This window comes from Parvimonas sp. D2 (assembly GCF_035282635.1).
Classification (GTDB): domain Bacteria; phylum Bacillota; class Clostridia; order Tissierellales; family Peptoniphilaceae; genus Parvimonas.
This window is the reverse complement of record NZ_JAYKBO010000004.1, coordinates 57,672-115,342: the sequence shown is the minus strand read 5'-3', so window position 1 is coordinate 115,342 and position 57,671 is coordinate 57,672. Positions and strand designations below refer to the sequence as shown.

The 57,671-nt window shown below is 37.0% G+C and carries 51 protein-coding genes and 2 pseudogenes (2 of these 53 cut by a window edge); 4 read left to right on the top strand and 49 right to left on the bottom strand.

Features of this window, described 5'->3' with window-relative positions; translation table 11 throughout:
• The 11 genes from VJI77_RS05725 to VJI77_RS05680 form a co-directional block, all read right to left on the bottom strand.
• Positions 1-311, bottom strand: partial view of a hypothetical protein gene (locus VJI77_RS05725; RefSeq protein WP_323988682.1) — the 5' portion only. It extends 250 nt beyond the left edge of the window; only the first 311 of its 561 coding nucleotides appear in the window; its start codon is at positions 309-311; its stop codon lies beyond the left edge, outside the window.
• Positions 312-658: 347 nt separating this feature from the next.
• A complete protein-coding gene (locus VJI77_RS05720; protein ID WP_000413842.1) occupies positions 659-1,711 on the bottom strand; it encodes an ORF6N domain-containing protein in 1,053 nt (350 codons plus the stop codon).
• On the bottom strand, positions 1,695-3,239 hold the full coding sequence (locus VJI77_RS05715) for a recombinase family protein (protein ID WP_001098743.1): 1,545 nt from the start codon (positions 3,237-3,239) through the stop codon (positions 1,695-1,697). The genes VJI77_RS05720 and VJI77_RS05715 overlap by 17 nt, the downstream gene beginning before the upstream one ends.
• Position 3,240: 1 nt before the next feature.
• Positions 3,241-4,923 carry a recombinase family protein gene (locus VJI77_RS05710; protein ID WP_000124510.1) on the bottom strand — a complete coding sequence of 561 codons (1,683 nt, stop codon included), beginning with the start codon at positions 4,921-4,923 and terminating at the stop codon, positions 3,241-3,243.
• The gene (locus tag VJI77_RS07830; RefSeq protein ID WP_442953979.1) at positions 4,924-5,226 is read right to left on the bottom strand and encodes a DUF4368 domain-containing protein; all 303 of its coding nucleotides are present in this window, start codon (positions 5,224-5,226) and stop codon (positions 4,924-4,926) included.
• Positions 5,227-5,325: 99 nt separating this feature from the next.
• Positions 5,326-6,594 carry a recombinase family protein gene (locus VJI77_RS05705; protein WP_442953978.1) on the bottom strand — a complete coding sequence of 423 codons (1,269 nt, stop codon included), beginning with the start codon at positions 6,592-6,594 and terminating at the stop codon, positions 5,326-5,328.
• Between the two features lie 142 nt (positions 6,595-6,736).
• Positions 6,737-7,039, bottom strand: a complete 303-nt coding sequence (locus tag VJI77_RS05700; protein ID WP_000947346.1) for a DUF6870 family protein — start codon at positions 7,037-7,039, stop codon at positions 6,737-6,739.
• 392 nt (positions 7,040-7,431) lie between these two features.
• Positions 7,432-7,842 (bottom strand): sigma-70 family RNA polymerase sigma factor, encoded by a 411-nt coding sequence (locus VJI77_RS05695; RefSeq protein WP_001123821.1) that lies wholly within the window; start codon positions 7,840-7,842, stop codon positions 7,432-7,434.
• A gap of 207 nt (positions 7,843-8,049) precedes the next feature.
• Positions 8,050-8,424, bottom strand: coding sequence for an ATP-binding cassette domain-containing protein (locus VJI77_RS05690; RefSeq protein ID WP_001860239.1), 375 nt, complete (start codon positions 8,422-8,424; stop codon positions 8,050-8,052).
• A 211-nt stretch (positions 8,425-8,635) separates the two neighbouring features.
• Positions 8,636-9,853 carry a tyrosine-type recombinase/integrase gene (locus tag VJI77_RS05685; protein ID WP_001291569.1) on the bottom strand — a complete coding sequence of 406 codons (1,218 nt, stop codon included), beginning with the start codon at positions 9,851-9,853 and terminating at the stop codon, positions 8,636-8,638.
• Positions 9,854-9,934: 81 nt separating this feature from the next.
• Positions 9,935-10,138 carry an excisionase gene (locus VJI77_RS05680; protein WP_000814510.1) on the bottom strand — a complete coding sequence of 68 codons (204 nt, stop codon included), beginning with the start codon at positions 10,136-10,138 and terminating at the stop codon, positions 9,935-9,937.
• Between the two features lie 264 nt (positions 10,139-10,402).
• On the opposite strand from VJI77_RS05680, the gene VJI77_RS05675 reads away from it, so the two are divergent.
• Positions 10,403-10,531, top strand: coding sequence for a hypothetical protein (locus VJI77_RS05675; RefSeq protein ID WP_258559368.1), 129 nt, complete (start codon positions 10,403-10,405; stop codon positions 10,529-10,531).
• A gap of 68 nt (positions 10,532-10,599) precedes the next feature.
• Here the strand turns inward: VJI77_RS05675 and VJI77_RS05670 are convergent, their stop codons facing one another.
• Together VJI77_RS05670 and VJI77_RS05665 are read right to left on the bottom strand one after the other, a co-directional pair.
• Positions 10,600-10,830, bottom strand: a complete 231-nt coding sequence (locus VJI77_RS05670) for a helix-turn-helix domain-containing protein (protein WP_001224508.1) — start codon at positions 10,828-10,830, stop codon at positions 10,600-10,602.
• Entirely contained in the window at positions 10,827-11,252 is a 426-nt protein-coding gene (locus VJI77_RS05665) for a sigma-70 family RNA polymerase sigma factor (protein WP_000804877.1), read from the bottom strand. Before VJI77_RS05665 ends, VJI77_RS05670 begins: the two co-directional genes overlap by 4 nt.
• 500 nt (positions 11,253-11,752) lie before the next feature.
• On the opposite strand from VJI77_RS05665, the gene VJI77_RS05660 reads away from it, so the two are divergent.
• The gene (locus VJI77_RS05660) at positions 11,753-12,106 is read left to right on the top strand and encodes a helix-turn-helix transcriptional regulator (protein ID WP_001227347.1); all 354 of its coding nucleotides are present in this window, start codon (positions 11,753-11,755) and stop codon (positions 12,104-12,106) included.
• A gap of 59 nt (positions 12,107-12,165) precedes the next feature.
• On the opposite strand, the gene VJI77_RS05655 is transcribed toward VJI77_RS05660, so the two are convergent.
• From VJI77_RS05655 to VJI77_RS05555, 20 genes are all read right to left on the bottom strand, one after another.
• Positions 12,166-12,333, bottom strand: a complete 168-nt coding sequence (locus tag VJI77_RS05655; protein ID WP_000336323.1) for a cysteine-rich KTR domain-containing protein — start codon at positions 12,331-12,333, stop codon at positions 12,166-12,168.
• Positions 12,334-12,451: 118 nt separating this feature from the next.
• Positions 12,452-14,371 carry a tetracycline resistance ribosomal protection protein Tet(M) gene (tet(M), locus tag VJI77_RS05650; RefSeq protein ID WP_000691725.1) on the bottom strand — a complete coding sequence of 640 codons (1,920 nt, stop codon included), beginning with the start codon at positions 14,369-14,371 and terminating at the stop codon, positions 12,452-12,454.
• 15 nt (positions 14,372-14,386) lie between these two features.
• A complete protein-coding gene (locus tag VJI77_RS05645) occupies positions 14,387-14,473 on the bottom strand; it encodes a tetracycline resistance determinant leader peptide (protein WP_011058339.1) in 87 nt (28 codons plus the stop codon).
• A 274-nt stretch (positions 14,474-14,747) separates the two neighbouring features.
• Positions 14,748-15,683 (bottom strand): conjugal transfer protein, encoded by a 936-nt coding sequence (locus VJI77_RS05640; protein WP_001224320.1) that lies wholly within the window; start codon positions 15,681-15,683, stop codon positions 14,748-14,750.
• Positions 15,680-16,681, bottom strand: coding sequence for a bifunctional lytic transglycosylase/C40 family peptidase (locus VJI77_RS05635; protein ID WP_234756654.1), 1,002 nt, complete (start codon positions 16,679-16,681; stop codon positions 15,680-15,682). The genes VJI77_RS05640 and VJI77_RS05635 overlap by 4 nt, the downstream gene beginning before the upstream one ends.
• On the bottom strand, positions 16,678-18,855 hold the full coding sequence (locus VJI77_RS05630; protein ID WP_007556404.1) for a CD3337/EF1877 family mobilome membrane protein: 2,178 nt from the start codon (positions 18,853-18,855) through the stop codon (positions 16,678-16,680). Before VJI77_RS05630 ends, VJI77_RS05635 begins: the two co-directional genes overlap by 4 nt.
• Before the next feature lie 2 nt (positions 18,856-18,857).
• A complete protein-coding gene (locus VJI77_RS05625) occupies positions 18,858-21,305 on the bottom strand; it encodes an ATP-binding protein (protein ID WP_002368314.1) in 2,448 nt (815 codons plus the stop codon).
• Complete coding sequence (locus VJI77_RS05620; RefSeq protein WP_025186755.1) at positions 21,289-21,681, bottom strand: conjugal transfer protein; 393 nt, start codon at positions 21,679-21,681, stop codon at positions 21,289-21,291. Before VJI77_RS05620 ends, VJI77_RS05625 begins: the two co-directional genes overlap by 17 nt.
• A gap of 13 nt (positions 21,682-21,694) precedes the next feature.
• Positions 21,695-22,192: an antirestriction protein ArdA gene (locus VJI77_RS05615; protein ID WP_002368312.1), complete on the bottom strand. Its 498-nt coding sequence runs from the start codon at positions 22,190-22,192 to the stop codon at positions 21,695-21,697.
• A 116-nt stretch (positions 22,193-22,308) separates the two neighbouring features.
• Entirely contained in the window at positions 22,309-22,530 is a 222-nt protein-coding gene (locus VJI77_RS05610) for a hypothetical protein (protein WP_001009056.1), read from the bottom strand.
• Between the two features lie 42 nt (positions 22,531-22,572).
• The gene (gene mobT / locus VJI77_RS05605) at positions 22,573-23,748 is read right to left on the bottom strand and encodes a MobT family relaxase (protein WP_002390710.1); all 1,176 of its coding nucleotides are present in this window, start codon (positions 23,746-23,748) and stop codon (positions 22,573-22,575) included.
• Positions 23,749-23,953: 205 nt separating this feature from the next.
• Positions 23,954-25,348: an FtsK/SpoIIIE domain-containing protein gene (locus VJI77_RS05595; RefSeq protein ID WP_002368310.1), complete on the bottom strand. Its 1,395-nt coding sequence runs from the start codon at positions 25,346-25,348 to the stop codon at positions 23,954-23,956.
• A gap of 39 nt (positions 25,349-25,387) precedes the next feature.
• A complete protein-coding gene (locus VJI77_RS05590) occupies positions 25,388-25,774 on the bottom strand; it encodes a YdcP family protein (RefSeq protein ID WP_000985040.1) in 387 nt (128 codons plus the stop codon).
• Positions 25,775-25,789: 15 nt separating this feature from the next.
• Positions 25,790-26,104, bottom strand: a complete 315-nt coding sequence (locus tag VJI77_RS05585; RefSeq protein ID WP_000420681.1) for a YdcP family protein — start codon at positions 26,102-26,104, stop codon at positions 25,790-25,792.
• A gap of 328 nt (positions 26,105-26,432) precedes the next feature.
• Entirely contained in the window at positions 26,433-27,431 is a 999-nt protein-coding gene (locus VJI77_RS05580; RefSeq protein ID WP_001860234.1) for an ABC transporter ATP-binding protein, read from the bottom strand.
• Positions 27,428-28,156, bottom strand: a complete 729-nt coding sequence (locus tag VJI77_RS05575; RefSeq protein WP_000431741.1) for an energy-coupling factor transporter transmembrane component T — start codon at positions 28,154-28,156, stop codon at positions 27,428-27,430. The genes VJI77_RS05580 and VJI77_RS05575 overlap by 4 nt, the downstream gene beginning before the upstream one ends.
• Complete coding sequence (locus VJI77_RS05570) at positions 28,156-28,746, bottom strand: MptD family putative ECF transporter S component (RefSeq protein WP_014262669.1); 591 nt, start codon at positions 28,744-28,746, stop codon at positions 28,156-28,158. Before VJI77_RS05570 ends, VJI77_RS05575 begins: the two co-directional genes overlap by 1 nt.
• Before the next feature lie 25 nt (positions 28,747-28,771).
• Positions 28,772-30,496 carry an ABC transporter ATP-binding protein gene (locus VJI77_RS05565; RefSeq protein ID WP_000620708.1) on the bottom strand — a complete coding sequence of 575 codons (1,725 nt, stop codon included), beginning with the start codon at positions 30,494-30,496 and terminating at the stop codon, positions 28,772-28,774.
• Positions 30,493-32,262, bottom strand: a complete 1,770-nt coding sequence (locus tag VJI77_RS05560; protein WP_000727577.1) for an ABC transporter ATP-binding protein — start codon at positions 32,260-32,262, stop codon at positions 30,493-30,495. Before VJI77_RS05560 ends, VJI77_RS05565 begins: the two co-directional genes overlap by 4 nt.
• Positions 32,263-32,368: 106 nt before the next feature.
• Positions 32,369-32,983, bottom strand: a complete 615-nt coding sequence (locus VJI77_RS05555) for a TetR/AcrR family transcriptional regulator (RefSeq protein WP_000166902.1) — start codon at positions 32,981-32,983, stop codon at positions 32,369-32,371.
• Positions 32,984-33,272: 289 nt separating this feature from the next.
• Here VJI77_RS05555 and VJI77_RS05550 point away from each other — a divergent pair, with 289 nt between their 5' ends.
• Together VJI77_RS05550 and VJI77_RS05545 are read left to right on the top strand one after the other, a co-directional pair.
• On the top strand, positions 33,273-33,623 hold the full coding sequence (locus tag VJI77_RS05550) for a plasmid mobilization protein (RefSeq protein WP_000013390.1): 351 nt from the start codon (positions 33,273-33,275) through the stop codon (positions 33,621-33,623).
• Positions 33,624-33,628: 5 nt separating this feature from the next.
• Positions 33,629-34,960 carry a relaxase/mobilization nuclease domain-containing protein gene (locus VJI77_RS05545; RefSeq protein ID WP_001018653.1) on the top strand — a complete coding sequence of 444 codons (1,332 nt, stop codon included), beginning with the start codon at positions 33,629-33,631 and terminating at the stop codon, positions 34,958-34,960.
• 327 nt (positions 34,961-35,287) lie between these two features.
• Here VJI77_RS05545 and VJI77_RS05540 read toward each other — a convergent pair.
• The 16 genes and pseudogenes from VJI77_RS05540 to VJI77_RS05460 form a co-directional block, all read right to left on the bottom strand.
• Positions 35,288-35,848: pseudogene (locus tag VJI77_RS05540) on the bottom strand (single-stranded DNA-binding protein); the annotation flags it as partial.
• A 43-nt stretch (positions 35,849-35,891) separates the two neighbouring features.
• Positions 35,892-44,726, bottom strand: a complete 8,835-nt coding sequence (locus tag VJI77_RS05535; protein WP_001222126.1) for a helicase-related protein — start codon at positions 44,724-44,726, stop codon at positions 35,892-35,894.
• 31 nt (positions 44,727-44,757) lie between these two features.
• Positions 44,758-46,470, bottom strand: coding sequence for a DNA topoisomerase 3 (locus VJI77_RS05530; protein WP_014262670.1), 1,713 nt, complete (start codon positions 46,468-46,470; stop codon positions 44,758-44,760).
• Positions 46,471-46,561: 91 nt separating this feature from the next.
• Positions 46,562-47,419, bottom strand: a complete 858-nt coding sequence (locus tag VJI77_RS05525) for a CD1107 family mobile element protein (RefSeq protein ID WP_001860228.1) — start codon at positions 47,417-47,419, stop codon at positions 46,562-46,564.
• A complete protein-coding gene (locus tag VJI77_RS05520) occupies positions 47,397-47,633 on the bottom strand; it encodes a hypothetical protein (RefSeq protein ID WP_000711919.1) in 237 nt (78 codons plus the stop codon). Before VJI77_RS05520 ends, VJI77_RS05525 begins: the two co-directional genes overlap by 23 nt.
• Positions 47,634-47,650: 17 nt before the next feature.
• The gene (locus VJI77_RS05515) at positions 47,651-49,945 is read right to left on the bottom strand and encodes a C40 family peptidase (protein ID WP_000412442.1); all 2,295 of its coding nucleotides are present in this window, start codon (positions 49,943-49,945) and stop codon (positions 47,651-47,653) included.
• Between the two features lie 6 nt (positions 49,946-49,951).
• Complete coding sequence (locus tag VJI77_RS05510) at positions 49,952-52,381, bottom strand: VirB4-like conjugal transfer ATPase, CD1110 family (protein WP_041250824.1); 2,430 nt, start codon at positions 52,379-52,381, stop codon at positions 49,952-49,954.
• A complete protein-coding gene (locus tag VJI77_RS05505) occupies positions 52,293-52,682 on the bottom strand; it encodes a PrgI family protein (protein ID WP_000332202.1) in 390 nt (129 codons plus the stop codon). The genes VJI77_RS05510 and VJI77_RS05505 overlap by 89 nt, the downstream gene beginning before the upstream one ends.
• Before the next feature lie 3 nt (positions 52,683-52,685).
• Complete coding sequence (locus VJI77_RS05500) at positions 52,686-52,949, bottom strand: hypothetical protein (RefSeq protein ID WP_000746438.1); 264 nt, start codon at positions 52,947-52,949, stop codon at positions 52,686-52,688.
• Positions 52,950-52,968: 19 nt separating this feature from the next.
• Positions 52,969-53,832 carry a VirB6/TrbL-like conjugal transfer protein, CD1112 family gene (locus tag VJI77_RS05495; RefSeq protein ID WP_000466911.1) on the bottom strand — a complete coding sequence of 288 codons (864 nt, stop codon included), beginning with the start codon at positions 53,830-53,832 and terminating at the stop codon, positions 52,969-52,971.
• Between the two features lie 19 nt (positions 53,833-53,851).
• The gene (locus VJI77_RS05490; RefSeq protein ID WP_000394207.1) at positions 53,852-54,067 is read right to left on the bottom strand and encodes a Maff2 family mobile element protein; all 216 of its coding nucleotides are present in this window, start codon (positions 54,065-54,067) and stop codon (positions 53,852-53,854) included.
• Position 54,068: 1 nt separating this feature from the next.
• The gene (locus VJI77_RS05485; protein WP_323988580.1) at positions 54,069-54,380 is read right to left on the bottom strand and encodes a single-stranded DNA-binding protein; all 312 of its coding nucleotides are present in this window, start codon (positions 54,378-54,380) and stop codon (positions 54,069-54,071) included.
• Between the two features lie 166 nt (positions 54,381-54,546).
• Positions 54,547-56,331: a VirD4-like conjugal transfer protein, CD1115 family gene (locus tag VJI77_RS05475; protein ID WP_014262673.1), complete on the bottom strand. Its 1,785-nt coding sequence runs from the start codon at positions 56,329-56,331 to the stop codon at positions 54,547-54,549.
• Positions 56,321-57,051 (bottom strand): annotated as a pseudogene (locus VJI77_RS05470) (BRO family protein). The gene VJI77_RS05475 and the pseudogene VJI77_RS05470 overlap by 11 nt, the downstream one beginning before the upstream one ends.
• The gene (locus tag VJI77_RS05465) at positions 57,048-57,533 is read right to left on the bottom strand and encodes a PcfB family protein (protein ID WP_001860223.1); all 486 of its coding nucleotides are present in this window, start codon (positions 57,531-57,533) and stop codon (positions 57,048-57,050) included. Before VJI77_RS05465 ends, VJI77_RS05470 begins: the two are co-directional and overlap by 4 nt.
• Before the next feature lie 2 nt (positions 57,534-57,535).
• Positions 57,536-57,671, bottom strand: the final stretch of a protein-coding gene (locus VJI77_RS05460) for a DUF6017 domain-containing protein (protein ID WP_000063201.1). 893 nt of this gene lie beyond the right edge of the window; only the last 136 of its 1,029 coding nucleotides appear in the window; its start codon lies beyond the right edge, outside the window; its stop codon occupies positions 57,536-57,538.

Below are 57,671 nucleotides of genomic sequence, written 5' to 3'. Positions count from 1 at the left end.
CAAGTTTCTACATCATTATCATAACAAAAAAACTTTGTCTCAAACAGACTGCCAAAACGCCTGTCCCAAAATTTTACATTGTCAGGCAAATACCATGTATCACAGCATATCAATTCAATTATTATTCTTTCAAGTATTTCTGCAGGAAAACCACCTACACAATCATAACTTCCTGCAACTGAAGTTTGTGCAGCTTCCTCTTTAAGTTCTTCATAAGCTGTACTGCTATCAAGTAATAATAAAGCAATTTTAGCCCTATGTCCAAATGCCTTTCCTGCACTTAGTATTTTGTACTTATTAAATTCGTTCATTGGACAACCTCCTAAAACTATCATACTGCTGTATCAAATAATACATAAGAAATAGTTTTTATAATTAGTTTTGTAATTTTTTTATATTATAGCATAACTGCTAATCAAAATACAGAAATAACTCTATTAGAGTTTGTAATATTATAATAACTTTTTCAACACTCTAAATCAAGACTTTAATCGCCGTCTCAATGTAAAAATTTTGACTACCCTACGAAATTATAGTATGTTTCTATTTAAACTTTCCCTGCCATTTCCATAACTTTGGCTATCTCATATTTACGTTACACCCTTGTGTCAAGTATTGGATACATATTTTTTTCAAATTTCCAATCCATTTTCCACTTCTATTTTAACTGCAACACCGGATTTTTCAAGAGATTATTGATGAGGTCGGTATAAATCATCTGATCGACCACTTCCGTTATGCTTGTGATTCTTTGCCCTGCATCTTTGGAAGACGCTCCACAATGATAGATTCGTTGATGTTCGGTATTCCAGTCGATAATGATGTATCTGTCATGAAACTCTCCACTGGATTTTTGGAATGTTATCTTTCTAAATGGGTATTCTTGGCAGAAATCCTGATATTCAAGGGTATGAAGTCCTTTGCCGATGTTATCGCTGAATATAATGACTTCTACCGATGAAGGAACATCTTTTAGCAAGACCAAAGTTTTCACTCCGATATAGTTATCGACGATATAGATACTCTTTTTCGCTATGCTATAAATGTCTTTATAAGCAAGATTTGCTTCGATCGGCTGTCCGTTCAAGAGTAAAAATCCATATTTGAGCTGTGGATTGCTAAGGTCAAGAATCAGCTCCGACAGCTCCGATTTATGCACCACATTATTTAAGGTATCCACCACTTCTGCTACCTGATCTTCCACATCTCTTAAATCTCGTCTTAAATCCTGCATTTCCACGACATTACTTGTAATCTGCATCGAAAGCTGCAAAAACTCTCTTTTCCCAATCAACCCTTGATTTTCTACGATGTAGTCTTTCATTTGCTTGAAAGTGCGAATCAAGGCTTTACTCTGCTTGACTGCAAGCTCTCCTTTGAGAACTGTCATCAGCATATAGATTCCCTGCTCGGTAAAAGCATGAGGATTGTACTTAATATTACTACCTCTTCCTGCACTCTTGTTCAAGGTCGCATTTTGCGACCTTGAAAGTTCAGATACTTCCTCATCCGTTAATTGAAACATAAAGTCTTCATCAAATTTCTCAATATTTCTTTTAACCTGCTCATTAAATCGCTTTGTTTCATATCCATAGATTTCGGCTAATTCAAAGTCAAGCATAACCTTTTGTCCCCTAATAATATAAATCTTTTTTACAAGGGATTCATGACTTACAAGCATAATTTCGTCTTTTTTATCCATCTTTTCCATTCCCTTTCTCAAATTTCCAAATAATCTCCACCTTGTCTTTACCATAAACATAAATCCTGTCTATGACTTCGTTGATCCAGTCTAAAACAAGCTCTCCTTTTGTAACCGCTTCTCTTAGCTTATCAACATTAAGGTTATGTCCTGAAGATGTATTTTCTTTTATCTTGTCCGTAATGATGGCTATTTCCTGTTCTGTATTTTTAAGTTTTTTGCTTAAATCTTCTTTCTTTGATAAATATGCTTCCTTATCTATTTCGTCCTGTTTATGCCTTTCATAAAGCTGCATTTTGGAAACCTGAATCTTTTGCTTTTCCGCTTCCAGTCTTTTCTTCCTGTAAAGCAGGCTTTCACAAATGCTTTCCATAACTTTATGCTCAATCTTTCTTGTCTGTTCTTTTTCAAGAAAGCTCTCTGTATAAAGTTTAATCTCTTCTGAAACAATATCTTCCAGTGTTTCTGCTTTTATCTTCCCTTTCATGCAGCCACAGTCTTTTGCTTTGTACCGATAGGGACAGCAATATCCATCTGTTTTTCCATAATTAACTGTATAAGTCATTTTATGATAGCACTTACCACAATAGACTTTGTCTTGAAGAATATGAAAATGCTTCCGCTCTCTACTGATTAGTTTTGCATTGCTGTTTAGCATATCCTGAACCTTACCAAAATCTTCTTTAGAGATAATAGCTTCGTGCATATCTTCTCTAATTATCCAGTCTTTGCTATCAACCCATTTTCTATTATCAGAACCAACTTCCTGTACCCTTGTCTTTCCACCAACAACAGCTCCTGTATAAACTCTTTGTGTTAAAACATATCTAATAATCTGTCCTGTCCATACTCCACTTCCTCTTTTAAGCCCTATATGTTTTGCCGGCGTCAGAACACCTCTATGATTAAAATCTTTAGAAATGGAAAGCATACTTTCTCCACTCAGGTATCTTTCAAAGACTTCTTCAATGATGTTTCTCACTCTATCATCGACAAGTAGCTGATGATGGTCTTTTTCATCTTTTACATACCCATACGGTGCTTTTGAACCGAAATAATACCCTCTATCCTGTCTTACTCTTACTGATGAACTGATTTTTTGTGAAATGTCCTTGGAATAGTAGTCGTAGACAAGATTCTTAAAAGGAATTTCTAAACTGCTGATTCCATTCTCATTGTTATTACTGTCATAATTGTCATTCACAGAGATGAAACGAACCTGCATAAAAGGGAATATCTGCTCAATATATGCTCCGGATTCAATATAATCTCTTGCAAATCGTGATAAATCCTTTACAAGAATAGTTCTTATCTCATTTTTCTTCATAAGACCTATCATCTTTTGAAATGCAGGACGATTAAAATTTGTTCCGGTATAGCCATCATCAATATGTTCTCTTATCTTCACTCCAGTAAATTCTTCTCTTGAACTGATATAGTTCTTTAAGATTTCTCTTTGGGAAGTAATGCTGTTACTTTCGTCTTTTAAATCGTCATCTTCTAAGGAAAGTCTTAAATAAAAATCTACTGTATTCATATCAGCTCCTCCTTGTCTTTCTACCGAGTTTTTCAGTAATCACAGGAGTTTCTTCAAAATTAAATTTGATTTCTATTGTGTTATCTTTCCCTATAAAGATCTTATCAATGATGCTATCTACAAAGTCTTTATCCCATTTCTTTGTTTTACCTTTAAAAAGTGCTGTAAGGTACTTATGCCTTTCTTCAAGTTCAAATACTTCTTTTTCAAAGATAGCAACTTGTCTTTCTTTTAGGATTTCGAGTTCTGCTTTCTTTTTACCCAGAAGTCCTTTTTCCCTTTCAAAATCTTCTTTACTCCACTTGCCCAAAACATATTTTTCATAATACTCACTTTGAAGTCTGCTAAAGCCTAAAATTTTTCTTTCAATTTCAGTTATTTCTTTTTCCTTTTTCTTATCCATCTCTATTTTAAGATTGTCATAAGCATTCAGATAAGCCTTATAACTTTTACTGTTACTTAAAAGAATAGCTTCAAAGGCTGCTTTAACAGTTTTTTCAAGAGTAGCCTCTGTAATAGATGTTCCGCATTTTTCTGTTGTAAATTCTCTGAACCGATTACAGCTAAAATAAAATACAGTTTTATTACCGCTTTTTTGCATGTGTACGCTCATTTTTCTCTTACAAATTCCACAATATAGTTTTCCTCTAAATACTGTATCATCCTTAGCATTCTTATTTTCTTTTCTGCTATTTTTAATGGAATTAGATTTTGAGGAAATTTTCTCCTGTACCTTTTCAAATGTATCAAGCGAGATAATTGCTTCATGGGCATCTTCTGTTATTGTCCAATGTTCTTCGTCAAGCCTTTCTCTCTTTTTCCCTTCAAATAAATGCTTTTGATTTCTGCCTTGAATGAGTGTTCCTGTATATACACGATTTTTAAGCACTTGTAATATTGTTGTCGGAATCCAAGCTCTTATAAGCTCATTTTCATCAGCTTTAGCTTTTCCAAACTTCCTATAATCAGTTGCTATATATACTTTCTTTTCAAACAGTAACTTTGAAATATCAAGTGTACTAAATCCCTTCAAATACGCATCAAAAATTTCTTTTACGATGGAAGCTGTATTTTCATCAACATATAACCGTCTTACTCCATCTTCATCTTTTCTTGCTGTATAGCCATAAGGAGCCGCACCACAGATGAATCCGCCTTGTTTGATCCTCATCTGATGAGAGCTTGATACTTTCTTTGAAATGTCTTTTGCATAAGTTTCATTTACAATATTCTTCAAGATTACCTCAAGAGATTTATTGGGATCTTCCATGTGAAAGGTATCCAGATTGTCATTAACCGCAATAAATCTTACTCCAAGAAACGGAAATATCTTTTCAATGAAGTTTCCAAGCTCCGTATAATTTCTTCCAAAGCGGGATAGGTCTTTTACAATAATGCAGTTGACTTTTCCCGTCCTTACTTCTCCCACAAGTTTTTCAAAGTCAGGTCTTTCAAATTCTGTCCCTGTCTTTGCGATGTCTTTATATATTCCAACCAAATTATGACCATCATTTTTCTTTATATAACTTTCACAAAGAGCAATTTGATTTTCAATGGAATCACTCGGCTTTTCTTTTTTATCTCTTGATATTCTTGTGTAAATCGCTGTTTGAAAACTGTTTCCGCTTTCTTTGCTTAACAGAGCTTCTTCCGCTTTTGCCCGCCTGTTCGCTGTCCTTGCCATCTACACCACCTCCTTCATCAGCTCGGAGGATTGCTTTGTGTAGTCGCTTAACTTATCCAGTATATCTGTAGTTTCATCATAGTTAAAATGGATTTCTATCCTTTTTTCTTCCAAAACATAGATTTTATCGACAAGTCTTACAAGAAGCCCTCTTTCTAAGGTGCTTATATTCCTGTACTTTTTAATATCTGACAGGAAGTTTTTGTTTCCCAAACTCTTTTGATAGAGTCTTGAAATTTCTTTATTCTGCTTTTCTAAAATCAGTTCGCTTTCTACGATACGGTTTGTATAAAACTCTCTCATACCGTAAAATTCTTCTTCAGAAATGATTCCTTCTTTTAAGTCCTGATACAGAGCCGATTTTAAAAGTTCAAACTTTGCCTTGCTTTTCTTGGTATACTCCTATCTTTTATCTATTTTCTGAAAAAGCTCATAAGATACTTCCATTTCTCTTATCTCTTCTGAAATGCTTTCATACTTCCCAAGAGAGTTGATATAATGGCAAATCATCTCAAGTACGCTTAGCTTTAATTCTTCCTGTTTGATTGAATGCCTGCTGCACTCTTTTCCTTTGTTGTACTGGGAGCAGATATAGTAAATAGTGGGAGTTTTCCCTCTCTTATCGACTTTCTTTGTCATCTGAGCATTACAGTCCTTGCAAAATAAAAGACCTGAAAACAAATCCGCCTTCTCTCCGACATTTTTTGCCTTTATATCACATTTCAAAAGTTTTTGGGCAATTTCAAAGTCATAAATATCAATAATAGCTTCATGATTGTCCTCGATTTCAATCCAATCGCTTCTATCCTTGGAAACCACCTTATCCAGCTTATAGTTTATCTTTTCCCGTTTTCCCTGTTGCAGTGTTCCGATATAGATTTCATTGGTTAAAATACGATTAACTGCCGGCGTATCCCATTTGGCAACCGCCTTTGTGCTGAAGCCTGTCTTATACCTTATTCCCTTTGCCTTTTTATGCTCCATCGGTGATGGGATTCCATTATCGTTTAAGTGTTTGGCAATAGAGTAGGAGCTGTACCCCTCAAGCTTCATTGAAAAGATTTTACGCACCACATATTCCGCTTCTTTATCAATTACTATTTTGTGCTTATCTTCCTTATCTTTTTCATAGCCGTAAGGAGCATAGTTTGATATAAACTGTCCCTGTTTTCTCTTTACCTTGCAGACACTTCTGACCTTTGCGGAAGTATCCCTACAATAATTGTCATTGATGAAGCTTTTAAACGGAATGACCAAGTTCTTTTCCGTTTCACTGGCTGTATAGCTGTCATAATTATCATTTAGGGCAATAAATCTTATATCAAGAGAGGGAAATACTCTTTGCAGGTATCTTCCGCTATCAATATAATCTCTGCCAAATCTGGATAAGTCTTTTACAACAATGCAGTTAATTCTCCCTGTGATGACATCTTCCATCATTTTCTTAAATGCCGGTCTTTCAAAGTTTATACCTGAATATCCGTCATCGACATATTCTTCTATCAGCTCCATATCCTCATTTTTATCAATGAAGTCATTAATCTGAAGTCTTTGGTTGGAAATGCTGTTGCTTTCCACCTTAAAGCCTTTATCATATTTTTCATCATCTTGTGATAATCTGAGATACATGGCAACTTTGAGAACATCTGTATCTAAATTATTTTTAGACATAACAAAACCTCCAAACTTTCATATTCTTTTTTAAGGAGAAATATGATAACTTGGAGTCTTTCAGCTCTTATGAAGTTGTATCCCTATTTGGTTAGTATTATACCATAGATTTGTAAAAAAGTCTGCCCCTTTTATCATATTTTTAATCAAGCAGCATTGCTTTCTTTTTTAGATATGACAGAAAACAATCCTCCAAACTTCTTCCATTCTCTGCATAGCTACATTTAACAATGACATTTCCGACTTTCATAAAGTACATGGAAAGCGGCTCTGCATTTTTCTTATCTTTTATATCTTCGATATCAGGGACAATTTTCCTGTCTATCTCTTCCGCTGACATGTTTTTATATCTTGCTAATTCTTCTACATTCATTAGAAAACTCCTTTCCCTGTTGTTTTCTTTTTTAAGTTTTATGACATTGGTAGGTGTCTTGGCTGACAACATAGGAATCTCACCTCCGCCCCTTATTCAAGACGAGCCGGCATAAACTGTTGAAGTATCATTATCACCGCCTGTATCAACGAACAGACTGCCACATCTGTTTTTTATGTAATCTTATTTGTCGCTCACTTTCTTATTTCCTTGGTTTAACCAGTATTCATAAAACTGAAATCTCTCAGCAGAAAGGTCTTGGCGTAAGTCATAATTCTCCACAAGCAGATAAAGTCCTACCTTGGTCTATTCAGTTGTCAAAGAACAATATTTGAAAGGGATTGTTTTCTCTACATTTTCCTATTTGCCATAAGCAGGCGTATCTCTTACCGAAGAAAGTAAAGGAGGTCAAACTCCCCTTCACTTTACATAAGGAAAATTTGACCCCTTTGGTTACCGAAGTTTTAAAGTTCTTCGATGAATTTTTTCAGCTTTTCAAGAATTTTGTTTCTTCTTTTGATTAAGGCTGGATGTGTAATACTTTTAAGCTTTGCCACTGAACGAACCGTTTCATCATTGAAATACAAGCGTTCAATAATATCTCTTTCTTCTGCATTGAGTCTTGATATAGCATTTCTGACTGCTTCAATCATCATCTGTGTTTCAACAATCTTTTCTACATCAACACTTTCATCGACAATATTATCTACATAATGTCCATCATGATCCAACGATGAAAAAAAGAGCAAGTGGTTTTTCTTGTCCACCTGCTCTAAATACTTTTCGTGTTCTTTTTCTCGCCAGTAGACTTTATATATCTGCTCGCTGACTTTAACCCTTTGTCCGTTGACATAAAGGTAATATTCTTTTGGCATTTAATTTCCTCCATTTCTTTTTTTGTCTGCGTTTTTAGACAAAAAAAGGAGGACTTCTGCACATAGGCATAAAAAGTCCTCTAAAATGAAAAAAATCTATTATAAAATTTATTTTATGGAATATTATAAAAAATACTATTCATAACTTCTCGTTTTTCTTGCGTTTTTATCATATGTCCCTCTTGTAATTTACTAATATATGCATTTTCATAAATACGTGAAATCAATCACTTTATCACAAACTGACTCTAAAAACTCAACATCATGGGATATTATTAAAATCAACTTATCTTCTTCCTTTACTTTCTTTATGTTTTTAGCTACTATTTTCATATTTCTATAGTCCAATCCACTGGTTGGTTCATCGAAAAATAGAATTTTCTTGTCGGATAGTAAAGCGGATAAGATAATTACTCTCTGTTTTTGTCCTCCTGACAAGGTGTGAGGATTCCTATCACTGATATTTTTCAACTCCATATCTTTTAGCCAAGTATCTAAAACATAATCATCTTTAATATTTGATGTTAATACTATTTCATCTTTAACGCTGTCTGTGAATAACTGATAGTTCACTTCCTGCATAATAAGCAGGCTCTCATTTAGCCTACTTTTTATATTTAAACAAAACATAGATTTCTAATTATCCTTTTAAATCTCATTAAATGCTCGCAAATCCTTATTCTAAAGGGCTTCGAGCATTTTTACTGTTGGAAGATACTTCACGTTTCCTTATATATTTCCTCATGAATTGACTGTCAGAAGTGGTAAATTAGTAGTAAATTCATCTGTACTACTAAGCAACAAGACGTTCCTGCTGTTTCTTTTTTTCCAAGCGGTTCATCTCTGCCATAGCAGAATCGAATGTAGCATGTGCGTAATAGTTCAGCGTCATGTTTATATTCGCATGCCCCATAATGTACTGCAATGCTTTTGGGTTCATTCCTGCATTTGCATAGTTAGTGCAGAACGTATGACGCAAAATGTGTGGAGTGATATGGGGTAGCTTATCCTCATGATATTTATTGTATTTCTTGACAAGGTTTTTCAACATACCATTGTAATCACTTGCCACTTTAGGATAGTCTTTCCCATTGAGAAAAAGGAAATTACTATAACCATCAATCACAACACATTTACGGTTCTTCCGATTCGCCAGCACTCGCTGAAACGCTTGATAGGCTTCTTCAACCATAGGAACTTGTCGTTCGCCACTTTTAGTCTTGGGAGTTTCAATGTAGTATCCATTTTCAGTATCTCGTAGTAACTGATGGTCTACCTTGACAAGACGATTTTCAAAATCCAAATCTGGAAGTGTCAGACCGCCAAACTCTGAAATACGAAGACCCGTTTTTAAGAGTATCAGGATTTCATCATAATTCTTGCTGTAGGTCTTATCAGCTTTCGCAAAGGATAACAGCTTTTCTTCCTGCTCCGTTGTCAATGCGACTTTAGGAACAGTATCATCATCAATGACGGTATTTAGCTGGAAGTCAAAGGGATTCTTCCGAACACAATCGTCTTCAATCGCAATATAGAATGAAGCCCTTAAAGAACGCTTATAGTTATTGATGGTTTGATAAGCATATCCATCTTCACTCATTCTAATCGCCCATTCTTTAGCGTCAGACGGTTTAATGCTGTCTATGCTCCTTGCACCTAACTTGTCCTTTGTCAAAATATCCATCAGATATTTCCGTCCAGTTTGCGTGCCTTTCTTCACATTGGGTCTTTGAGCATTCTGCTTTGCGTAAAGCTGACAAAGTGTCATTTTCTTTCCTACAACATCAATGCCATCATGAATGTCTTTCAGTAGCTCCGCAACTTTTTCCCGAAGAGGAACACAATCACGCTTTCCTGCTGGTACTCTGTCTGTAGCCACCAGTTTCCATGAGTAGATAAATTGCGGTTCTCCAAATGAATCTACATATTTATATAAGTATCTTCCGTCTTTTCGTTGGCTCTCCCCAGTCTTTAAAATGCGACCTTTATTGTCACGTCTTTTCTCTGACATGGCTTTCGCTCCTTTCCAAAATGGAAAGAGCCTTGATACGACTTAATGCTATTTTATCATATCCAAGACCCTTTGGCGACGCTAGATTGCGTCCAATTTATCAATAATTTTTTCAAACTGTTTTCGCTTTATCTGAATACGATTGCCATTCATAATCAGCCAATCAGCATTTTTATTTTCATCTGCCAAACGACGGAGCTTATTTTCGCCAATACGGAAATACTTAGACGCTTCTTCAATGGTCAGGGTATAACGCTCCCAGATAGGAATATCTGTCTGCTTCATAAAATCCTCCTTTCCCAATCACACGTTAGATTTCATAAAAGTAGTTTTACAAGCAATCGAACAGCTTTAGCAAAGCTCACGGGAGTTCCACCCTTGCACGGTTCTCGTCCAACTGTACTCATTGCCTGCGACGCTTTTAACGCTCGGACTATGACGATACAGGAGTATCATTATTACGATAAGAATGTCTTCGCTGGCAATCCTGCTAAAGATTACTTCTCGGATCACTGACATGAATCGCTCGCTATCTTTACAGGGCAGGTCATGGCGGTCAGCTCCGTTGGCTCTTTTCTTATCGAAATGTATTCGACTGCTGTTATTCAGTTTTCAAAGAACAGATGGCTTGTCAGCCTATCAAAACATACTGAAAGACAATATGCTTTGATGGAATAACAAACCTCCCCAATCGGGAAGTATGGAAAGCTCGTCCGCACTTCCACGAAAAGAGAGATAAATCGGTGCTACTCAATCTCAAATGACAGGATTTTTGTAATCAACCTGGTTTCCATTCGTCCACGTAAGACCTCATCAACGACCATACTTTGATTGCCATATTCATCTTTCATCAACCGTAGAGAGCGTTTAGCAATGTACCCTCTGTAATAATGTAGAATCTGGTTAATCGCTTCTGTATCGCCATCACAAGCCTTTACAATCAATGGGAATGGAATTCTGGAATATTCTTTTCTCATTCTTCGTTTTCCTCCTCCATAAACTTCTTGATTAAGGCTAGTCCGCTCATTCTATGCCGATAGACAGTAGAGCGGTTCAATTTCAGTAAATCCGCTATTTCTGAATCGCTCATGTCCATAAAATAGAACAGCAGTAGGATTTCACGCTTCTTGTCTGGCAATTCTTTTAGTGCTTCACTCAATAAATCATTTTCGATACCAACCGAAACATCAGTGAGCGTAAAAATTTGAAAATCAGATGAATAGCTGTCTGTCGTCGCAAATTGGTTGACGAGATATTCGCCAATATCCGAAAAGGACACTTCACGCTTTGCCAGCCTTGAAAGATAAAGGAAATAATTCTTCCGCTCATCGTCCATAGCTCGCATACAGATAAAATCAAACTGATGTTCAATTCTCTCTTGAAAAGAAGATGGTTTCATGTTTCTCACCCCCTTTCTTTTGAAAGGAAGTGAGCTTTGCTCTTTTATCTCCTTTCACTCTTACTCCCAATGTGAAAGGGGGATTTGTTGCATTAAGAATTGAAAAAACTTTAAAAATTATCCATAGATACAAAAAAAGCACATAGACAGATTGATTTATCTGTTTATATGCTTTAATTGTTCTTGCTATATGATGTATAAAACCACATCGATAGACGTATTTATCTATTGCTGGTGGATAACTTTTTTTGATAAGAACCCAGTAACAGGAATAAGATTGTATGTAATATATCTCATGGCAACTTCGACCTCCAACGAACCGCCATTTGAAAGTGAGAATTACGTTTTTACAGCACAAATAGCACTACCAAACAACGGTTTTTTTTATTGGCGTTTAGTAGTGCTTTTTATTAAATATAAACCTATAAACCATATAACACGTTTTTCTATACCTGTTTTTAATTCAGTAGGAACAATAAAATGTATAGAGGTGGTCTACTATGCGTAAAAAAGAAGATAAATATGATTTTAGAGCCTTTGGTTTAGCCATTAAAGAAGCTCGATTGAAACGAGGTTTAACTCGTGAACAAGTGGGAGCATTGATTGAAATTGACCCACGGTACTTAACTAATATTGAAAATAAAGGGCAACACCCCAGCATACAAGTTCTTTATGACCTTGTATCGTTACTTCATGTTTCCGTTGATGAATTTTTCTTACCTGCTAATAACTTGGTAAAAAGCACCCGACGATTACAGATAGAGAAATACATGGATAGCTTTACAGACAAAGAACTATCCTTAATGGAATCTTTAGCCAGCGGTATCAACGAAGCAAGAAACATCGAAGACTAATTAAAAGAATCCATACATAACGGAAAGAGCCGATAAAATGAGATTGTATTAATCTCATTTTATCGGCTCTGCGTCTTTGCGTCTGGCTCTGTAATCACAGTTACTTTGAACTGCTTTATTTCAATTAAATTTTCTTGTCTGCATTTCGGACAATAGAGGGGGAATTTTTTTAATTCAGTATCTTCCCTTATCTTTAATCGTGTTTTATTTCCACATACAGGACACAATATCCACTTGTAGTTTATAATAACTATCTCCTCCTTTACACTTTAATTCAAATCTTTATTAAAAAATATTTCATCTTATTTAACAAGAAACCATATTTATATAACAACATAAAATACACTAAGTTATTTTATTGAACATATATCGTACTTTATCTATCCGACTATTTGGACGACGGGGCTGGCAAACAGGTTCACCGGTAGTAACATGGTACCCTTTTAACTCTGTTAAACAAACACTACGTCCATTTGTAAAGAAAGTTAAATCACTACGATATTCTTGAATACACCGAGCAGGGATTTCTCCACTAAGAATGACCTCATTATTTTTCAATTGAGTGTCTACGATGTTCGCACAATATTTAGGAGCATCGTTGTATGCTCGTGAAAGATATTCCTGTGGCGCATAAATTTTAAAACTAAGATATGGCTCTAACAATTCTGTTCCAGCTTTTTTTAAGACTTGTTCCAATACAATAGGAGCAAGCATCCGAAAATCTGCTGGGGTACTAACAGGGCTATAGTATAAGCCATACTTAAAACAGATTTTACAGTCCGTCACATTCCAACCATATAATCCTTGTTCGCAACCATAGCGTATCCCTTCCATAACTGCATTTTGAAATGATTGATTTAAGTATCCAAGAGAAACCGAGCTCTCATACTGCATTCCACTTCCCAACGGAAGCGGTGATACAGATAAACCAATGGAAGCCCAGAAAGGATTTGGCGGCACTTCGATGTGAATGGTATATTCTGCATTTTTTAACGGTCTCTCCATATAAATGACTGTAGGCTCTTTTAGTTCTATCTCCACATGATACTTTTCTTGCAACAGTGCACTAATCACTTCCATTTGTACTTTCCCTAAGAAAGAAAGTATAATTTCATGTGTCGTAGAATCCACGTAATATCGTAGAAGCGGATCACTATCTGAGATTTCCAAAAGGGCATCAAGCAACATTTCTCTCTGTTCAGGTTTACTCGGTTCAACAGTTGTTTGTAGTAGAGGGAGCGGATTTTCAATTCTCTCTCTCTGTGGCAATAGCTTTGTATCTCCAAGAACACTATTTAACTTCAAAAACTCATTTTGCAAAATAACAATTTCCCCGGAATAAGCCTTATCAATTTTACATAATTCACCATTTATTGAAGTATACATTTCTGTAATTTTTATTTTTTCCTTTTCCGATATTCTAACCGAATCCCGCAAATGCAGGACACCGCCATAAAGGCGTACATATGCAAGACGTTGTCTTTCTTCCGAATATTCAATTTTGAAGACATTTCCGCAAAGTTCAGACTTCTTTCTGTATGTTGATGAATAAAATTTATTTGTTATCACTTCTATAAGCTGCTCAATCCCTATATTGCTTTTTGCACTTCCGTGATAAACAGGGTACAAGGAGCAATTCTGAAATCTTCTGATTTCCTCTTGTTCGAGTTCTAATATCTCCAATGATTTCCCAAGTATATATTTCTCTAAAAGGTCATCGTTTCCCTCTATTACCGTATCCCATTGTTCAGATTCGGTAAAGTTCGTCACACACATATTAGGATACAGTTCTACCTTCTGTTTGATTACAATTTCGGCAGAAAGTTTCTCTTTAATATCCTGATAAACCGTTGATAAATCAATTCCATTTTGGTCAATCTTATTGATAAAAAAGATTGTGGGAATCCCCATTTTCCTAAGTGCATGAAATAATATACGAGTTTGTGCTTGTACGCCATCTTTTGCAGAAATCAGTAGAATTGCCCCATCTAAAACTGATAATGAACGATATACTTCTGCTAAGAAATCCATATGTCCTGGCGTGTCTATGATGTTCACCTTCGTATTTTCCCACTGAAAAGAGGTTATTCCTGTCTGAATTGTAATTCCTCTCTGACGTTCTAAAAGCGTATTATCCGTCCTCGTTGTACCTTTGTCCACGCTTCCTAATTCTGTAATCGCTCCACTGTTATATAATAAGCTTTCTGTTAAGGTAGTTTTTCCTGCATCAACATGAGCTAAAACTCCAATATTAATAATTTTCATGTGATTTTCCTCCATTCAAAAACCCAAAAGGGCATAAAAATCCCAGTGATAAATACTTTTATCACTGGGATTTTTATGCATAACCATAGGTATACAAAGCATACAGATATTCTCTGGATACTTTAGAATCACATGATAAAGGTATTCTTAAACTGGGTACAAAAAACTAAGCCCTCCTAAAAAAGGACATCCAATTATTTGTTCCCACTATCAAATTGACAGTTTATTTAAGAATACCTTGCCGCATATTTATTAACTCCTTTTAAATAGATACTTAAATAATAGCACGTAAGAGCATATTTGTAAAGGAATCTCCAATTTTTTATCAAAGAGAGTACGTGATTACAAAATAGCTGTAATAATGTACCAATATTTGTTATTCTATAATCTTCCAATTACTCCCGTTCTTTTCAAGTACCAAATCAAATTGAGATACCTGCGTTGCTTTGGTCTGCTGGTCGATATACTCCACTGTCAGCGATACCGTGACTTGATTATCCTTACGATTGTGAATAGGATTTACCAGTTCTTGAAAGATGTACTCTTTTCCGATTGGTTTTAATATCCCGTCATTCACATAGTAGGAAAGTTCACTGGCTGTCGCTGTAGGATAGAGCTTGAAGAACGTCGTTAAAAACTCATTGATTTCATTGGTTGTAATGGAATCAACCGTCCCCTCACTTTCAATGGCTTTTGGTTTATAACTTGATTTCTTAGGTATGTTGGTAATGGTCGGATTCTTAACCAGTACCATATTTCCAGAACCATCTACATAGACACTCACTATATAAGCAGAGTGGACGGTCTTTGTATTTTCTCCCTCTGTAATGAGCTGGTCTACACTGTAGGTTACATTAAACTCATTGTCGCCAGTTGGCTCTACCGTCCATATCTGAAATCCTCTTACAGAAGACGATACAGGAATATCTTTGCGTACTGTATCAACATTGAGAGCTTGAAGTTCATCTGTCAGATAGCCTTTTAGACTTTCCATTCGATTATCAATGGACTTATCGGATTGCTCCCATGAATAGTAGACTTTCGCAAAGTTCTCTACAAAATTTTCTACATGATGAGTATCAACGTATTCCTTTTCTATGATAGTTGTTTCGTGAATAGTATGAGTATCTATAGCTGTAAAGTGCTTGAATATCGCAAAGCTGAAACTAAGCCCTAAAAGTACCCACAAGGCAATCACAACCTTTTTATGAGGATTGACCTTATAGTAGACACGAGGTTTCTTTTCCTTTGGTATCTGTTTTTCTTTATTCTGATTTTTTCTGAATTTCATCATTAAATCTTCCTTTCTCATTGTTTGATTCGTCCTGCTCTTACTAAATGCTGTTGCCAGTAGGGGCTTGTTAAGTCGGCATAACCGATTGGGTCGCCTGCATGAAACATACGGTTATTGCCAAGGTATATCCCAACATGAGTAATATAAGAGCCAGCGTTATAGGTAGAATGAAAGAAAACCAAATCGCCGGCTTTTGCTTCGGATAGTGGGATATGTTGGGTCACATCATATTGTTGTTGTGCGGTTCGTGGTAATTTAATCCCAGCTTTGCCATACGTCCATTGTGTCAGTCCGCTACAATCAAATGAAGTAGTCGGGGAAGCTCCGCCATAGACATACTTCCAACCCTCATATTTCAGTGCTTCGTTCATGATGGCTTGTACCGTATTATCATTAAATTGAGTTGTGACAAGATACTGCGTAACAAGCTGAACATAAAACATATTGCCATAGTTATATCGCCAGCCCCCATTGATGGGTATGGCTATTGGATTGGGATAGGACACTTTTTCGCCATCTGAATATTCCTTAGAGAAACTTTGAGCCAGTTCAAAGGTATATTTGTTTCCACGATTAGCCACATACCCTAAGAAGCCACCGCCATAATTGTAGGACTGGATAACCGATTCCAAATCCACACCGAGCCTATCTCTACTGGCTAATAATTCACTGAAATACTTCACACCTTGCTTGATGGATTCTTCTGTACTCAATGAATTGGGTGGTAGACCAAGGGATTCCGAGGACTGCATAACATCTTCGGCAGTACCGCCCGATTCCACCTGTATAATAGCAAGCAGTACATTGACGTATTCTTCAATGCCATATTCTCTAGCGTATTTTTCTACCATAGGCTTATGAGCCAGCACTTCTGCGGAAACATTCACACCGCCATAGTGAATGTTTGAAAAACCGCCATCTTGTTCATCTGAAAATAAAATGGCAACAAACAGAAGTAGTGAGAAGACCATCAAGAATAGCCCAGAACCACCAATCACTAAAGCTTTCAGTTTCATGGTTTCTTACTGCCTTTCTTGATAGTGGCGGATTTTATTGGTGGTCTATTTCTAAGGTTTTGACTTTGAACTCTTTGAACAGTAGACGGACGCTCTTTTGTGACTGGACGTTGTGAAGCTCTGTCTGCTGGTGTAGTTGAAGTTGCTGGCTTTTGAACTGTTCTTTCTTGTGTAGTACGGTTTTGACGTTCCGCTTTTAAACTTGAAGAATCGGACTTAACTGCTGGACGCTCCTGTTTGGCTTGTTGAGATTCCATGCGTAAAGCCTGAACAGAAGATTGTTTTGCGGTCTGTCCATCATGAGATTGTTCTTGCTTAGTAGCTGGTCTTTCATGAACGGAAGAAGCTGGCTGTTTTTTCTGTTTGACCTGTTCCATTTCAGAGCGACGCTCTGCAATGGTTTTGCGTCTTTGTTCCTGCTGTTCCTTGCGTCCGCTGGCTCTGTCTGCTCTGGTTTGAGAAATACTGGAAGTTAGGTCACGAACATTTTCTTTTGCTTTGGATTTTCCTTGATACACTGCATATCTTGCATTGGTCGGAATATCCTTAACCTGTTCTTTGAGATTACCAGCAGAATCAACGATTTTATCTTTGGTATCAGCAACTGCTCCGATTGTTTGTCCGATACGTTTTCCAAGTGTTGATTTTTCCTGTCCGTCTGGACGGGTGTGATCTGCTTGTGTCCTACCAGAACTACCCGACTGTCCTTGTTTTCCTGTAGCACTGGCAATGGCAGAGCCAGCACCTAAAGCTGTCATGGAGCGTCCAAGTTTACGCTGTAGGCGGTGCATATGAGCGTGCATAAGCATACGAGGTTTTCTCATCACACGACTTCCCACACTTTGAGAATCGTTGCTTTGAAGCGAAAACATACTCATTAAATCGCCCAGTTTGAAGTAGATTCCTGCAAAGGTCACAATCTGTAGAAAGGCAATCAAAAAGAACGGATAACCAGCCGATAAGGTATAGAGCATGGTTGAAATACTAAAGGCTGTCGTAATAATCAGCGTGATTCCAGCTCGTGTCAAAATGGTATTAAAGAGTTTAGTAATGGCTCGTTTCGACATACCATCAAAAGATGGAATCATACTTAAAATAAAGCTCACAGGCAGAAACATAGCATAGATGATAAAAAGCACCTGCGAGAAAATCATGATTCCTGTTAGTAGGAATACGAATATAGAAATCCCGATATTGAATACAAAGAGAAAGAAGACTGTACCCAAGCGGTTAATAGTTTTTGTAATCGTCATGTTCACATTGTTTCTGTCTTCGATTTCTTCTGCTACAATTTTTTCTCTGTCTTCTCCATTATTACTGTCTGGACTGGTTGAAAGTAGACTTTCCACACGGTCAGCACCAATACTTTCAATGTCTGAACTGTTGTATTGAAGCAGTAGCCACGGTTGTTGAACCTGTATGGAAAATAGGCTGTCACGTATCAAGTCCACACTGTCCTTGCCTTGACTATCGGAATGGGGCATGACAATTTTTGTGCCAAGTGATAAGCTGGCTTGACTGATGTCTGATGAAAAATCATTGATTTTTTTAATGTAGTCGGGAGCGTAGGCAATAAAGGAAGCTGATAGGATAAATACCATGACAAAGTTCACAATGGCATGAATCGCTTTTGTAGTTTCTCTTTTTATCAGTCCTGTATAGGCAACATAAACCCCAAGAACCAAAATCAAGAGTAAGAGGAATCCAACATAGAATCCCTCTGTTGATAGTCCGCTAGGCGTAACTCCTGCAAGGGTCTGCATATTCTTGCCAATGGAATCTGCTGTAGCAGAAATGAAGTCAAGGGAATAGGCTTCTTGAACTAAGTAGCCAGTCGCATTGGAAACATAAAGACTGATTGTCCAAATAAAATTGGTAATGGCATATAAGCCATACATGACTTGTTTTCCAATTCCGTCCGACCAGTTCCACGGTAGCCAGCCCCAGCTATTATCAACATAAAAATCCAGTTGATAGTTTTCAAGTGGGTATCGGCTGTACTCATTTGCCACATTGATTGTATCATCTACCAAGCCCGCAGCTTGAACCACTGTTCCCATCATGGCTAAAAGAAAAATGGCAATCACAAGTGTGAAAGCCACTGTCATTGCCACTTTACCTAGACGCTTCAGCGTCCAGTTTGATTTTATTCTGTTTAATATTGATGGTTTCACATTTACACCTCTTTTCGCACAGGCGGTCTGGTATCAAAGGCATGGAGCAGTTCTTCAAATACAGGGTGGAACTGTATCACACCGACACGACCATATAAATCACTGATAAGGCACTGTCCATTTTCCAAATCACGCAATCGCTTCTGATTATTTTCGTCCTCTGGGTCAACGCCGAAAAAGGCAAGGGTCTTTTTAATCTCGTTAAGGTCAGTAGAGCGGAACGCAAATTTCAAACCAAGATTATTTTTCAGCTTTTCATCTAAAAGGTCATCTGTATTCTGGGTCACGAAATATACCCCAGCGTTCATAGCACGTCCAGCACGAACCAGTTTCATAGACAGTGTTTTACCTTGTGCCACCTGTAAGAAGCTCCACGCTTCGTCTAAGTCAACAATTTTAAAAATGCTTCTGTCTGTATGGATAAAGTCTAACGCAAAGGTACTAATGACAATCAGCATTGCCACCGATAGTAACTCCATTGTGGTATATTCCTCAAAGGAGGTTTCTTTATCGGGAAGTACCAAGTCGGCAACCTGTATGATGTTCAGTTGTTTTTCAAGACTGATAGACTGCTCCACATATCCATCACTAAAGAGCAGATGTGCAAAGTCATAGTCTGTAAAACTTTCGATATGGTCGGCTATGCTGGTGCTTATTTGAGTTCCCTCAACCCGTAATTCCTCAATCACTTTCAGAAGACCTCGCACTTCACTATTAGTTACAGCACGAATGGCTTTTCGTAGAACAGGGAAACGGTCAGAATCTCGTGATGAAATCCCCGTAAGGAACGTCAAAATGTCGATTGCCAGTGATTCAGAATCTTTGGGATTTTTCATAATCACGTAAGGGTCAAGTAAGCCTTTATTTTTCTCATCAGAAGTCAGATTGACAATATTAATTTCGTGAGCGATTTCTGGCAAGGTTTCTTTCCATCTGCCACGTTCCGCTTTCGGGTCAACAATCACTGCTTGTGCCCCATAAAGCACTGCATAATAGACGATAAGGTTATTCGCAAAGGATTTTCCACCGCCTAGCGAACCTACAAAGGCAGACGCTAATGCATTGGTTACTGAACCCTTAACCCCTTGACTGGCAAGAGCAGGTTTGAGGTAGACATTGCGTCCTGTATCTAAGCTATAGCCAACATAAATACCCTCATTTTCGCCAAGCATTTGAGTAGCACCGAAACCAAGTCCAGCTAAGAAATCAGAGGTTACATACTGAATATAGTCATTCATATAACGCTTGCTTGATGGTAAAAATTCTTCATGTAAGCCCAGCATATCTCCAAATGGTCGTACCAACTTGACACTTAAATCGTCATAAAAATCTTTCACTTCATTACAACGACGTTTCAATTCGTCCAAGTCATTTGCGGAAACACGCACCACATAAGAGAGCTTATACATGGATTCCTTGCTTTGGTCTAAATTATTTTCCAGCTCATTGACACTTTCCAGAGCTTCCGCCACATTAGAGCTGGTTTCGTTATCACTTTGCCATGCGTGGTTATCTAGGTCTTTTAGTTCTTTCTTTTTATTACGAACGGTGCTTAGTGCTTTACGGTTTGCCACGATTTCCACATTCATAGAAGTATCAATCGGGAATGTAAATTGCTGTTGCTGGTAGTAGAAGATTTCAGAGGACGGAAAGTCCAATTCGCCGACAATGCTGTTGATGGTAAAGTACGCCACATAGACGGTTTCGTCTTCCTGTTGAATTTTTAGGTATCGCTGTTTTTCTTCCACCAGACAACGGGTCGGTTTAATAAGGTCATAATATTTAATCAGCGTTTCATTATCCAGCTTCTTCTTTGATAGATGGTACTCATAATCTTCATAAGCTGTACCTGTCTGTCCATAAAGATGTTCAATCAGATAGCCGAAGTCGTCCTTATCCAGTCTACGGATTTTGAAACGACGAGAGATTTTATTTTCCAAGAGCTTTTCCATCTTCTGAAAACGCAGGATTTCATCATTACTCATGCTGACAAAATCGCCCATTAGCTTATGGTTCACATCATAGACAAAATCAGACAAAGCATTTTTGGCTTCAACGGTAAGACTTTTCATAGAAAACTCTTGATCGTTGAGAAGCAACTTAAAGCCGATAAAGAAGCGGTAGTCCACTTGATTTTCGCCAATCATGGATATTAAAGCGTCTGTCTGTTGGTCGATTTTGTCATAGGCAATTACTTTGAGTTTGCCAGTTACTTCCTCTTTGGAACGTTCTTGTGCAGAACGTATGCTGGATTCTGTACTGATTTGTAGAGCATGAATCTTGCCATCACGATTTTGTGCGATAAGCTGTCTGAAAGAATCATGCACTTGTATTTTCTGTTCTGGACTTAGGAATGAGTAATTGTAAGGAATAAGCTCATAATAGGCGTAACATTCGCCATCTTTATTCCAGACCAGATTATTTTCAATGTATTTAATTGGATATGCCATAAAATTCACTCCTAACTGTCGTAATGGCTTCTTGTGGCTGGTTTCTGCCAAGGGTTACTTTTTTCCCTGCATAGGTCAGCTTTGGTCGCAGTGCATAAGCAATGACAGACTTCAAAAATCCATAAGGCTTTTTACCATCAAAGGTTTTTGTAGACATAAACCATGTGAAAGCCACAGGAATTCCAAAATATTTGAGAAATGCTCCCTCAATCATGGAAAGAGGTGGCAAGTTGCCAAGTATCATAACCGCAAACAGTGACACGACAAACCACGTCATTTGCGTAAAGGTTATGGGAAACGGAAGTCTAAAATCGTTGATGGAGTACAGCACTTTCTCAACAGACCAAATACTGGTATAGCTTCGTATTTTCTTCATAGAATCAATCCTTTCAATAGACGATTTCAAAAATCCCATAATTGGTTGTGATAAAAGTTCCCGAAATTTCTAAATCACGACCATAGGATTCGTAATCAATATAGTTTTGAAGACTGGTTGGCACTTCGCCCAATACTCCAGTTTCTTCAATGTAGTAACGTGCGACATCTGCCATATCATCACAATCCGAGTGAATGATAATATCCTCTTGATGTTCGCTTAGTTCCTCAATACTTGAAAAATGAGTGAGCAGAGCAGATAGCTCGGATTGTAGTTCCTCTGGCAACTCCGATACCATTTCCCATAGGCGATTGAGTTCGCCAATAGAAGTGTATTCGTCAACCGTAAAGGGTAACTCATAATCGTGAATGGCGTATTCCTCGTATTCATCATTCAAGCCGATTTTCTCTTTGACTTCTTCAAAATCAATGGGAAAGGTAAACCAAGCACCGACTAATTCTCCTTCATTGTATTTACCTAAGTTGGCAATATAGACTTGCATATCGTCCATGTGTTCACGTCCTTTCTTTGTAGAGATTCAAAAATCCCTACCGCACTTCGTTTGGTGTACCATTCTTTTGCGGAACATAAGAAAACCACTTATATTCCACAAAATAACGGTTTAATTTAAGCACCGATAATGCGATTAAATAGCTCTAATAAAATGTCTTTTACTCCAGCAGCGTTGAACACCAAGCCCACCGCAATAATCGCAATGATGAGAAAGCCAATCAGTTTACTAAACTCACGCTTGAAGCCAAGATACAAGCCAATTACAACGATTGCTAAAAGTACCAGTGATTGAGCATTTGATAGAAACCAGTTATAAAGGTTTTGTCCAAAATTCATAAAAATGTTCTCCTTTCTGTATGCAGTGAATTTGTATTTAAGTTATTTTTTTGTCGTTATCACGTCCTGTTCTTTTACCGACTGTTGCTTTAAAATCTGCTTGTGTCGGTCTGTCAGTTTCGCATGGTCGAGAATGTCTTTCACAACCTGCGTCTGGTTAATTTCATCAAGTGTAATAGCAACCTTTAAGGTCGGGGCGACTTGATGAGATAGCCAGTTTAGTGTCCTTTGGAAAGAGTAAGGCTCTGGTTTTGTGGTTAGCTTTAATCGTTCACGATTGTTTCCAATAAACCATGCCCATTCTTCATTGAGTTTCCAATCGGAACGTGCTTTTGAATCGTCCTTATCCACAAAGCGGATATACCGATTGATAATCTTAAAAGCTGTATGCTCTGGATTATCATAGACAAGTAAATCACGTACTGCATAATAGGCACGCTCATTTTTTAGTCGGATTTCAAAACGGTTTTTAACCTCTGCGTCTTCAATGGGAATATCATTTTTCTTGTACTGCTCATAGTCCTTTTCATAGATACAGAAATAGACTTCGCTTTGTAATGAACCGATATAAAGCGTGTTTCCCATACATTCCTTTTCATCTTTGCGTACCAGTTCGCCACTGCGATAGCTCTTGAAACTGCGGAACACCGAAATACACTCTTCCTGTAGGCATTTTTCCGTCAGTGTGGGAATATTCAAAATCCCTGTTTTATCGTTGATGGCAAGGTCAAGGCGTTTCATCACGCCACCAGCCACCAAAGCGTCCATAAAGAACTCATACCAGCTTCTTTGTTGTGCTAGAAGATAGCTTTCAAATTGTCTGCACCCACGACCTTTTAATTCCACCAGAACACCTTTGTCTATCTCATGAGAGCAGAGAACGAATATATCGCCTAAGGCATAATGTTCTGAATAAGAATAAAAGCCATAGTCTTCATGAAGAAAATAGGAAAGTTTCAATTGCAATATTTCTTCAACCACATGCTGTACGTCCATTGTGGGAAAGCGAATCCTTACATAGTCAAAGAGCATTTCAAGTGGGGCATCGGGATTGAAGCGTTCCAGAGTTTCCCAAAGGGATTGTTGCAACTCGTCTGATGGCTTAACCTTGCCAGTTTCAATGTCGCTAAGATATTGCCTTGTAATGCCTGTAGCAATAGCCAGTCGGTTTTGAGATAGCCCATAAGCCAACCGTTTTTCCTTTAAATGCTGTATCAAAGTTTGTTCATTCAGTTAAATCCCTCCAATTAAAAAAGGTATGTCAACTATTGAAGCTCATTTGACATACCACGAAATTTTCTAAACTCCTTGTAACCAAAGAATTTTCTGCTATTTTTTTGACTGTTTCCTGTCGATTTGTACCCCCCTGTTAGATACGGGGGGTTAGGTGCTGGCGTGGCTATCGCCACACCAGCCAGCAAGATCAGTCCACACCTGCGACTTTCGCTTCGCACGTCGCCTGCGTGGACTGTCTGCTGTTGGTTAGTTTTTTTATTTCCTCCAAAAAGTCATGACCTTTTGGTACTAAGGGAGTGTAAAATTCTGATATGACACTTGTTCCCACATCAACATAGCCACGACCTTTGATTTGTTTTAAGAAGAAATCTTTTTGTACATCACTGCCAAACATCATGCCATAGCCCATTTCAGACATTCTTCCAAGTGCCACTCTGAAATTAAACTGGTCACGGATTCCGTCGCCTAAATATTTTGCGTCTGGACGTTGACAAGCCAGTATTAAAAAGAAGCCAGCTTGACGACCTAACATGACAATCTGTTTGAGCTTGTTTAAGACTGCGGTATTTTCTTTATTTCCCAGCATTTCCATGAAAGCCACGTATTCATCAAAGATAAGAAAGTTTGCAGGAAGTCCTAAGTAGGCATAGTTCTCGCCAGTCTTATAGTTTTCCATCTCTTTCATAGCTTCACTTCGTGCCATCATTTCATCATAGAAACGGTCAATGCAGGAGAGCATATCTTCTTTTCTGTAGTAGACATTCCCCATCACAGAGCCTAAGTCGGCAAGGTCGGCGTTCTTTGGGTCAAGAATATAGAGCTTAGAATCTGTATAAAGCAAGGCTTCAATCAGTGTCAGTATAAAGTAAGTTTTACCGCCACCTGTACCACCAGCTATGAGCATGTGAGGGAGCTTGTCATATTCCCACCATACGTTTTCCATCAAGCGTAGTTTGCCATCTTTGGCTTGGACTTCATCAATAGAAATACGACTGGCGATGGTGTCATAGAGCAGGGTATATTCCACATAAGAATCTTTTAACTCTTTATCCGTCAGCTCACAGTACAATCCGCTTTCTAATTTCTTTTCCAAGTGTAGGAGCTGGTCTTGATATTTTCCTAGCGTGATTTCCACTCGCATCTGTATTAAACCATCTTTAAGGCGATAAAATATTTTGGGAAAGTAGGTTATCTTTTCCTTAGTACGACTGGACGAATCTTTGAAGAAGCCATCTGTTTTGACCTGTTCCGATTCATACCACTTGTTTTCAAGTACCATCTTAGCCAGCTTTTGACGGTGGTACAGTTGTTTTACTGTATCATATCTATATCTTTTGAATAGAAATGCCACCAGCAAGCAGACAAGAATTGCGACACTAACACTAATAACTAAATAGGGAATGTGAATCTTGTCTACTTGTGATAGGTTAAAGTCCTGCCAGTTAATCTGCTGGATTGTCTTCACATGAAACAGTCCGATAACCAGCAGGAAAATTGGCAGTAAGGACGCTACTGTAAAATGAAAGACTAAATCCTTGTCACTTGGGCGAATCCTTTTACCACGAATGCCAAACTGTTTCATGCGGGATTTCCTCCTTTCTCTCTAGTGGAAGTAGCATGACTATTTATCCGTGGCTGGCTCTTTTTTAGGTTGTGGCTGATTTTTAAAGGTACTGGAATCTTTCGTCAATACAATATCGTCTGCCTTGATATACCAGTCAACATCTGCCCCTCGGAAGGTAGCGGTAGCGACGGTATCTGCAACTGGATTGATGATTTCCACTTTTGCGTTATAGTCAAACTCTTTCAAAGGAACACTGGCAGGAATACTCACTTGAATCATACGTCCTTGCCCTTTGGATTTTAAATCATAGGTACGTTCTTTGATTTCATCTGAAACCGTACCGTCGTCATTTTGGATTCGTACTTCACGACGGAGTGCTGAAAACTTTAATTCTCCAAATGTAGCGTCTTTATCTAATACAATGCCATTAGGTAATCTCATCATTTTTCCTCTCTTTCTTTATTCTTTTATCATGTCGTCCGCATGTAAAAGGTAATTTGTGAATCCACGAGTACCAATTTTATAGCCCTCTGCGGTAATACGTGGATTGACTAACATTACACGTTCCTCAAAGCCGAAATGTTTTTCTCCAGCTTCAGCAGGAAGCACCACCACAATATCATCTGCTCTTTGAACGTCAGAATAGAGGTTGTAGCTTCGAGATAAGACAGTTAATTGTCCGTTGATTCTTCGCTGTTCTACTTTATCCTCGCCAGCAAATTCTAAATTGCCAAATGTTTTTTCCATGTTGGGAATCACAAATTTAAGTTCCATATTTTTACCTATCCTTTCTTTTTATTGTTTGATAAATCTTGTTTGTTTGATGGTCTTAAAGGGAGGGGAGCGACCTTTTGATTCTTGATTTTCTGTTTTCATAAGTTCACTTCCTTTCAAATATTGGGTAAAAAAATAGACACCTCATTTTTTGAAGTGTCTACCTATTAAATATTCAATTTTATTGGAAGTATCTTTGTATCTTCACTTTTCAAGGATAAATCGTCGTATCAAAGCTCATTCATAAGTAGTAAATTAGTAGTAAATTGAGTGGTTTTGACCTTGATAAAGTGTGATAAGTCCAGTGTTTATGCGGATAATTAGATTTTTATACTGTTTTTAGTTGTAAATTCTCATCATCTTTTAAAATTTTACCTTTATTTTCTTTGTATAAGCCACATATGATTTTTGCTAATGTAGACTTCCCAATTCCATTTTCTCCAACAATCCCAATAATATTCCCATAGCAAAATTTAAGATCCTCAATGGACAAAATTATTTTGGTATTTCTTTTGAATATCAGATTTTTTAACTCTAATAAAGTCCCTTTATTTGAAGTTTCAAAATCATCAAATCTTTCAATAGCTTTATAATCAGAATGTCTAAGTCCTGTTCTCGTTCGTTCATCTTCACTTAGATTTTCAATTTCGTCCATACTATATTCTCTGATGATTTTTCCATCCTCTAAGTATATTGCTCTATCAGCAATGTCTTTTAAATACCACAACCTGTGTTCTGCAATAATAATAGTTTTTCCTAAAGATTTAAGCTTTTTTATTGTAAGCGATAGTTCTTTCATTGACTTTATGTCTAAGCTTGAAGATGGTTCATCAAGAATAAATATCTCAGGGTTTAATGCGTAAATGCTTGCTATAGCAATCTTCTGCTTTTCTCCTCCAGAAAGATTGAATATATTTTTATTCATCAAGTTTTCAAGATGAAGCTCTTTTTCAACTTCTTCAATCCTTTTGTTAATTACTTCTCTTTCTATGCCGTAATTTTCTAAACCAAAAGCAATTTCATCTGTTGTATTTGTTGTATAAAATTGTGTTTTGGGATTTTGAAAAACCGAGCCTACATTCTTAGATAATTTATAAATTGGGGTGGTAAATGTATTCATACCATTGACCATAACACTGCCAGAAATGTCTCCATCATAAAACTCAGGTATTATACCATTCATAAGCTTTAATAGAGTAGACTTTCCACAACCACTCCTACCACATAGAAGAATGCATTCTCCTTTTTTTACAATCAAATTAATGTCTTTTAATGAGTAATTAGCTCCTCCCTTGTATTTAAAGCTTAATTCTCTAATTTCAATCATAAGTCCCACCCCGAGATTTTCATAAATACAACGATTAATATAATTAAAATCATAGAAAGTAAAACACAAATATCCTTTCTCCTAAATTTAATAAGATATCTACTTGTTTTGTTAACAGGAGCATCAAGTCCCCTTATAATGGCTGATTGAGAGAGCTCATCCCCAATTTCTATCACACTTACGAATAAGGGCACAAAAAAATATTCCATTATTAATGTTGGTTTCCTTATTAAATTTATTAAGTTAAAATTAATTCCTCGAGTTTTCATCGCCATATTTATATGACTCCATTCGTCTTTAATAGTAGGCAAACATCTAAATATTACAGAAATCATTATGAGCGAGTCTTTTGAAAGTTTTAATTTTTGTAAAGTTGCCACTGCACTGGAAACAGATGTGGAATTTAAAATCCATTTGCCCACGATAATACATGGCAGAAATTTTCTTCCAATTGCTAAGATAAATAAAATTAAATTCGAAAGAAAATTCATATTAAAATAGGCTAAAGATTTTTCCAATACTACACTTATTACAAAAAATAAAATATACTTTATAGCGGATTTTTTATAACCATCGCTAATAATGATGACAAGAAAAAATAATGTAATAAGACTTTGATAGATCCAATCAAACCCTAAAAAAATTAAAATATTCGCACCTATAAGCAAGATAAGTTTTGTTCTGAGGTCATATTTTGACCCCAGAACAAACTTTGAATTTTCCATTATAAAACTCCTGCTGATTCCAGCTTTTTATTTAGTATTTTCTTTGTAAAATAAGAACCAATCAAAGAGAATATAAATGTTCCAATAATCATAACTGGTAGCATCCATATTGGTGTCCATGCTCTTACTGTATTACAAAAGTTTTGATCTAAGCCACCTTTTATAACACTTTCAAAAAATGCTTCTCTCATAAGCCAAATTGGTAAGAATCCTCCAAATAAGTTTAGAGAAAAAAACATATGACTAATTGTATTTTTCTTAAAGTCTGTATAATTTCCACCTCTTGCTATTAACATAGCAATTATTCCGGCAGGCACTGCCACTAATGGTGCAATTGGAATATGACCAGTTACAACTAATAAAATACTTGGTAAGATAGCTGCGATTACAATAGCGGTGGCTGACTTTGTTTTTGCAAGAAGCATATGATAGGTTGGTGCAGCAAGTAGTGCTACAAGCATAGGCATTAGTAAAAATAAAACAGGGACAGGCATAGATATTGCCCCAATTACTAAATATGTTACAAAGTAAAGTGCAATTAAAACACCAGCTGTAACTGCATTTTTTGATGATTTCTTTTGTGTTTTCATAAATTTCCTCCTTTAAAATTGATTGTTACTGTACAATCTTCCATTCTTTAGACTTTTCTTGATAATTCCATAAGTCTTTATATAGTCCTTCATTTTTAATAAGTTCTTCATGCTTCCCAACTTCTTCTACCTTCCCTTTGTTTAAAACAACAATTTTATCAGCTCCCATTACGTTTCTTAATTTATGGGCTACAACCACAACTGTTTTATTTTTTATTAAATTTGATATTGCTTCTTGTATAATAAGTTCATTTTCAGGATCAAGTGAAGATGTTGCTTCATCAAGTAGTATTATTGGTGCATTTTTTAATATTGCTCTCGCTATTGATATTCTTTGTTTCTCACCTCCAGACAGAGTCGCTCCTCCTTGTCCAATCATAGTGTCAAATCCATCATCTTTTTTGACTATAAAGTCATAAGCTCCTGCCATTTTTGCAGCATTCATGATTTCATCTTTACTTGCATCTTCATTTCCAAATTTTATGTTGTTATAAATTGTGTCTTTAAAAAGATACACATCTTGAAAAACGACAGAAAATTTATCCATTAATTTATCAGGGTCGGCTGTTAGCAAATCTACTCCACCAATTTTAATTGTCCCTTCATTAGGATCATAAAATCTGGAAATTAATTTAATTAGTGTAGATTTTCCAGAGCCAGAGTAACCAACAAAAGCAGTTAATTCGTTCTCATTAATGTCTAATGAAACATTATTGATAACCTTAGACTCCTTGTAAGAAAATGAAACATCAGATATTTCAATTTTGTTGCTTTCGTTTACAGCACAATTTCCTGACATAGGTTTAGCCTTAAGTAAGTTAATGATTCTCTCTCCTGAAACGGATGCCATTTGTAAACCTGTATAATTTACAAGTGCAAGCTCCAAGGGATCAAAAATCCTTGTGCCTACAAATAAGAACATTAAAAATGTATCAATTTCCAAAGATCCATTTATAAATAAATAGGAACCAGCTAAACTCATCAAAGGAAGTCCTATTCTTAAAATCATACTTGCTATAGTAGTTAATGAACCAACTCCTTTCTCACTCTTAATATTTGCATTTCTTGAGTTGTCTATATCTTCTTCAAGTTTTGTTAATGTGTCATCTAAGCTGTTATAAGCTTTTAGAGTCTTAATGGCATCCAAATATTCATTTATATCTTCTTCCTCTTTTATCCTCATTTTCTTTGTTTTTAAATAAATTTTTTTCTGAAAGTTTTGCATGAGTGTAAGAAGTAGAACAGAAATAGGTAGTCCAATAAGTGTTGCTATTCCCATTTTTACATTGATTATCAAAAATAATATCGAGCAAAGAACCGCTACACATATACCACTAAAAAATTGAGGTAATTGATGCGTTACTGCCGTTTCAACTTTGAAAAAATCATTCATTAATGTATCTAAGATCTCTGCTGAACTTTTCCCTGAAATATAACCTATCGGCAGTTTTCTTATGTGGTCTGCAAGCTCTATTCTTCCATCTGCACTTGTCTTGTATCCAAGTTCATAGGTATATTTTGTGGCTAAATTTTCCAATAAGAATGTTATTAAGAAAAATATTGCCATTATCCCAAAATACTTCCATAAAAGGCTCGTATCTATACTATCTGCACCTCTATTTAAAAATAGTGTTTCTACAATTTTCGCCAAAGCAATAAATGGTATAAGGTTGGAAATAGATGCCAAAACGTTTAAAATAATTGATTTTCTTATATTATTCATCTTTCCTAAAGTAATATTTCTTATCATTCATTCTCACTCCCTTCTATATCCATTTGCCAAATATTTGTCTTCTTATAAATATCAAAGAGTCTCTTATATATTCCATTTGCAAGGATTAAATCTTCATGCTTACCTCTTTCTGCAATTTTTCCATCAGATATTACTAAGATTTGATTTGCATATTCTATGGTATTTAACCTATGAGCAATCATAATAACAGTCTTATCCTTGACCAATTCAGATAAAGCTTCCTGCATAAGATATTCATTTTCAGAGTCTGCAAAACTTGTTGCCTCGTCTAACACTAATATTGGTGCATCCTTCAAAATTGCTCTTGCTACTGCAATACGTTGTTTCTCTCCCCCAGATAAGTAAGTTCCTTTACCCAAAACAGTATTGTATCCATTAGGAAGTTTTTCAATAAAATCATGACACCTTGCTTTTTTACATGCTTTTATGACATCTTCTTTTGTAGAACCTGTCTTTGCCATAGCAACATTATTGAAGACTGTATCTGTGATAAGATCACTGTCTTGAAAAACAAATGCTATCTTGTCCATTAAGGTGTTTATCGGAATACTTTTTATATTAACTCCACCAATTTTAATAGAACCTTCTGAAGGATCGTAAAATCTTGGTATTAGCGTTCCAATGGTAGATTTACCTGCTCCCGAATAACCAACTAATGCTGTAACTTCTCCTTGTTTAGCACAGAAGCTTATATTCTTTAAAACCTCTTCATTTCCATAAGAAAAGCTCACATTATTAAATTCAAGATCATGACCTTTTATCCCTTCCTCAGTATTTTCAATTGCCAATTCTTTTTGATCTATAATTTCATAGACTCTCAAAACAACTTCATTTAGTAAATTCATTCCTTCTGCAAAATCTCTAAGCTTTAATGCAGGTACGCTAATTGCAGGTGCAAGAATCAAATAGAAAATAAAAACTGTAGCAAAATCCAAGTTATTATTTCGTGACATTAAAAGTATTCCTACAGGAACTATGAATGTAGCAACAGATAAAATAAACATTCTAAATGAGACAAATCCTGGTCTTATCATTGATGTCATCGAACTTGTAAAATCTCTATATTCTCCTACTGACTTTGAAAAAGTTTTAAATGATTTTGCTCCTGTTCCAAATATTTTCACTTCCGGCATACCTTTAACGTATTCAGTAGTTGCTGAATTAATTTGATCCAAAATCGCAAAGTTCTTCTCAAGTCCACCCGACTTTATAATCTTTGCCATGATTGCAATCTGAATTCCTAAACCAACAAATATAATTAACAAAGTCGTAAGACCTAATATTAAATTTATCTTCAACATAACAATTATCATTGCTAAAATTAGTGCTAAAGTTGAAATTAAATTTGGTAATTGATGAGAAAAATATCCCTCAATTTGATTCATGTCCGATCCTAATACTTGCCTTATTTTTGACTTGTTGTCTCCGGTAAAAAAACCTAAAGGAAGATTCCCAATATGAAATAATATCTTCTTTTTTAAGTTAGCTATTAAAACATATGAAAACTTATGGCATAAAATACCGCCAATGTAAGTTAAGCAATATGACAATACCACTGCTGCAAGTCCATAGATGCAGAACTGTATTGTACTTTGTTCTAATTTTCCATATAAAAATAGAGATTTTATGACTTTGTATATCACCAAAATTGGACAAATACTTAATAGCATACCAAGACTAACAAATAATATCCCTCCTACAAGTTGTCCTTTTTTTATTTCACTGTAGGAAATAATATCTTTGATTGATTTCTTCTTTTTCATCTAAAACATACCTCCTTCCGAACGAGTTCGTTCATTTGTCTTAAAACTAATACAAGGAAAACACCATTGATGTTTCCCTTGTAAAATACTTATATTTTATTTTTCTCTAATGAGGTCTTTGAAATAGCTCACTTATTATTCCAAAGGCTTCACTTGAATTTGTTTTGTTTTCTCCCTTAATAATATAGTCGTTATATATTGTGCCAACAGCTCCGTATAAAATAAAAGCTGCGAAACTTCTCACATTTTCTCTGTTTATTCCCATATTATTTTCTATTTTTTTATTTTCAATTCCTTCAATTATAAATTCTGAATAGACATCTATAAATTTTCCAATGTAATGAATCAATTCCCATAACCTGTAAGAGTTATCTGTAATTGAATTCTCTTTTGAAAAATTATATCTTGTCGTAAACTGACCGATATCTTTTACTATAAGTTCTCTTAAAATCTTTATTCTTTCTTCGTAATCTATTTCCTTGTTTTGAAGGATACCTAACTTATTTTTTAATTTTTCATCAAAGTATGTTTCCATACACGCCAAGAAAATATCTTCTTTTGATTTGAAATAATAATAAAACATTCCCGGCGCTCCATTAACTTCTGCAAGAATATCTCGCACAGAAACTTTCTCATACCCATACTTTTCAAAAAGTCTGGATGCTATATTTATAAGCTCCTGTTTTCTTTCTTCTGGATCTTTTACATTTCTCTTTGTCAAAACATCACCACCTATTGACCGACACTCGTTCTGTATGCTTATATATTAGTCCCTTCTAACCATTTTGTCAAGAGTATAGTAGAAAATTATACTTAAGTATGATACAATTATTAATAATTTTAATATATGCTTAATGCTTGTATTCTTTTGTAGCAAGCACAGTAAGTGTACGGACACTTACGGAAAAATTGATGAAGCAGCCCTTCGGGATCTGCTTCTTTTTTTATCAATTTTTAGCTTGTTAGGGAGACCCTAAAACCCCGAAATACATCTAAAGGAGGAACTATCTATGGCAAATAGGATACGAAATGAACGACTTGAAATTAAGTTGACTAAGGAAGAAAAAACTCTTTTTGAGGAGAAAAGAAAACTTGCGAAGTGTAGAAATATGAGCCATTTTATCCGCAAATGCGTTTTAGAAAAGGAAATTTATCAAGTCGATTTAGAGCCTTTTAGGGATTTACAAGGCTTACTTTCCAACGCAACAAACAACATCAATCAGATTGCAAATCGTGTAAATTCGACCGGTGTTATCTACAAAGAGGACATAGGCGATATGAAACAAGAGATTGAACATTTTTCAAAAGAACTGTGGCAAATTCATTCCTTGCTTCTAAACAGGACTTCCGGAGGTGATTAAAATTTATGGCGATTACAAAAATACATCCTATAAAATCAACCCTTCATCTTGCTATTGACTATATTGTTAATGGAGATAAAACAGATGAACAGCTTTTAGTCAGTACGCATAAATGCCATCAGTCAACTGCTCATACTCAGTTTTTAAGGACAAGAGGGGAGGCAGGAACTAAGGGAACTGTCCTTGCAAGACATCTGATTCAATCATTTTTACCGGGAGAAACAAGCCCTGAAATGGCACATCAAATCGGTCTTGAGTTATGTAAAAAGATCCTCAAAGATGAATATGAGTTTGTGTTATCGACGCACATAGATAAAGGGCATATCCATAATCATATCATCTTCAATAATGTGAATATGGTTAGTGGCAAGTGCTATCAGTCAAACAAAAAATGCTACCATAAAATTCGTTATCAGAGTGATAAGCTATGCAAACAAAACAACCTTTCCGTCATTGATGAACACTACGAAAGCTACAAGAAAAAATACAAGACGAGCGGAAAGTCTTGGTATGAAAATGAGCAGGCAAAGAAAGGTACTTCTTGGAAAAGTAGACTTCAATTTGATATTGACAGAATGATAAAACAGTCTAAGGATTGGGATGAATTTCTAAGGAAAATGGCTGAGCTTGGATATGAAATTAAGTATGGCAAACATATTGCTTTTAAGCCAAAAGATAAGCCGAGATTTACCAGAGCCAAAACAATCGGAGAAGATTACACTGAAGAAAGATTAAAAGAACGACTTGCAGAAAGATCATCTATTAAAACCCCTGCTGTCAAAAAACGCATCGGCATTGTTATTGATATGAACACCAATATGAAAGTAAAAGAAAGCAAAGGCTATGAATTTTGGGCAACCAAACATAACCTTAATACAATGGCTGAGTCTGTTATCTTCCTTAGAGAACACGGCATAAAATCTGTTCAGCAGCTTGACGAATTTATCAAGAAAAGTGCTGATGAAAGACAAAATTTACAGGATAAAATCAAGGCGATTGATAAGAAAATGGAACAGTTATCCACTACGATGGAGCAAGTTCATATTGTCAAAAAATATCGTGCCTATTACAAGGAATATAAGGCGAATACGTCTGATAGGGCATTTTTCGAGGAATACAAAGCTCAGATTACCCTCTATGAAAACGCTCTTTCCGAGCTTAAAAAGTCTTATTCCAAGCTGCCAAATTCAAGGGATATTTTATCTGAGCTTGATAAATTGCAAGAAAAAAAGAATACCCTTATGCAGGAGTATTCTTCCTCAAAATTGACTATGGACGAGCTTTATCAGATACGAAAGAACTATGGAATTTATATGGGTAAGGAGATGGAGAGATAATCTTTATCTCCTTTTTTTGAGCAACAAAAAAGAGCCGGTGCAGCCCTAAAGACCACACCGACCATCATCTTATCTTTCCGTTTCTTTTGACGATTCCTGCTTTACTTTTGGCTTTTCCTTATCTTCTGCCTGATATTCTTTGATAGCACCAAGTATGGATTTTTTATCGTTTTCTTTCCCTTTTTCAGAGCCGGTTAAGGTATTTAACTTGGCTTTCATTTTTTCAATATCTGCTCTAATCTGTCCTGATTGCTCCCAAGAATCTGCATAAAATAAGTCTTTTTCTCTTTCTTCTATCTTACTTTTCAGTTTAGCAATCTCTTGACTCTTATCCTGTCCTTTCATCTGTTCTTTCGCCTTTAAGAGCTTTGAGGATAATATCCTTACATTGCTATGCTCCTTGCCGTTATCATCAATAGAGGTTCTAAGCTGTCCGAATAGCTTTACGAAATCTCCCTGTTTAAAGTCCTTTGGAAGTTCACTCTTTTCTCCATAAGCGGAGCAATTATGATATACCTTATTACCCTCATCATCTTTGGAAACTACGGAGAAATTTGCCACCTTAAAGCCTTCTCCGTTCTTATTTTCTATTTCGATTACATCTACATTGCCTACAACATTTCCGACGATATTTACAAGGTCATCTTTCTCCTGCTGAACATAGGGCAGGTCTTTTATCTGCCCCTGTTCTCTTAAATCTTCAATCATATAGTCGAAATCTTCATGAAGCAGATTGATGGTATCATTTGCCATATAAGCATCATATAGCTTATCCAAGGCACTCTCATCATTGATGCCTTTTTCCATGCTGATAACCGCTTTTACGAAGTCCTTATGGTTATCATTTACCATATCCTCAATTTTATCTCGTATTGTTTTGTAATCCATGTTTTTATCTCCTTTCATGGTAAAAGGGAGCTTATAAGCCCCCTTATCTTGCATATTCCTGTTCTTTTGTAGTTTGTTTATCTTCCGTTTTGCTTTCACTTTGATAAGCTCTGATCTGTCCTAAAATAGACGGTTTATCTTCCGTTCTTTGAGAAGTTTCCTCTTTTGTATAAAGATTATCTTCCACATCATAGGTTGATTCAAAGTAATCACTGTCCCTGAAATCATTGTCATATCTGTCGATGATACCGTCATTATCGAGGTCTTTTGCAAGCGGATCATAGAAGTTTCCTTCATCATCAATATCAAGTCCCGTTGCTGCTCTTAAATCTTCGGAATCCACATAGATCAAATCTTCAAAAGAGGATAGCTCAATCTCATTTTTCATATTCCTTAGAGCTTCGTTCTCTCCCTTGTTTTCATAGTCGAAGCTCTCTGTTTTTACCACCGTATCATCAATATACTGTGTCCATGTTTTAGCTTCTAAATTCAGTTCGTACTGAATCCCATGTCTTTCATCGGGCGTATTGGTATAGGCAATCCCGATATGCTTTAAATCAGGATATAGCGTGTCAAATTCATCATAGCTGTGGTTTTCTTCATACTCTCTGTTACAGAAGTCAATAATCGCTCGTTTTACATCTTCCACAAGGGGATTGTCATTTCTCTTTTCTTCTACCTCTCCCATATCGAGCAGCTTATTCAGTTCGGCAAGCCTTAATACTTTAGTTTTCAGTTCATCTGCCTTTTCAAACGGCTTTTTAAGTTCTTCTTTGGCATTTTCAAGCTGTTCTTTGGTACTAACGAGCTTTTCTTCAAGCCTCTTTAATTTCTCAGGCATTTTCTCAAGAGCATTATCCAGTCTTGTCATATTTCCGTCTGCACTTGTGCCAAGCTCTCCTGAATGCTTTGCAGCACCGTTTAAGCTGAAATTATGCTCATTGGTAAAGAAGTTATAGCTGACCTCTAAATCCATATTTCTATACTTTCCTATCATCTTACTTTCATTGATTTTTACTTTTGAAATGGCTTCAAGAAGTTTTTCTCCTGCTAATTTCTTATCGGTAATCTTCTCGCCTAAAATAGTAATGGAAGTAAACTTTTCCTCACTGTCTGACTTAGGTTCAACTTCTGATATATCTTTCTTAACAGCTTCAATTAACTTTTCCGTCCTTGCAATTTCTTCCGGATAATTTTTAGCAACCTTGTCCTCTAATCTATAACGATTGGACTTATAGTTTGCTTCAAGCATTTTAAGTTTTGTAACCTCATTGTCCAAATCCATTTTTTCTTTGATTTTCGGATCTCCTGTGGCAAGAGCTTTAATTTCTGCATAGTTAAGGGAGCTTTCGTCCACATCTTCCGCAACACGAACGGGAGTCTTACTTGTCATAATTTGAGAAATGAACTTCTGCTTATTTTCTATGGTCTGCCACAAATATGCATCAAAGGTATTCTCCGTAACATAGCGATAGATATTTACCTCTTTATTTTCATTTCCCTGTCTTACAATTCTACCTGCTCTCTGTTCAAGATCCGCAGGACGCCAAGGTACATCCAAATCATGCAGTGCAATCAGCTTATTTTGCACATTTGTCCCGGCTCCCATCTTCTGAGTAGAGCCGAGCAATATCCTCACATCTCCCTTACGCACCTTTGCAAATAGTTCGTCCTTTTGCTTATCTGAATTAGCTTCATGAATAAAGGCTATTTCTTGTTTCGGGATTCCCATTGCAACGAGCTTTTCTCTGATGTCATCATAGATGTTAAACTCTCCATCGCCTTTCGGTGTGGACATATCGGAAAATAGTAGCTGTGTGGATTTATTCTCCTTGGTCTTATCCCAAATACTAAAGACATTTTTCACGCAAACATTGACTTTGCTGTCGGGATTATCAGGAAGTAGGGGATTGATCAGCCTTTGGTCAAGAGCAAGTTTCTTACCGTCATTGGTGATTTTCAGCATATTATCTTCATCAGGCTCTACCGCTTTGTTTCTCACATCATCTGCCCGTTTTGATAAGCTCTTTAAGATTTCTTTTTGCTCCTCGCTTGGCAAAGTCTTAATGACTTCATAGTGTGCTTCAGGTGTTGGAAGATTAAGCATATCCGCTGTCTGAATGTCCGCAACTTCCTTAAACATAGACATTAGTTCAGGCAAGTTATAGAACTTGGAAAATCTTGTCTTTACTCTGTATCCTGTTCCCTCCGGAGATAATTCAAAAGCTGACTGCGTTTCCCCAAAGGTAGAAGCCCAAGAGTCAAAATGCTCCAAATTATTCTTTTTAAGGCTTTCATACTGAAGATAACGCTGCATGGTATAAAGCTCGGTCATGGAGTTTGATACAGGCGTTCCTGTGGCAAAGACAATTCCTTTTCCATTTGTCATTTCATCCATGTATCTACACTTCATGAACATATCGGATGACTTAAAGGCTTCGGACTGCCCGATACCTGCTACATTCCTCATTTTTGTGTAAAGATAGAGATTTTTGTAGCCATGTGCCTCGTCAATAAAGAGCTTATCTACGCCAAGTTCTTCAAATGTAATGACATCATCTTTCTTAAAATCATCGTTTAATTTCTCAAGCCTTGTTTCAAGTTTTTTCTTTGTTTTTTCAAGCTGCTTTACCGTAAAGTTCTGATTTCTGTCATGCTTGTATTCCTCTACATAGTTTATGATTTCATCAATCTGATCCTGAATATGCTTCTCTTGGTATTCTTTTGACATCGGGATTTTTTCAAATTGCGTATGCCCGATTACAACCGCATCATATTCGCCTGTTGCAATTTTGCCGATAAATCTTTTTCTGTTTTTCGGCTCAAAGTCTTTCTTATCTGCGACCATAATATTTGCCGACGGATAAAGCTGCATAAACTCTCTGCCAATCTGTCCTGTTAGATGATTCGGTACAACAAAGAGAGATTTACTGCACATTCCAAGCCTTTTACTTTCCATTGCGGAAGCGACCATCTCAAAAGTCTTTCCGCTTCCTACCACATGGGCAAGCAGGGTATTTCCTCCATAAAGGCTTCTTGCAATGGCATTTCTTTGGTGTGGTCTGAGTTTGATTTCCGTATTCATTCCTTCAAAAGAGAGATTACTTCCGTCATATTCACGATTTCGGATAGAGTTAAAACGCTCATTGTAGAGCTTCACAAGTCTGCTTCTTCTTTCCTGATCACTAAATATCCAGTTCTTAAATTCTTCTTTTAGAAGTTCCTGTTTCTGTCCTGCAAGGAGAGTTTCCTTTTTATTTAAGACAGAACTTTTTGAGCCATCCGGATTTTCAATCTGGTCAAAGACCTTTGTTTCTTTAAGGTTTAAGGCATCTTCAATCAGCTTATATCCGTTTATCCTTGATGTTCCGTAGGTCATTTCAGCAAGGTCATTTCCTCTGTCTTTGCTCTTTCCTTCAATATTCCATTCACTTGTAAGATTTGAGAATTTGACCTTAATATCCCATCTTGCCCAGCCCGGTGTTTTCAACGTTTCAAAGATGAATTTCTCTATATCCTTAATCGGTATCCAAGTTGCTCCAAGACGAACGCTGATTTCACTTGCTTCCAGTTCTTTCGGTAATACTTTGGTAAGTTCCGATTTTTGATATTCCAAACGGTTCATCTCATAGCTTATCAGCTCTTTTTCTTTGCCATCTTCCGCATAGCCAAGATGAGGTAGTTCCCGTTCCGTTTGTCTTAACTTTGCAAGGTAACTGTCTACGATGGTAATCTTTTCTCTGATATTCCCTGATAGGTATTCGTCCTTTGTAACATAGCCATACTTATATGAATTGCTGCCATTTGCACAGGCGAAAGGCAAATCTCCATCTTCGGGGTTAAAGGATAGCGGTCTGTAAAAGTTCTGTTCTTCCCTGATACTTAGATAAATCTCTCCCCTTAATTCTTCTATTAGAGTAGGTCTATCTTTTCCCGTCAGGTTTTCCATATAGTCAAAGTCCACATAGCCTTTTTCCGACATAGATAACACAAGAGATTCCAAAGAAGTATCCACATGGTCAATGGTCTTTGCCTTTGTGATTGTCCTCTTGGAGAATATATCCCCCTTTGCCTTAAAGTTTTCTTCTTCATCAAGGATTTCAATGGAGGAAACAAGCGGGAAGTTACTGTCCTCTTTAAAGGCTCTGGTATTGGAAAGGTTATTGACATATCCATGCTTTTTAGAAAAGCGGTCATAGACTTCATTGAGCTTTTCTTGAGCTTTCTTTACCTCATCATCGGAATAGTCCTCTTTCTGCTTGTAGATAACATCTTTAAGGGCAGTATTCAGTTCAAGATAGTCCTTAATCTTCTCCTTATTCTTATCCGTTATCTCTTTCTTTACAAAAAGGGAATTTTCTCTGTAATACACTTCGTCATCAATGATAGTATATGAAAAATTTTTGACATCATCTGTGGCAGGGATAGATGTGATTTCATCATCAAGTAGCTCTATTTCTTCATAGGCTGTTCCTTTGGATATTTCTTCACTTGCCCTTGCAAGCAGCTCCTTTAAATCGGCATTTTCTCTTGGCAGACAAGCAAGGGCGTTTCCAAATCTTCCTGACACTTCTTCCATAGAGCCAAGCACCATCTGAGGATTCTCTACAAAGTATTTGTTATATGTCAGCCCATTTTCATCTTCTGCAAGATGTATCCAGTCCTCGTCCCTTTCTCTTATACTGTCCCTTTTCTTTAGGAAGATAATATCCGAGGTTACTTCCGTTCCGGCAACACCCTTAAAGGTATCGTTTGGAAGTCTGATTGCTCCTAAAAACTCCGCTCTTGCTGCAAGGTATCGTCTGACACTTTCATCCTTTTTATCCATCGTGCCTGAAGATGTAATAAAAGCGATAACACCACCATTTCTAACTTTGTCAATGGATTTTGCAAAAAAGTAGTCATGAATTAAAAAGTTATTTTTGTTATACTCCCTGTCATTGACCTTGTACTCTCCAAAGGGTACATTCCCGATAACCGCATCAAAGAAATTATTGGAAAAGGAAGTTTCTTCCAGTCCTTTAATCTGTATATCACTTTCCGGATATAGAAGTTTTCCAATGCGACCGCTTAAGGAGTCAAGCTCTACACCATAAAATTTACTGCTACTCATTTCATCCGGTAAACTTCCGATAAAGTTTCCGATGCCCATTGACGGTTCTAAGATATTGCCATTCTTAAACCCCATTCCTGAGAGTGTAGAGTAGATACTGTCAATGACTGTCTTAGGCGTATAAAAAGCTGTTAAAGTTGATTCCTTAGCAGCTTCGTATTCTGATGACGATAGATTTTCTTTTAAGAATGCTCTTGCTTCTTTCCACTGACCTTCTCTGCTTTCGTCAAAGACTTCGGAAAGTCCGCCCCATCCTACATATTTTGCCAAGACTTCCTGAGCTGTATTGTCAAGCTCTCTTTGTCCACTCTCCACTCGTTTAAGCATGGAGATTGCTTCAAGGTTTTGGTTTAACCTTTCACTTGGCGTTAATTTTTCAGGGAGGATTTCTTCGGTAATCTTAAAATTATGAGCTTCTATTTTTAGTTTTTCTGCCTTTTCATCAATGTCTTGAATCGTATCTTTAGCTTTCTTGTATGTCAGATTTTCAAATATTCTCTCAAGGTCGCTCTCTAAACGATAGGGAATCACATCGGAGCCTGTTATCATACCACTGAGATATTCGGTATTATCCTTAACCGTTACGGTCTTTAGGTTATTTCCCATATTATCAAAGCGGGTAATGGTACAATCCTTATCCTTATATTTCACTTCATCGCCAATCAAAAATCTCGGTCTTTCAATGCTTATCTTTCTTAATAGCTCCTCATTATCCATAAACGGTACGATTGCAATTTGCCTATTTCCATCTCTTGCCGGATACAGCCATACCTCCGGCTTTCCGTTTACTTTATTTTTTTCAATATCCTTTGCAATATATGTTTCATGGTCAAAATAGACGGTATCACCTTGTTTCACTGCAAATTGTTCTGCAAGGCTTTCCTCTTTTTCATTCAGCTCTACTTCTTCTTTTTGCTGAATGTAGTCAAACAGGGTAGATTGAACAGGACTTTTTTCATCAAGTAAATTATCTTTGTTATCTGTATCCTCTGTACTAATCCCTGATAACCTGCTCCTGTCGTTGATAATACCCTCGGCTTCTTCTAATGAAATTCCCATTTCATCGCTAAGATAAAAGATGTCCTGTTCCTTTTGATTATCTTTTGCGGAAAGCTGTCCGTTAAATACTCGGTCTATTTCTTCCTCACTCATCTGTTTTACAAGCTCGGTATCTTTGATTTCTTGAAAAGTCTTTGGAAAATCTTCCAACACAAGTCTTTGAGCATTAAGTTCTTTCAATTCATTCAGATTGAAATATCCCCATTCAGGTTCAATTCCGACTACAAGCCCAAAGGCTTCTCCGCTTTCCCTGTCATACTCTGTCATATACCAAGTCCAATTACTTTTAAAAGGAATGATATATGCTGCATGAACTTCCTTATCCGCTAAATCAATTTCTTCCTGTGCGTAAAGCTCCGGCACCCGTTTCAGCATTTCATCAGTCATCAAGTTTTCAGGATTATCTTTCGAGTAATAGTGTGGCTCTTTTACTTCTTCCTTCTCCGCTATATTTTCTATGTGCTGTTCCTCAAGGTAAAGGTTTTTAGAAAGCAGCTCGTCAATATGCTTTGCCACACTTGTCCAAGTGAGAAACACATCTTTACAATTATCCTTTTCAAGTTTTATTCCTTTGGCATCGTGCCATTCTCCACTACCTGTCAAGCCTGATACCGCATGGCTTCTTCCTCCTGTTCCATATTCATCTTTTAAGAAGTCGGCTTTTTCCTGTAAAGTGTGATTTTCTTTGAAAAACTTTGTAATTCGCTCTTTTCCTCTATCGATTCCGCTTCCCCTTGAAATAGTAGCAAGGACTTCATCTTCTGTAATAAAGGCTTTTACTTTTGGAAGTTCAGTAAGATTGGTACTGTATTCTTTTCTTGGCAGTGCAAGCTCCTGTAATTTCTGATAAAGGCTGTCCACCTTATGATAGTGAAACCTTAGTACATCTCTATCTTCTCTATATGCTTCTAAAAATCGTCCATACTCTTTGATGACATCCCCAAGGTGTTCAGGATTTTTCAGTGCCTCGGATAATCTTTTTGTTTCATCCGGAAAGCCACCTCCTTTTTCGAGAAATTCAAAAAAGCCTTGTTCTTTTCCTTCCTCACTCAAATCGTGAATAAGATACCATAGGGACTCTGAAATCCGATCTCTTTCATAATCCAAAGCTTCTGAAATCTCCACATTGGTAGCAAACTCTCCGTTTTCCAAAAGTTCAGCAATTCTATTTGCCGCATCACTCCAACTTAAAACCTGCGTATGATCTTCTCTTGCCGATGTTCCGGAAGCAAAATGAATCCCCTTATCCGAATACCAGGAAGATACCTCTCTTTCATCAATATACAGTCCGTTTCCACCGTTAAAGGTATCTTTTAGGTATTCTCCCAATTCTTCATTGCTTTTTCCTTTGGAAAACTCGGCAATGACAGGAAGTCTGCCCCCATCGTGATTTCCCCCGTTAATCAGGAACACATCTTTTTCCTTTTGGCTAAGAGGAACGGTCAGGATCAGTTGTCCGTAAGCATTTTCAGGCAAAGAAAAAGAAGCCTTGTCCGCTTCTCTTATCTCTGATTCGGTATTTTCTTTTAGATTTCCACGACTTCCTTGATGGTCATTTCTTTGAGAGCTGAAATCATCGCTCCATACTGCGGATCGCTCTTGCTCTCTATCTTCCAAGCTTCCATCAGTTTCGGCTTCTCTGTTCTCATAAACGCTATCGCCTGTTTCTGAATGTCCATCAAATGATTGGTCAGTTTCTTCTCCTTGTATAAATCCACTAACATCTCGAATCGGCTCTGCTCCTCGCTCTGTGAAAGATAATCCAGCCTCATCACTGCGTAGGTCGGATTGGGATATTCCTTGATGAATTCCGTCTGTTCCTCCAAGCTGCTTAGTGTATTCTCCCTGATTTTCTCTATTATCTCGTCCGTACTCCCCATTTCGGAGAACTCGCTCGTTTTCATTTCTTTTCTGATCATCTCGTCGAAGTACATTTTCTTCTACCTCCTCAATTTCTTCTCTAATCTTATTATATCCTGCTTCTTTACCTCTTAAAACTTCTTTGTCAAGCTCTTTACTTTTCTGAATGGTCGCATCAATGATATTTCCGCTAATATCCGATACGGTTTCACCAAGACTCATAAGAGATATACTATCAAGTCTTTCAAAATTTTCTCTTAAAAGTTCACTATCCATAGGATAATCAAGCTGAAACCTTGAAGATACCGCATAGCTCACTGAATCTCTCACAAACTTTGTAAAAGATATTCTATTCTCATCGGCTATTCTAAGCTCGTTCATTAGACTGTCTATCTTTTCATCTCCGTAAAGCCTGCTTAAAGAAAAGATATTTTCTAAGATACTTTCACTCTCTTCATATCCCTCACTTTTTATCATTTCCTTTAACACATCTTGATGCGCTTCTTTATCGAATCTCCATAGATTTACTTCATTGACATCTCTGTTTCTTGAAACTGTCTGAGCTATATCAAAGATGTAGTCAACCTTTTTATATGTGCCGTAGTCCTCTAAAATCGGAATTCCTTTTTGTCCTCGCATAACAGTTCGGTGAAAGCGTTCACGCCAATAATCGAACTTGGCGCAGGCTGTCGCTTCCGGATTTTTATCATAGATACTTAACTGACTTCTAAAATCATATCGTTGATTGTTTCCGACAACCTTTAGGAGCTTTAAATATTCCGCTTCACTATGCAGAATGTCCTGTTTTACAAGCTCCAAAATATTATGAAAATCATTGATTCGCATTTTTACCTCCTTTTTCTAATATTCATTTTTCCTATTCATTCTTCTGGTGTTCCTCTACCGTATGTTTTATCTGTTCCTCAATCTTTTCTAAAAATTCTTTTTTGGAAGATTTGCCCTGTGCTATTTCAGACAATTCCATTTCCCACTGTGCCGTCATTTCTGCTGATTTGAAGTTATCTACGACAATCTCAATCAGGCTTTTTCCTTTCGGTGTTGCAATCAGATTCTTCTTATCTCGTTCAATAAATTCTTTGTAAATCAGATTTTCAATAATGCCTGCTCTTGTTGCCGGTGTTCCAAGTCCTTCTCTTTCCACTTCAACACCTTTTTCCAATGCATCATTACCTGCAAGCTCCATAGCTTTTAAGAGTGTGTCCTCCGTAAAGTGTTTCGGAGGTTTAGTGTACTTTTCTTTAATCTCTTTATTTTCAATGATAATAACATCTCCAATGCTTACATCAGGAAGCTCCAAATCCTCATTCTTATTGAACTTGTATTCTTTAAGATATTTTGTAAAGCCCTCGTCCTTAATAACCTTACCAGTACTCGTAAATTGAAAGCCGTCAAATTCAGCTACAATCTTCGTTGTATTTTCCACTAAAGGATAGCCCACACTTGCATGGAGCTTATTAGAAATCAGTCGATATACCTTTGCTTCACTCTCAGGAATACCCGATAAATCTTCACTCAGTGAGCTTACTGTAGGAATAATCGCATGATGATCCGTAACCTTTTTTGAGTTAAACACCGTCTTGATACGACCTGTATCAAAGTCATTTTTGCCCAAAATATTATTGACGGTACTTGTAATCATATCTTCAGTAAGGCATCTGCTGTCTGTTCTTGGATAGGTAATCAGCTTCTTTTCATACAAACTTTGAGCATAGTCGAGAGTTTGCTTTGCAGAATATCCAAAATACTTATTGCACTCTCTTTGAAGTGTCGTAAGGTCAAATGGTAAATCAGGCTTTGTAATTTTCTCTTTTTGGATAACATCAGTGATTTCAATCTTATCGCCAACTAAATTGATTAGCTGTTCAGCAGCAACCTCATCATCAATTCGCTCAGTCGAAAGTATAAAGCCGTTCATAGATAGCTCCACTGTGTAGTATTTATCTTTCTTAAAATTAGTTATCTCGTCATCTCTTTTTACAATCATGGCAAGAGTCGGTGTCTGTACTCTCCCAACACTGTAATTTTGCTTATATAAGCAAGAGTATAGCCTGCTGATGTTCATTCCAACAAGCCAGTCGGCAACCGCTCTTGCTTGAGCCGATTCAAAGAGATTATCATAGTCTTTTCCGTCTTTTAGCTTATCAAAGCCGTCTTTAATTGCACTATCTTCCATGGAGGAAATCCAAAGCCTTTTCATCTTCTTTTTACAGCTTGCCTGAAGATATACAAGTCTAAAGATTGCTTCTCCCTCTCGTCCGGCATCGCAGGCATTGATAACAGTATCAATCGCCTTATCATTCATCAGTTTTTTTAGGACTGCAAACTGCTTCTTTGTTGCCTTTGCCACTTCATACTGATATTCACTTGGAATAATCGGCAAGTCATCAATCTTCCATTTGGCATACTTTTCATCGTAAGAATCGGGATTTGCCATTTGAATTAAATGCCCGACACACCAGCTTACTCTGTACCCGTTTCCCTCATAGTATCCGTCTTTTTTATTCTTTGCTCCTATTATCTTTGAGATTGATAATGCAACACTTGGCTTTTCAGCAATTACAAGTTTCATATATATTTTTCCTCCCGTTTTCAATATAAGAGGGCGAAAGATTTTCTCTCCTTCGCCCTGTGTTTTACAGCAAATAGTATCTTTTTTACTCCTAATCTTCTTCGCTGTCCTCTGTTTCATCTTCCAGTTCCTGATTTTCAACTTCTTCATTTTCCGTTTCTTCACTGCCTTCCGCTTCCGAGAAGAAATCATCATCTTCCTCGAAGGCTTCCAGTTCCTTATCTTCTTTCTTTTTTGCCACCTTAAAATAATAGCCTGCTCCCAATGCCCCCAAAGTTACAAGAGCAAGCAGGATATATGTTCCGGTGCTGCTTTTTTCTTCCTTTTTTTCAGGCTTTGCTTCTTCTTTCGGTTCGTCCTTTATGGGTTCTTCCTTAACTACTTCTTTCGGTTTTTCCTTGATTTCTACCATATTGAGCAGATCATCTTCCGAAACTTCGGTAAGAAGCATGACATTTTCTCCCTGTTCATCATGATTGATAATGAGATGAAAGGTCTTTCCGTTCTTGGTCTGAAAAGTAATAAACTGTCTGGCATCCGCAGAATATTTATCCGTTTCTTTGTTATCGCTACTATCTCCATGATGAATGGGATACTCCTGATTGGCATTATTTACATTCTCCGTAACACTTGCCCTTGATTTGGTAGGCTCGGTCGGAATCCCTTTATTGGTATTGGTTGTTTCTCCGTTTGAAACCATTTTTTGCTTTAAATTCTCCGGCTCTTTTGCAGTCAATTTATTGGGATAACGCACTTCTTTTTCTTCTTCCTTTTTAATAACTGTAATTTCAGGTTTTTTCGGTTCTTCCTTTACTGTTTCCTTTGCTGCTTCTTTTTCATCAACTTGTGCATAGGCTACCGATGGGTAAGCTGCCAAAATGACCGTAACAGCAAGAAGTAATGCTGTCATTAACCTTGTAAATACCTTATTTTTCATAACTGTTCTCATTTGTTTTCTCCTTTTTCATTTCCGTTTGTTCCTTTTTAACCTTTGCCATTAAATCTGTAATTGTGATATTGTTTTTTCTGCAAATGGCAATAATCTCCTCATTTTCAAGTTCTTCTTCACGAATCAATAAAGGCTCCAATTCTTCATCAATCAGAGCCTTTTTATCCTTTAACTTTTGAATTTTGTTTTTCACTGCTGTAAGTTCTTTTTTCACATTTTACCGTCCTTTCTTTACTTGACTCTGCCGAAGCCGTAGAAATGCTCCCTCCAGTAAGGTGTATTGATACTGACAAAGCGAATCGGATCGCCTGCATGAATCATCATACCGTTTCCTGCATAAATGCCGACATGAGAAATAGGGGAGCCGCTGTCATAGGTGTTCTTAAAGAAGATAATATCTCCCGCCTTTGCTTCACTTGGAGATACGGGATTGCAGTAAGTTTTGTATATTCCCCAAGCGGTTGTTCGTGGCATATTCTTGACACCCGAATGGGTAAAACTCCAGCACACAAAGGACGAACAGTCGAAGTTATTCGGCCCGTTCGCCCCAAATACATATCTCTTTCCGATATGCTTTTCCGCTTCGTTAAACAGTGCCTTCACCGTTACATCGTCAAAGGCAATTCCCGGATTTGAAAAGTCGGGATTGTCTACAATCTCCGATAAATTTCCGTTTCCGCTTCCAAAGACAGTTTCCATGTTTCCCTTAGAGGCAAGCAAGGCTTCATAGTGAAGAACATTATCGGGATACTCTGCGAAGATTTCTCTTACGATACTGTCCATTTCCCTTTTCTTCAGTGTTACTATGAGCTTCTTATACTCATAAGCTTCTTCATGACTTTCGGTATGCTCATTGCCATCTTCATCGGTATATGTTTCCGTAACCGTCCTGTATCTGATTTCAATTTCTTCTCGATAAGATAAATCATACATCTTTGTAAAAATGTCATGGATGATACTTTGAACTTCCTTTGAATCCTTAATTTCTCCACATCTTGAAGTGATGTAGGATAAAAGCTCATGGGTGTTGTGTCCGATTTCTCCCTCTTTTTCTATGAGATATTCATCATAGCCGGGATAATTTTCTTCTACGGAACTGATTTCATCTTGCAGACCTTCTTCCAATCCCGAAAACTGTTGATTGATTTCACTTAGTACATTTTGGTCGGAAAGATAGGTTGTAGTTAATACGCCGCTTGTAGAGTTTATCATTCCGGTCATGGAGGTGCCTGCAAATTGAATGATAAAAGTCCCCAAAATAATAAGACCTATGACAATCATCATAAGTCCCTTTGCTTTTCGTATCAGCATTTCTTTGGAGCTTTTCAGTGTTCCGATCAGACTTTCTTTGATACGATCTCTAAGCCTTGATTTATTTCGTTTCCCAATAGCGGATTTCATCTGCTTTTTCTTTTGAAACTTCTTAAAAGCATTTGCTTGCTTATATTCCTTTGTTTTCTTTAATTCCTCTTTGGCTTCCCGAAACTCCAATTTTGATTTACGCTTTCGTATCTTGTAATCTTTTTTGCTTAGGTTATAGCTTTTTTTAGCCTTTTTCTTATCGGCATAGTTTTTTATCCCATGAAGTAATTTTGAATTGCCGTCTGCAATCTTTTCTCCGGTTTCCACACCCTGATTTTCATCACTGCCATGGGATAGGTAATCCCTTACCGCTTCACTTCCTTTTGCTAAACCTGACAGAACAGATCCCTTTGCAGACTTTTTCTTTTCTCTGCCCTGAATCATCTCTTTGGAAGACTTTTTCCCTTCCGTCTTATCGTCTGCGTGATTGTCTTCCTTTTTCCTTGTATAGACCTTATCCGAATAGTTTTTTCGTTTATACAGCTTCTTTTGAGCATTGTGCTTTTTGTTAGAGTGTTCCGTTATACCTTCTTTGGTATGAAGATTATCTTCCACATCATAAGTCGATTCAAAATAGTCGCTGTCTCTAAAGTCATTGTCATACCTGTCGATGATACCATCATTATCAAGGTCTTTTCCCAAAGGATCGTAGATTTCTTCATTTTGACTGTACTTTCCTTCCGTTCTTAACTCTTTTCTGACTTTTTCAGCCATTTTTCTTTTCTTTAAAAGCTCGGCTTTTTGTTCTTCAAAGGAGATTTCCTTTTCTGTTTTTATGCTTTTCGGTGCAGAAACTATCTCATCGGCTATTGTTTCATCATTTGCAAGGGAAGTAAAAACACTGTTTTCATCGCCGGAGACAAGAGGGGATTTATTATCTTCTTTTGAGGTATCTGTTTCCTTGTCTTTTACAACATTTTTAAGCTGTTTCACCTTTCTTTTGGAACTTCCTTGCAAAAGCTCATTCTTGGAATTTCTTTTGCTTTCCTTTTCGTGGATCTTATCCTGAAATCGGTCTTTCTCGTGAATAATTTTCCCTCGGTAATCATCGCCATGCTTTAATTTACCGGCTTCATCCGCATCCATATATTCTTTCCCTAACAGTTTTGCTTCCTCTTTGATTTTCTGCCTTTCCTTAAAATCTCGCCTTAATTTCTTTTCCACAAGCTATCACCTCACTTCTTCCGGTTTCGTTGTCATCTTCTGGTAAAGAATGGTATCTTTCGGGAACTTATCAATAAAGGGAACGATGGTGTTTCCGAAGAATAACAGTCCTTCTCCCGCATTGGAATTGGTAACATATTTAAGCTGCGGTTTGGAAATTTTCAGTTTTCTTGCCAAGATTTCCCGATCTCCTGACGCTTGATTGAGCATTAAGACAAAGTCCGTATTATCAAAGATATTTTCTATCTCCTTACTCATCAGTAGGTCTTTGACATTCTGCGTGATGCCGGTCGGAATTCCTCCCCATTTTCTGAAACGCTTCCATATTTCTACGGAGTAGGAAGCGGTCTGTTCTTCTTTTAGAAGCAAGTGAAACTCATCGATGTAATACCTTGTTGCCTTATTTCCTCTATTTTGAGATACCTTATTCCAAACCTGATCCTGAATCACAAGCATTCCGATTTTTTTAAGCTGACTGCCCAGTTCCTTGATGTCAAAACAAAGGAGCTGCTTATTTAAGTCCACATTGGACTGATGGTTAAATACATTAAGAGAGCCTGTTACATAGATCTCCATCTCCGTTGCCAGTTTTTTTCCGACCTTTTCTTCTTGATTTTTTAACATATCGTATAGATCTTGTAAGATAGGCATGTTTTTCGGTTCAGGTTCGTTAAAATACTTCTCATAAATCTTAGGTAAGCACCTGTCTATAACCGACTTTTCCTCTGCTGTCAGTCCGCTTCCTCCAACGACAAGTTCAAGCATAGACATGATGAAGTTTGCCTTGTCTTTTAACGGTGTATCTCCATCGCCGTAGTTCATATTGATGTCAAGGGGATTGAGGTAATCCTTTGATTTACTGCTAACCTTAATGACTTCTCCGTTAAACTGACGCACAAGATTGCCATATTCGCCCTCCGGATCGCAGATGATGACATCATCATCCGTTACCAAAATCGCATTTGCCATTTCACGCTTTGCACTAAAGGACTTACCGCTTCCGGGTGTTCCTAAGATTAACCCATTGGGATTCTTTAATTTCTTTCGATCCGCCATAATCAGGTTATGGCTTAGTGCATTCAGTCCGTAGTATAAGCTGTTGCTTGAATTTATGAAAAGCTCCTCTGTGGTAAACGGTATAAAGACGGCTGTTGATGAGGAAGTTAAGCCTCTGTTAATCTCCAGCTTATTCACGCCAAGAGGAAGTACGCTTACAAGTCCCTGTTCCTGTGCATGATCAAGTCTTTTTAATTTGCAGTTGTGCTTATTGGCAATAGAGCTGATTTGTGCAATGGCGTTTTCCAGTTTCTGTACTGTCCTTGCAAAGTTCATAAAGATAATGGTTACGACAAACATACGCTCATCTCTTGTCTGCAAGTCTTTGAGTAGGCTTTTCACATCTTCACCATAGGTAATTAGGTCTGAGGGTAAAATGTCCATATCATAACCCGCTCTTACCGCCTTTTTGTTTTCCTCAATTCGCATTTTGTCGATGTCGGTATTTTTTCGTTTTACCATCTTAATGGCTTCCGACTGCTCGATCGCCTTGATATGAAAGGAAATATTGATGTTATCATCAATATCCAAAAACTCGGCAAGCATACGGTCTGAAAGTTCACTGGCAAGGATTTGAAAATGGCTTATCGCTCCGATAAACTTCCCGAACTTAAAGTATCTACTCGGTGTAAAGTTAAATTCATCAGGCGTAATGTAGCTTTTGGTGCTTTCTTTTTTCTTTAGGTCTTTGTAGGAAAACTCAAAGGTCTTGCCCGGATTTAATACATCGTGAAGGATTTTCAGCCTTTCTTCTCCATTTAGGCTTTCTGCACGCACGCCCATACTTTTTAGGGAAGATAAGATGTCAATCTCCAGTCTTTCCAGTTTTGAGATTGCCTGCTCCATATTGTCCGCTTCGACGGTAAAAGTAATATACTTTGATTTTCTAAGCCCGTTATTTCCCTTTACAATCTGATTTTTTAGCATCTCTCGAAACTCAAGGCGTATCTCGTCAAAGCCGTCTTTTTTATCCGGTATCTGAATTGCCGACTGCATTTCTTCGTTTCTGCCAAGCTGATTGATATACGAAAGCTCAATCTTGACACTCGGATCAAAGGAATTTAAGAAGTTGGCAAACTGATTAAAAATAAGGTCTCGATCTTCCTCTAAGGCAAGCTGATAGTTAATATCTTCAAAGGCTATGCTTTTACTGAAGTGTTTTTCATCACTCTGGCATATCCCGCTTTTCAACATTCTAAGATAGGGAAGGGTATCTTCTACAGTATGGCGTTTCGGCTCTTTCTTAAAGATAAGGCTCAAAAATCCGTCTTTCTTTTTTTTCATCTTTGTTTTATCTTGCTTTAATTCCTGTTTCTCCTTTCTTAACGCCTTTTCGTTTTGCATGAGCTTTAGCTGCTGAATTTTTCTTTTGCTGTTCAAGGTAAACCTCCTTTCTCACACGCTTTTGCGGTTGGTAAAACTTGTGTAAATAGATATACTTAAAATATTTTTCAAAGGTCAGTCCGTCTTTTTCAAACAGTGTAATGAAAAAAATGGGAAGTGTAGACACGATGAGAAATAGAATCGCTATATCATTTGCTACAAACTTTCTCATAAATAAATAGACCGGTATTCCTACCAGCCCTGCGAGAGTAAATCCGATCAGCTGTCTTTTGGTTAAGTTAAAAGCGACCTTCGTTTTTACTTTCTTTAAGTCTTTCGGGATTGGTACATACGCCATGATTTACCTCCCATCTTCTTTTTCCTTTGACAGCTCCTCCATGTGTTCATATACGGAGCCGATTTCTTCCTGAATAATTGCAAGCTGTTCCTCTGTGCTTTGATTGATTCTTCCCTGCATCAGACAAAAATCATTATGACAATGTCCAACCTTGGTGATTCTTTTGTTTAGCTCTTTCATTTTTTTATGAACTCTGATTCTATCCATCACAAAGGCAATGCCTGTTACAAGAAGTGCTGCTTTCCATATTGTTTTTCTTTTCTTCATACTATCTTTCCTTTCTTTTTTAGTGTGCGTTTAATACACTTTTTGCCAGTGTTCCGCTTTTTAACATCATCAGTCCCAGCAAAATTGCATACCCGAGTATCGTAAAGGTACCGGTATGAATGTCTGTAATCTGTATTGTCTTAACTAATACTGCGTAAATTCCAAGGCAAACCATTAAAAAGAGTCCTTGCAGTCCAAGGGCAAATAGTCCTTTAATGTAGTTTGTTCCGATCTGTCCCCATTCTTTGTTTCCCATTGTCGCAAACGGTATGGCTGAAACCGATGAGTAAACATAGATTTCAAACATTCTTCCGTAAACAACAAGCATGATAACAATGGAGATTCCCTGTATGGCAACTTTAATGAGTGAGGTCTCAAAGAGAATCATAATGAGTTCTCCAAGCCCCTTGTCTTTTAAAGCTTCTACCATCTGAACAATTTGATCTCCAGAAACAACAGCAGAGGTGTTAATCACCCCCGCCGCTTTGTTTACCATACTTTGTGCCACATCAAAGACCGCCATTGAAAATTCAAAGGCATGAGATACTAACCATACAGCAATCCACATCTTGATGATGTATTTGAAAAAGTCAAAGGTGTCCGTATCGTGCATATTGTTCTTTTGCATGACCATATTGATGAGCTCAATACAAAGGACTGCCGTTATGATTAGTCCTGCAATGGGAATAATGACGGAGTCGTTAATACTCTTGATAAAGTTAAATACTTCTCCGTTCCATCCCATAGGAGTTTTTCCTACATCTGCTGCCACTTTCCCAACCTGATTGTTGATGTCAAGAAACATGGACTCTAAGTTTGCTTGGATACCGCCCAGTAGAAGCTCCTTGAAAAATTCTTCTATCTTGTCGAATATCCCAAACATTTCATCGCTCCTTTTCTTCCTACTTTAGTACATTGGCAAGAAGCGGAATGAGTTTTAAGCCGATAAGGACGATACCGCCTCCCGCCATCAATTGCTTCACGCCTTGGCTCTTTGCGCCGGGGTTGTCGTTCCCGTAACCTTCCATCAGGTTGATCACGCCCCACGCACCGAGTCCTGCTCCTACCGCCATTACCAATACTTTCAGTACATCTACTGCCTGTGTAAAAAATTCCATTTTATTCTTCCTCCTTGTTTTCTTTCTTTTCAATTTTGTTGTATGACTTTACTAAAAAGTTTTTGTAAGTCTTACCGTCTTTTTCACGCTCTTTGAAATATCCAAAGATATGAATGAGATCGCCTTTTACAAAGTCTTTCGCTGTTTCCACCTTTTCACCGTAAGAGGCACAGTTGATATATTCCTTGCCTTTCCCGTACTTCTTTACAAGTGCAAAATTAACGACTTCTACCGTTTCTCCGTCTTTTTCAAAACTTGAGAAAATAGGCTCTGCAACCAAGTTGGCATTGATGTTCATCATTTCCTGCTTCATATTTTTAATTTCTCCTTTTCTTTTCAATAAAAAAAGCGACTGAAAGTTTTATTTTCCAATCGCTGATGCTTTTGCTATTTAGTTTTTCCTTAGTGGGACTTCTTATCCTTATCATATTTCCTCCTGATTTTGAGTAATAAAAAAGCAGCAAATCTATTTTTTAGACTTACTGCATTCTTGTAATAACCGTATCTCTATTCAGTTTTGCTTTTCCTTTTCGCTTCATGTAGCTTTCAATATCAAACAAATTCTTCTTGTCATAGTCCTCCAAGAGCTTATAGTTCTTGTGTTTTGTAATGTCGAATTTATCCGATAGAAAAGGGCGGACGCCTCTAAGCTGAAAGATACATTTACCGCCGTCCATAACGGTTATTTCATCTTGGCTCATCAGCTCTTTACCGGTCTTTTGATAATTCAGCCCAAAACTCTTTTGATTCGATCTTGTTTCCGATGTGTTATATAGGTCGATGGTTTCTTTTCCCAGTGTTTCCGAAAGTTCTTTTAATGTTGTTTTCTCTTTTCCACCAAGAAACAAGGTACTATCACAGTTACCTACAATCGTGTCGGCATTATCTTTGTAGATTGCCTTTAACTGAGATTGTGCCTGCAATATAATACTTGCTGAAATCTCTCGGCTTCGGATTGTGGCAATCAGCTTTTCAAACTTTGGAATTAAGCCGATATTTGCAAACTCATCAAGTAGGCATCTTACATGAACTGGCAATCTTCCACCATATACATCATCGGCTTTATCACATAAAAGATTAAATAGCTGTGAGTACATAATTGATACCACAAAGTTAAAGGTATCATCGGTATCGGAGATAATAACAAAGAGGGCAGTCTTTCTATCTCCGAGTGTATCAAGCTCCAGTTCATCTTCTTTCATCAAGTCCCTAAGTTCCTGAATATCAAAGGGAGCAAGCCTTGCACCACAGCTAATCAATATACTTTTCGCTGTTTTTCCGGCAGCAAGTTTATATTTTCGGTATTGCTTCACTGCAAAGTGTGTAGGCTCTTTCTTTTCCAATGCTTCAAAGAGTCTGTCTATCGGATTCATGTATGTTTCGTCATCTTCTCTGACCTCAGACGCATCGATCATATCAAGGAGAGTTGCAAAGTTCTTTTCTTCTCTTGGAGCTTCATAGAAAATGTATCCGATAAGTGCTGTATAGTAAAGTTTCTCGGCTTTCACCCAAAAATCTTCACCTGCTTTTTCTCCCTCGCCCTTGGTGTTTGCAATGATTGTCTGTACCAATTTGAGTATGTCTTTTTCACTTCTAAGATAAGCAAAGGGATTGTATTTCATACTCTTTTTGAAGTTAATGGTGTTTAAGATTTTTATCTCATAGCCATTATCTTCAAGCATCTTGCCACACTCAAGAACTATCGTTCCTTTCGGATCGGTTACACAATAGCTGCTGTGCATTTGCATAAGGTTTGGTTTTACAAAAAATCTAGTCTTGCCACTTCCTGATCCGCCTATGACAAGTACATTCTTATTTCTTGCATACTTTGGATTCGACGGTCTGCCGTTCATGGTTAATCGTTCTGTTTGTGTTAGCAAGATATTGTTTTGAAACTTTTCATCCATGTACGGCTCGATGTCTTTTTTATTTCCCCATCTTGCCGAGCCGTACTCTTTCCCTTGTCTAAACTTTTTCGCATTTTTACCTTTGGTATAGATAATGAATTTAATTATAGCAGCAACTCCTATTCCTGTCAGTATATCCACCAAATAAATACTTGGGAGAAAACTCATTGTATTAAGCTCTAATATCCCCTGAAATATCCTGTCAATCACATCTCCACCGGTATAACTTCTCACATGATAGGAGAAGATGTTGCCAATATAGAAAAATGCAAGATAGGGAATGTTTTGTTTTACAAACTTTGCCTTATCTTGCACCTTAAATATGCCTTTGATGTCCTTTAATATTTTATCTATCACGAGTCTTTTCACCTCCAATAAAAAGTAATAAGTAGCTCCTGCCTTTCGGTGTTACAAAGGTCTGTATTCCGACCGCTTCGCTCCCTTCTTTGCACCATTCCTTTACTTCAAAATATCCTTTGTTGTTCTTGGCATAGGGTAGAAGTCTATTTTTCTTATCCCAACAAATAAGGTTCTGATCTATCAAAAACTGAATAAATACCTTTTGTGGGATATGAAGCTCTTTTGCTGTATTTCTGAAATTAGTAAGCATATGGTTATTCACCAGTTCATCAAAATACTTGGCTTTCGGCTCTAAATCTTCTATGATTTTTTCTTTTTCAGCAATCAGGTGATTGGCAAGGAGTACCGCATTTGCCAATATTTCTTCATTACTCATTTTTTTTGATTTTTGATATATCCGCCATTCTTACGAATACTCGGCAATACCTCTGTGGTTACCCATCTTTTAAAGTCCTTTGCCTGTGGTAACTTGGAAGATAGGATAAGAGAGTAAAGACCGGACTCGTTGATTATCGTAAATGACTGTCTACCACCAAGGGTGTCGTGTTTCACGACTCCCTTATCTTCTTCCGCAATGTGTCTTACCAAAGCATCTCTCGTGTTTGAATAGCCCAGTTTTTCGGCTACTTCTTTTCCGATAAAGAAAAACTCACCGTCTTTTTCCATTACAGTGAGTTTCCCGAATTCCATATTTTCAAATGTTATCAAACTGCTCATAAGCTCTGCTCCTTTTGTTTATTCGTAACTTTATCCTTAGAAACAGTATTTTTTGCCATCTCCTTAAACTTCTCAATATTTTTGTGAATGGACTCTTTCCTCTCAGCCTTTCTTTCTGATGTTGCAAGAGCATTTTTAAAGGCTTTCTCCATCATTTTCATATCTTTGGCTTGGAAAAATACGGAGTATTTGCCTGTTTCCTTATCTTTCATCACTGAAAACTTAACACCATATTTGTTAAGCTCTTTTTTCAGTTCCTTAAGCTCCGCTTCTTCTACCGGTATTTCTTCAAGCTGTCCTTTTTTCGCCATATCTTTGAGCTTGACTTCATTTCCGTTTACTTTAACGAGTTTTTCAAGCCCTCCCAGTTTCTCTGCTTCTTTTATCAGTTTTTTCAACAGATTTAAAAGAAGTTTTCCGGTTACTTTGGCAGCCTTAATCTCAAGGCTTAGTGTCTTTCTTGCAATTTCTTCGTTAATCACATTCAATATCCTCCTCTCATATCATAGCTTACAAGGGCAGAGTAATGTGCATCTATCCCACTTGGTGCATTATATGCTGCTGTTAGGACAAATGCTCTGATATTCCTAATCTTGTATTCATTTTCCTTAATAACATCT

Excerpts from the sequence above, each read along its gene's own strand:
- VJI77_RS05495 (WP_000466911.1), bottom strand. The coding sequence starts at position 53,832 with ATGTTTGGGATATTCGACAAGATAGAAGAATTTTTCAAGGAGCTTCTA.
- VJI77_RS05615 (WP_002368312.1), bottom strand. The coding sequence starts at position 22,192 with ATGGACGATATGCAAGTCTATATTGCCAACTTAGGTAAATACAATGAA.
- VJI77_RS05705 (WP_442953978.1), bottom strand. The coding sequence starts at position 6,594 with ATGTCTAAAAATAATTTAGATACAGATGTTCTCAAAGTTGCCATGTAT.
- VJI77_RS05595 (WP_002368310.1), bottom strand. The coding sequence starts at position 25,348 with ATGAAACAGTTTGGCATTCGTGGTAAAAGGATTCGCCCAAGTGACAAG.
- VJI77_RS05585 (WP_000420681.1), bottom strand. The coding sequence starts at position 26,104 with ATGGAACTTAAATTTGTGATTCCCAACATGGAAAAAACATTTGGCAAT.
- VJI77_RS05620 (WP_025186755.1), bottom strand. The coding sequence starts at position 21,681 with ATGAAGAAAATACGAAGCTATACCAGTATTTGGTCTGTTGAGAAAGTG.
- VJI77_RS05570 (WP_014262669.1), bottom strand. The coding sequence starts at position 28,746 with ATGAAAACACAAAAGAAATCATCAAAAAATGCAGTTACAGCTGGTGTT.
- VJI77_RS05545 (WP_001018653.1), top strand. The coding sequence starts at position 33,629 with ATGGCGATTACAAAAATACATCCTATAAAATCAACCCTTCATCTTGCT.
- VJI77_RS05700 (WP_000947346.1), bottom strand. The coding sequence starts at position 7,039 with ATGTTGTCAGCCAAGACACCTACCAATGTCATAAAACTTAAAAAAGAA.
- VJI77_RS05710 (WP_000124510.1), bottom strand. The coding sequence starts at position 4,923 with ATGGCAAGGACAGCGAACAGGCGGGCAAAAGCGGAAGAAGCTCTGTTA.
- VJI77_RS05635 (WP_234756654.1), bottom strand. The coding sequence starts at position 16,681 with ATGAAACTGAAAGCTTTAGTGATTGGTGGTTCTGGGCTATTCTTGATG.
- VJI77_RS05685 (WP_001291569.1), bottom strand. The coding sequence starts at position 9,853 with ATGTCAGAGAAAAGACGTGACAATAAAGGTCGCATTTTAAAGACTGGG.
- VJI77_RS05485 (WP_323988580.1), bottom strand. The coding sequence starts at position 54,380 with ATGAAGCAGGAAATGATGAACATCAATGCCAACTTGGTTGCAGAGCCT.
- VJI77_RS05525 (WP_001860228.1), bottom strand. The coding sequence starts at position 47,419 with ATGAGAACAGTTATGAAAAATAAGGTATTTACAAGGTTAATGACAGCA.
- VJI77_RS05670 (WP_001224508.1), bottom strand. The coding sequence starts at position 10,830 with ATGAGAAAAGAATATTCCAGAATTCCATTCCCATTGATTGTAAAGGCT.
- VJI77_RS05565 (WP_000620708.1), bottom strand. The coding sequence starts at position 30,496 with ATGATAAGAAATATTACTTTAGGAAAGATGAATAATATAAGAAAATCA.
- VJI77_RS05550 (WP_000013390.1), top strand. The coding sequence starts at position 33,273 with ATGGCAAATAGGATACGAAATGAACGACTTGAAATTAAGTTGACTAAG.
- VJI77_RS05645 (WP_011058339.1), bottom strand. The coding sequence starts at position 14,473 with ATGCTTTGTATACCTATGGTTATGCATAAAAATCCCAGTGATAAAAGT.
- VJI77_RS05675 (WP_258559368.1), top strand. The coding sequence starts at position 10,403 with ATGGCGGTCAGCTCCGTTGGCTCTTTTCTTATCGAAATGTATTCGACT.
- VJI77_RS05580 (WP_001860234.1), bottom strand. The coding sequence starts at position 27,431 with ATGATTGAAATTAGAGAATTAAGCTTTAAATACAAGGGAGGAGCTAAT.
- VJI77_RS05560 (WP_000727577.1), bottom strand. The coding sequence starts at position 32,262 with ATGAAAAAGAAGAAATCAATCAAAGATATTATTTCCTACAGTGAAATA.
- VJI77_RS05715 (WP_001098743.1), bottom strand. The coding sequence starts at position 3,239 with ATGAATACAGTAGATTTTTATTTAAGACTTTCCTTAGAAGATGACGAT.
- VJI77_RS05720 (WP_000413842.1), bottom strand. The coding sequence starts at position 1,711 with ATGGAAAAGATGGATAAAAAAGACGAAATTATGCTTGTAAGTCATGAA.
- VJI77_RS05660 (WP_001227347.1), top strand. The coding sequence starts at position 11,753 with ATGCGTAAAAAAGAAGATAAATATGATTTTAGAGCCTTTGGTTTAGCC.
- VJI77_RS05505 (WP_000332202.1), bottom strand. The coding sequence starts at position 52,682 with ATGGCGTATGTACCAATCCCGAAAGACTTAAAGAAAGTAAAAACGAAG.
- VJI77_RS05575 (WP_000431741.1), bottom strand. The coding sequence starts at position 28,156 with ATGGAAAATTCAAAGTTTGTTCTGGGGTCAAAATATGACCTCAGAACA.
- VJI77_RS05590 (WP_000985040.1), bottom strand. The coding sequence starts at position 25,774 with ATGATGAGATTACCTAATGGCATTGTATTAGATAAAGACGCTACATTT.
- VJI77_RS05500 (WP_000746438.1), bottom strand. The coding sequence starts at position 52,949 with ATGAAGAAAAGAAAAACAATATGGAAAGCAGCACTTCTTGTAACAGGC.
- VJI77_RS05695 (WP_001123821.1), bottom strand. The coding sequence starts at position 7,842 with ATGCCAAAAGAATATTACCTTTATGTCAACGGACAAAGGGTTAAAGTC.
- VJI77_RS05665 (WP_000804877.1), bottom strand. The coding sequence starts at position 11,252 with ATGAAACCATCTTCTTTTCAAGAGAGAATTGAACATCAGTTTGATTTT.
- VJI77_RS05690 (WP_001860239.1), bottom strand. The coding sequence starts at position 8,424 with ATGCAGGAAGTGAACTATCAGTTATTCACAGACAGCGTTAAAGATGAA.
- VJI77_RS05625 (WP_002368314.1), bottom strand. The coding sequence starts at position 21,305 with ATGGCATATCCAATTAAATACATTGAAAATAATCTGGTCTGGAATAAA.
- VJI77_RS05535 (WP_001222126.1), bottom strand. The coding sequence starts at position 44,726 with ATGCGAATCAATGATTTTCATAATATTTTGGAGCTTGTAAAACAGGAC.
- VJI77_RS05490 (WP_000394207.1), bottom strand. The coding sequence starts at position 54,067 with ATGGAATTTTTTACACAGGCAGTAGATGTACTGAAAGTATTGGTAATG.
- VJI77_RS05530 (WP_014262670.1), bottom strand. The coding sequence starts at position 46,470 with ATGAAACTTGTAATTGCTGAAAAGCCAAGTGTTGCATTATCAATCTCA.
- VJI77_RS07830 (WP_442953979.1), bottom strand. The coding sequence starts at position 5,226 with ATGAGAGAGTTTTATACAAACCGTATCGTAGAAAGCGAACTGATTTTA.
- VJI77_RS05680 (WP_000814510.1), bottom strand. The coding sequence starts at position 10,138 with ATGAAGCAGACAGATATTCCTATCTGGGAGCGTTATACCCTGACCATT.
- VJI77_RS05610 (WP_001009056.1), bottom strand. The coding sequence starts at position 22,530 with ATGAATTTTGGACAAAACCTTTATAACTGGTTTCTATCAAATGCTCAA.
- VJI77_RS05640 (WP_001224320.1), bottom strand. The coding sequence starts at position 15,683 with ATGAGAAAGGAAGATTTAATGATGAAATTCAGAAAAAATCAGAATAAA.